The organism is Grimontia sp. AD028 (genome assembly GCF_000973155.1).
Taxonomy (GTDB): Bacteria; Pseudomonadota; Gammaproteobacteria; order Enterobacterales; family Vibrionaceae; genus Enterovibrio; species Enterovibrio indicus.
In genome coordinates, this window is the sequence record NZ_LASY01000063.1 from 1 (window position 1) to 56,162 (window position 56,162).

Consider the following 56,162-nt stretch of genomic DNA (forward strand, 5'->3'; position numbering starts at 1 on the left):
GTTTGGGTATAAATCATCGATAGACCTGATTTAAACAACAAAGACCCTTGGGGAGCTTTAAATGTCACCGATTGCGATAGAAGCCGGTAGCGAAAGGCAGTGACAACAAAGATAATAGCTAAAACCATAAAAATCATTGAAGGGACTTGTTTTGTCTATCTGGAAGAAACCCATTTCACTTGAAGGCTTGAATGCCACTTCGAAAAACACCTTGGTGGAACATCTCGGTATTGTTTACACCGAATTCAGTGATGACAGCCTGACTGGCACGATGCCGGTAGATTCCCGAACGCATCAGCCATTAGGTATGTTGCATGGTGGCGCGTCAGTTGTACTTGCAGAAACCTTAGGTTCGCTGGCAGCCAATATGGCAGTGGAAGAAAACAAGTATTGTGTCGGTCTGGATATTAACGCTAACCATATTCGTGCCATGCGTTCAGGTCACGTCACAGGAACAGCCAAAGCGATTCATATGGGCGCGACCACACAGGTATGGCAGATTGAAATCACTGACGAGCGCGGCCGTTTAGTGTGTACCAGCCGCCTGACTATGGCGGTGCTGCAGCACAAAGGGAAATAGTCATGGTGATTACGATTCCCGGTGGCCGTGTGATTGCCACCATGCATGAAGTGATGGTGAAGTTTCAGGAAAACCAGATGACGCTTCAGGCACAGACTGATGATATCAGCCTGCTGGGCGCGCCCTGTATGCTGATTGCCAATGGCGGCACGGTGAATTGGAGCTTGTCATTAGGTTCAGAAGAAAACCTGAATGCTGTGTCAGAAGCGACAGGGATCGCCATTAAACGCTAGAAAAGGACGGAAAAATGAAAAGACTGATCGCTGCAAGTTTAATGTTCTTTGCGGGAACCGCTTGGGCTGGCAAGGCTGATGTTGTGAACGCGACAGCGACTAAAAGTGGTGAGTCTTACCGTTTTTCTACCACCGTCGAACATGCAGACGAAGGCTGGGATCACTATGCCGATGCCTGGCGAGTTGTCACCGCAGAGGGCGAAGTGCTGGGAACGCGGGTGCTACACCATCCCCATGTCAACGAGCAGCCCTTCACCCGCAGCCTTTCAGGTGTAATGATTCCGGAAGAGATTGCAGAAGTGTTCTTTGAAGCTCATGACAGCGTGCATGGCTGGGGTGGAAAGCAGTTTAAGGTCACACTGAAATAGTTTCGAATAGCTCCCCCTGCCTAATGGAAGGAGGAGCCTTCGATTAATATTCTGCCGTCACTTCGTAGCTGGTGAATTTGCGGATATTAATCACACCGGTATCGAAGATCAGATACTGGCCTTTAATGCCTTTCAGTACGCCGGAAACCACTGGATCTTTATCGAAGTTCAGTGACGTAATCTTGGTTGGGTATTCCGTCACAGGAAAGCTGATGTCGATGATGTCGTTTTGAATCGGTTCAACGGCGTCGAAACCATATTGCAGGCGCAGGCTGTAAATCTTGGCGTCAATTTGCGGCAGTAGTCGGCGCGCCTCTTCATACAAATCCAACTCAACATTGTCACCTTTCAGCATCGCCCGCCAATTGGTTTTATCTGCCAGAAATTCCGCAATCGCGATTTCCACCAAACCAGACAGATGACGGCTTTTTACCCTCAGAATTGGCAGTGCTTGTGTCGCACCTTGATCAACCCAACGGGTCGGGATCTGATTCGCACGGGTAATGCCGACCTTCAAACCTGAAGTATTTGAAAGGTAAACCACATGGTCGGTCATACAGAACTGTTCTGCCCACTCAGGCTCACGACAAGTGCCTTCAGCAAAGTGGCAGGTTTCCGGTTTCAGGATGCACATATCACAACGTGCCAGTCGCTTAGTGCAGGGGAAACAGTGACCCTGGCTGAAACTCTTGTTGGTTTTGTTACCACAAGCATCGCAATAGATATTACCTGTGTACGTCAGTGTAAGAGATTTGCCAATCAGGGAGTTCAGGGAAATGTCGGTGTCACCAACAGGAAGGGAGTAATTCACGCCGTTATCCAGCGTGCTTTTCATTTTGCTCAGAGTGCCAGTAATCATTGTATTTTATTGTTGTCCTTCACGTGCAGAGATTCTACAACGAAAGGACAACCACTAAAACCGCGTTCAAAACGCTTGGATGCTTATTTAGCCTTAACCAAACCGTCGTTCAGGTCGTTATACAAAGACACATCCAATACCAGCATATTGTGGTCAATGTCTTCACTGATTTCATCAATCACAAACAGGTCAGCGTCTTTGTCAGTTAAGTTGGATTCGGCCAGATTAACAATGTTCTGGTTGATGTCGCCATGAATCGTCACTTCTTCTACTTTTTCGTAGTGTCCGTAATCTAGCATGGTGGCGGGAACCAATTCTGGTGCAGCAAAAGAGGGAGAAGAAATCAGCAGGGCAGCAGCAAGCAAAGGTGCTTTGGAAAAAGTCATTTCGGTGTTCCGTTGTTCTCGTTTTAGCGCATTGTAAATGCGGGTATTGCTTGTATTGTCAGTGAGATGTCAGAGCGGCTTTAAAGCGCCGCAAAACGGGGGCATTTGGGGTTTTTATCAGAAAACTACAAGTCGACAATCACAGGACAGTGATCGGAAAGACGATAAGTCGCAACAGCGTGGTAAGAGTATTGATACTGACGCGGCTCTGGCATATTCGACAGTGGCACTGCCCCGGGGCTAGCGACGATATGATCGATGAGTTTGCGGTAAACAACATGCTCCCAACGCTTGGTGCGATAGTTGTATTTTCTCGCTTTGCACTTCGCATCCGTATCGTGAGTCAGTTTCACCAGATTCTCTTCGCCCACTTCCTTAATAAGCTGCTTCCACACCCACTCGTTCTTTTCGTTCATGTAGTGGTTAAAATCTCCGGCAATCACAAACTCCTGCCCGAGTTCGATGCGAGCGTTAATCCAGATCCCAAGGGCTTCGATTTGCTTATCGAGTTTCTTACAACTGTTGTTGCGGCGGACAGGCGTTTCGAAACAGCCTGATTTTAGATGAATGGAAAGAAGATGCAGGGAAGGTTGGTTTTCGCGTACCACTTCGATATATGCACCATAACGCAAATCACCCCTAGATAGGAAAGTGGGTAAACCGAGCGGCTGATAATCCTGATGGTCGATGACCTTGATGCCTTTTTTGACTGCCCAGCCAGTGAACTGTTGGCTGCGGCGACTTTTCTTGAAGTATTTAGAGCGATCGGAAAAGTAGTAATCATACTCGTCAGGGTTTAGCACTTTTGCAAGAGAGTTTTCACTGTCCACTTCCTGAAAAGCAATCAAATCGGCATCAATCACCGAAGAGACAGTTTGCATCATCAAGTAATCTTCAGGCGTTCGTTTACTTTGAATGATGTCATCTTTATCACTCAGCCACTCCATGTTCCAAGTAGCGACAGACAAGGAAGCATACGCACTGGAAACCTGCAACAGCATTACCACGGGCACCACAAAAGCAAGCCAAGAACCTATGGTCCGCTTGAATAAAATATGCTGTCTTGATGGGCTCGCTGAATTCATTAAATGGTTGCTAAGTGGTTACTAAGTATTTGTTCTTAAAATAGGTGAGCTGAGAGTCAGAAAATACAAGGCTTTCAAGCTCATAGTAGTGCATACGGTATCGCACAGTTTTTACAACATAAAGAATTTGGGGAGTCTGTAGCAAAATTTGACAGGCTTTTTTCATTTCTTGAAGTTTGTCCACACTAATCGACTAGATAGAAATCGCATCCCCCTAGGCCATGATCTAAATCAAAGTATCCCGTTCAGCTCGACGGTCTAATACACCACATATTGTAGTCTTAGCTATGAATTCACCCATATTTGGTATTTCTTGACGCCATTCACATTTGCGTGTAGGTCGATTGGATCTTGCTGGATCCTTGTTCGATTTCGATCAACTAACGCGAAATGGCGCGCTTTTTCATGGATATGGCTGACTACTTTCCCAGACGTGACGACTACTTACTAGCCAAAGTGGTCAACCTGATTTTCTTTCCCTTGCAGTAAAAGAGGGCCGATTTGTTGAGGAGCTATTTGTGAAACCTGTTGTCATCAAACGCGATGGAGGCCGCGTACCTTTCGAGCGCCAACGTATTCAGGATGCGGTACTGAGCGCGGCGTTTGCAGTAGAAGACATGGATCAAGCCTATGCAGCAGCAGTAGCAGATGGCGTGCTCGCGCAGTTTATGCGCAGTGATGAAGTGGATATCAATCAAATTCAGGATGCCGTAGAAAACCACCTGATGGCCGGGCCATTCAAGGCGGTTGCGCGTGCATACATTGAGTATCGACATGATCGTGACAGCATTCGTGAGAAGAAAAGCCGTCTGAACCATGAAATTCGTGGTCTGGTTGAGCAAACCAACTCCGATATCCTCAACGAGAACGCCAACAAAGACAGCAAGGTGATCCCAACTCAACGCGACTTGTTGGCGGGCATCGTTGCGAAACACTACGCGAAGCAGTACATGCTGCCGAAAGCGGTGGTTCGCGCGCACGAACAAGGCGACATTCATTACCACGATCTGGATTACGCACCATTCTTCCCGATGTTCAACTGTATGCTCGTTGACCTTGAGAACATGCTTACGCATGGCTTCAAGATGGGTAATGCGGAAATTGACACGCCGAAATCCATCCAGACCGCGACAGCAGTAACGGCACAAATCATCGCGCAGGTTGCCAGCCACATATATGGCGGTACCACGATTAACCGTATTGATGAAACCTTGGCGCCGTACGTTGAAATCAGCTACGAAAAACACCTGATGGTGGCGCGCGAGTGGGATATTCCTGACGCAGAAAGTTATGCCCGCGCGCGTACCGAGAAAGAATGTTACGACGCTTTCCAATCGCTGGAATATGAAGTGAACACTCTGCATACCGCGAATGGTCAAACGCCGTTTGTTACCTTCGGTTTTGGTTTGGGTGAATCTTGGGCAGCGCGTCTTATTCAGCAATCTATTTTGCGTAACCGTATTGCTGGTCTGGGCAAGAACCGTAAAACCGCTGTTTTCCCGAAACTGGTGTTTAGCCTGAAATCTGGCTTGAACCTAAAAGACGGTGAGCCAAACTACGACATTAAAAAGCTGGCGCTGGAATGTGCGTCAAAACGCATGTATCCGGACATCCTGAACTTCGACAAAGTGGTTGAAGTGACAGGCTCATTTAAAACCCCAATGGGTTGCCGAAGCTTCTTGTCTGCATATGAAGAAAACGGTGAACTGATCCACGAAGGCCGTAACAACATTGGCGTTGTATCGATTAACCTGCCGCGTATTGCGATTCGTGCCAATGGTTGTGAAGAAACCTTCTACAAACTGTTGGATGAAGTCTTAGCCGTTGCCCGTGAAGGTCTGGACACTCGTATTGCCCGTCTTCAAGGCGTGAAAGCCCGCGTTGCTCCAATCCTATACATGGAAGGTGCTTGTGGTGTTCGCTTGAACCCTGATGACGACGTTAGCGAAATCTTCAAGAATGGCCGTGCCTCAATTTCCCTTGGTTATATCGGCATTCACGAAACCATGAATGCGTTGTATGGCGTGGAAGAGCACGTTTACGATTCAGAAGCACTGCGCGAAAAAGCTCTGAACATTGTAAAATACCTGAAAGCGGCAACAGACAGCTGGAAGGAAGAAACCGGTTATGGCTTTAGCCTGTACAGCACACCAAGTGAAAACCTGTGTAGCCGTTTCTGTAAGATCGACACTAAAGAGTTTGGGTTGGTGAACGGCGTTACCGACAAAGGTTATTACACCAACAGCTTCCACTTGGATGTTGAAAAGAAAGTCAACCCGTACGACAAAATTGATTTCGAGATGGCGTACCCAGCTATCGCGAATGGCGGCTTCATTTGCTACGGTGAATATCCAAACATTCAGCACAACGTTGAAGCGCTGGAAAACGTATGGGACTACAGCTACGAGCGCGTTCCATACTACGGCACGAACACACCCATTGATGAGTGTTACGAATGTGGCTTCACTGGTGAATTTGATTGCTCGAGCAAAGGCTTTGTTTGCCCAAGCTGTGGCAATCATGACTCAACGAAAGTGTCAGTGACCCGCCGCGTTTGTGGCTACCTGGGCAGCCCGGATGCGCGCCCATTCAACGACGGCAAGCAGGAAGAAGTTAAACGTCGCGTTAAGCACATGTAAGCGAACGAGAATGAACTTCCACCAGTATTATCCGGTCGATGTGGTTAACGGAGAAGGCACACGTTGCACCTTGTTTGTGTCAGGGTGCGAACACCAATGCCGAGGCTGCTATAACCAAAGTACCTGGTCACCATCGTCTGGCGAGCTTTTCGATCAGGCGATGGAAGATCGCATCATTGCGGATTTGAATGACACTCGCATCAAGCGTCGTGGATTGTCGATCAGCGGTGGTGACCCACTGCTTCCTGCTAATCTGCAGAGCGTTCTTAGGCTGGTTCAACGCGTGAGAAACGAATGCGAAGGCAAAGACATTTGGATGTGGACGGGATATACACTAGCGAACCTCTCCGACGCACAGCGTGAAGTGGTGAACTATGTGGATGTGCTGGTGGACGGTAAATTCGAGAAAGCATTAGCAGATCCTTCGCTACCTTGGCGAGGCAGTTCGAATCAGGTTGTGCACCGTTTGACACCACGTTAACAAAGGTACGGTTGCAAACTGCTAATCTCATTTCCAACGCCGCTTCAATGCGGCGTTGTTATACTCAACATCTAGTTTGGTCAGGCAAAGTTCAGAAACATCATGTATTCTGGCTTCATCACCATCAACAAAGAAACTTTCAACAATCCGCACTGTCCACCTCTATGAATTTGCTTTAACTACAAGGACATCGCAATGAAACATCGTATTGCTGCCTTCTTAATCTTCCTCGTTATGGGTTCTATCTCAGTCGCTTTTGCGGCCAGTTCACCAGACGGCTACGAACACCTGCCAGACGGAAAACTGGTGATGGGTGAGAAAGAGTGGGTCAGAGTTGACGAGATCAACGTTGTCGCTAAAGCCCGTGTGGATACAGGGGCAACAACTTCCTCTATCAGTGCTATTGATATCGAAGAATTTGAGCGAGATGGAGAAGAGTGGGTACGTTTCCGGTTGGCGCATGACGACAAGCAAACCGACTTGATGGAATTGCCTGTCATCAGAACCGTACGCATTATACAGTCGAGCGCCGAAGGGTATGATCGCCGTTACGTGGTCGAAATGCCAATCACCATTGGGGATGTCACTGAAACCACAGAATTTACGCTGCGTGACAGACACCACCTGAATTTCCCTGTGCTATTGGGAAGGACATATTTAAAAGATGTCGCGGTCGTTGATGTCAGTCGAAAATATGTGCAGCCAAAGCCGGAAATTCTCGAGTAGTAAATCACACTTGACGAATTTACAGTCAAAAGCGCAATCCATTGATATTGGGTTGCGCTTTTTTAGTTGCGCGGCGCTGAGCTTTTAGTAATGTAGCTTCATTAGCAAACAGCACGGCCGTTAAATAAGGAAGTTATCGAATGTTAGATCTGCTATCTCCGGCGCTACAAGACCCAATTTTGTCTCTCTCCGTCGCTTTCCGCGAAGACAACCGCGCCGAAAAAATGGACCTTGGTATTGGCGTTTACAAAGACAGCCAGGGCAACACCCCCATCATGAAGGCGGTGAAAGCAGCACAGCAACAACTGGCCGAATCTCAAACCACCAAAAGCTATGTCGGTCTGGCAGGCAGTGAAGCCTACAACCAGGCGATGACAGATCTTCTTCTCAAAGGAACAGACGGCTATTCACGCAGTGCAGCAGTGCAAACACCGGGTGCAAGCGGTGCACTGCGTATGCTGGCAGATTTAATGTATCTGGCAAAACCTATTACTACGGTATGGATCAGCAACCCGAGCTATGTGAACCACAAACCCGTGATGGAAGCAGCTGGCCTGACCGTGAAGTTTTATCCTTACTTCAACGCCGAGACCAAGCAGGTTGATGCCGATGCCATGATTGATGCTCTGTCAAAAGCGGGTCCTGATGATGTGGTGCTTCTGCACGGTTGTTGTCATAACCCGACGGGGGCAGACATTCGCTCTGAGCACTGGCAGGCGATCAATGAGCTGGCTCAGAAGAATGGCTTTACGCCGTTTGTTGATATTGCTTACCAAGGTTTCGGTGATGGTTTAGAAGAAGACGCAAACGGCCTGCGCCTGCTGGCGGATTCAGTAGAAGAAATGCTGATCGCGACGTCTTGCTCGAAAAACTTTGGTTTGTATCGTGAACGCACAGGTGCCGCGATTGTTATCGGTAAAAACGCACAAGAAGCAGGTAATGCAAAAGGGCGTATTCTCCAACTGGCGCGTTCAACGTACACCATGCCGCCTGATCACGGTGCCGCGATTGTAGAAACCATTCTCACCAGCAATGAACTGACCCAGCAATGGAAAGACGAGCTGGATGCGATGCGCGGAAGAATCATTACACTGCGTGAAGGTTTGAGTGCTGCGTTGGCGAAGCGCACAGGTGATGAGCGTTTTGATTTCATCAAAGAACACAAAGGCATGTTCTCCATGTTGGGCTTAAGCCAAGACCAAGTGGCACAACTGCGTTCAGACTTCGGTATCTACGCTGTCGGTGACAGCCGCATCAACGTGGCAGGCTTGACGGAATCACGCATTGACTATCTGGCTGACGCACTTATCGCTGTCGCGAAATAACTCGGTCGGACTAAATAATAAGGCCAGCATCTGCTGGCTTTAATTTTATGCGTTCAATAAACAGAAAGTTTTTATTTTTCTTTAAACACTAAACTAACATTGACTGGCACTGTGCTGGAAATATCAATGTTCCCAACTGTTTCAGAAACCGCTTTTAAATTGGCTTCTGGAATACCAAAAGTTGCAGCACTAATAACGACAGGTTTATAAGTGAAAGCGAATATATTGTCATCATCTTTAATCACATTCATATCCAACGTAACCTCTTTGGTATTACCAAATAAAGTCACTGTCGCGGGAATCGATTGCTGAAGCAGCGCACCTGACTTGTCTAGGTCCTGCATAGAAACTTGACCCTCTACCTTCAGCATCGGAAACTTCTTAGAATCAAAGAAAAGATCATTAAGACGTTGATTGCGAATAGGAACTCCGGTGGATATTGTCGAAAGTGGAGCGGTAACGCTGAACTTACCGGAGGCGTCGACACTGCCTTCAATGCCGCTGATAGTGGCTGGTTCAACGATGTAGGATTTCTTGATGGTGGCAAAGCTAATCGAAGAGGCTTCACTATCAACAGAGTAATTATCAGAAGCAAAGGCGAGAGAAGAAGACAAGGTTAAAGCCAACAGCGTTGCCGACGAAATACATTTCATTGTTTATTTCCTTCTTATTGATTGTGTGTTGATATCCTTATCGACTATAGACACTTTGTACATCGCTTTATTTCGATGTGAATTTTCTGAATTTCCGATTGCGCCTTATTTGTTTCAAGTGATGCATAATTAAAACAAGGTGTGATTAAATTATTTATACCCAAACAACTTTTTGATTGCTGATAATTCAACCTAACCTAGATGACGCGTAACGTCATCAAATGTTAGTATGTGTCGTCAAACATAATCTGGTAGTAACCCAATGAAAATACATCGAATTAACCCTACAAAACGTTGGTCAGATGTGACCGTATTCAATGGCATTGCAAACTTTGTAGAAGTGCCGGAAAGCGACCTGAGTGCAGACATCAAAGGCCAGACACAACAAATCTTCGCACAGGCAGAAGAAATGCTGGCAACCGTCGGCGCAGACAAAACCCGCATCCTGTCTGTTACCATCTACATCACCAATTTCGCCAACCTGGAAGCGCTGAATGAAGTGTGGGATAACTGGTTTGAAGAAGGCACGGCACCAAGCCGCGCATGTGTGAAAGCAGAGCTGGCAGACCCGGATTATCTGGTTGAGATGGCATTTGTTGCCGCGGCTGGCGAAGAGTTTCAGTAAGCTAGCATTTTCCAAATGAAAAACGCCCTGCAAACAGCAGGGCGTTTTTCGTCTGGCTCTCATCATATATTGCTTGCTAAACGCGATAGCTAGACAGTTGTTCGTTCATTTGAGTGGAGAGGATTCGCAGGTATTCACTGGCTTTTTGGGTTTCATCAATATACTGCGCATTTTCCTTACTAATTGAGCCAATTTGGTCAATGTTTTGGTGAATGTCACCTGCGACCACATGCTGTTCGCCAGCAACATTGTTGATGGAGACGTTGGCTTTAGTCAGCATTTTGACTGCCGTTACGATGTGTTCAAGCACTTCACCGGCAGATTTGGCTTCCTCAACATTCGAGACAGAAATCTCGCGGTTCTTTTCCATCAACGCAAGCATCTCATTGGTACCGCTTTGGAGCCGTTCGATCATCACCCGGATCTCTCCGGTTGAATCCTGAGTTCTGCTGGCAAGTGACCTCACTTCATCGGCGACTACGGCGAATCCTCGGCCTTGTTCACCGGCTCGAGCTGCTTCAATAGCGGCATTCAGCGCCAGCAAGTTTGTCTGTTCAGCAATTTGAAGAATCACGTCGAGAATACCGCTGATGTCTCCAGTGGCACTGGCTAACTCATTAACGACATTGGCTGACTTGGCCATGGATTCATCCTGACTTTCCAAGCTAACGATGACATTCTGAACCACGGAGTTACCGCGCACGACCTCCTGATCTACTTTAGTAATGGCATCGGAGGAAGCGCTTGCACTTTCTGTTACTGACTGTGCAGACTCGTTTAATTGTTGAATGGCATACTGGGCGCGTTCTACTTCCTGACTTTGTTTACCCATCGCCGCTGAAGAATGATCGGCGATTCCAGCCAAAACCTCGGATTCCGCAGAGAGTTTGCTGGATGATTCCATGACTTCTTTGATCGTGGCCTGTATTCGCTCTAGCACTTTATCAAAGTGTCTGGCCATGATGCCGAACTCATCTGAAGCATCAGAATTAAACCGCTTAGTTAAGTCACCTTTACCTTCCGCTATATCTTTAATAGCAGCGATAAAAGCATTTAGGGGTTTGGCCACAACCTGTTTCATCACGAAAAAGTTAATCAGCATAAAAGCAATCACAAAACAGACGACCACCGCGAACGCTTTAAGTGCCGACTGGAAGATCAATGCAGACACATCTTTGTTAGGGTAAGCGATGACAATTTCATAGTCCCATTTGTCATAAGGGAATCGTGCCACTGACCAAGCATCGGGATTGATGTTTAACGCCGACTCAACCACCGCCGTATCAACAGAGTGTGAATGCATTCTGACGCGTTTCTGGTTGTCCAATAACGCAACAAAACCATTATTTAGAACGGTCGACTTACCAATGGCAGAGGCCAATTGTTTAAGATCTGCTGAATAACCCACATACCAAATACCGATAACAGAATTTTGTTTATCAAAAATGGGTTCATAAGCGGTCAGGTAAGGGTCACCAAGGATATCAATTTTGCCGTAATAAGCTTCACCTGCCTGAATTTTCTGATCAACGGCGCCTCCTGGGTGCAAAATGGTGCCAGTAGCGCGTTTACCGTTCTTTTTTACATTGGTGGCAATACGCACAAATTCTGAACCATCTTTAGCAAAAACGGTTGCAGTTCCCCCCATGGTGCTGGTTATCCTGTCGACAAGCTCATAGTTGTTGGCTTGTGGATTGTCACCTAGGTAAAGGTTCAAAGAGTCTCTTTCGCTGACCATAACGCGTTCTCTTAGGTTCGGATTACCCAGCTCCTGACCCTCTTTTTTGAGCAATGCCATGCTTGATGCCACGCGCTCCATAATCAGACTGTGTGTTGTGTCCATTAAGCCAAGCAAGTCATGGCTAAGGTTTTCTTTCTGGATATAGACACTTTCTTTAATGTGATTAGTTTCGTTGATATTGGTTAGCACAAAAGCAATCGCGCTGGCGATAATCCCCAGACTAGCTATGGCAGCGAAGAACTTTCTTTGAAGAGACATTCTCTTTACTCCTTGTGGACCCACTTACAACAAACAAAAGGGAGGTTAGTTAACTAGTTACATATAAAGGTGGCTAAATGTTTCAAAATGTTTCAAAATGTTTCGTCCATGAGTGAATTCTAGATTCGGGTGTCAAGAAATTTAGCGGATACCGGACAAATATCGGTAAAATGTATTAAGGATGAGAATAAATGGGGTCAAAACACACAGTTTTAATCAATTGGTGGCATAGGGATGCAGAATGCGAGCATGAAAATACAACTCGTTTTATTCATGAATGGACATTTGATGGAGGGATAAAAGTCGATGCATCACCTTCTCCTTTTGTTATGCCGGAAAAGGCAAAAGAAGAAGCCATCGATCCGGAAGAAGCGTTTATCGCTGCCATTGCCAGTTGCCATATGATGACCTTTCTGACAGTGGCAGAGAAGCAGCGTTTAAGCGTTGAAAGCTATGCCGATGAGGCCATCGGCACGCTAGGAAAGCTGGAAAACGGAAGAACGGCAGTCACTGACGTGGTGCTGAAACCCAAGATTGTTTTCAGCGGAGAGAATCAACCCACACCTGAGCTGCTAGCTAAAATGCACAAACTGGCACACAAGCACTGCTTCATAGCTAACTCAGTCACCACCAATATCACAGTGGAAAGTGACTAATCATCAAATCGCGCGTCGAGAAAACGCTGCGAAGGCACAAAGTAGTTCGTCCCTGTCTTCGCCTCAACAAAATCCAGCAGCTTGTCATAATCTCCGTTTTCGTCTGCGGTGATCATCTGCTTCAATGACGTTTCTACAACAGACGCCGAGGCTGCAAATCCGACAAACATGGTGCCGTGCTCAATAGCATTTCCGTAGGGACGGTTCTGGCGGTACATTTTGATTTCCTCGCCGTCCACTTCCACCTTACTTTTCTCATTGTGCGCCCATGCGGGCTTTTCATCATCACTCAGTTCAATGTCATCCATCTTAGTGCGGCCAACGACTTTTTCTTGCTGTTCAGTTGGTAGAGCATCCCAGTCCTGATGACGGTCGACATAACGCTGAACCGTGAGATAACTGCCGCCCATCTCGTTATCACTGCCTTCCTGTACCAAAACTGCTTCCGCGCGTTCTTCATCTAGAGGGTTTTCCGTGCCGTCGACAAAATCAATCATGTCTCGGTTATCCAGATACTTAAAACCCTGAATATCTTCAACGAGATCCGCAACATCCGCTAGAGCACGCGCGGCGTATTTGGCGACCTGAAAGTTGAGGTCTTTGCGTTCTGATTTCACCATCAAAAAGATATCACCTGATGTGGAAGGGAAAATGCGGGGACCATCCGCCAGCGCTGGAAAGTCATGGAGCTCAGAAGGGGTTGGCACATCAGGAAACAGAATCGGCCAACTGTTGGCAGAAAACCCCATGGTGACCGACAAACCGGCAGAGGTATCTTTCTGTCGAATGGATTTTTCAATGCCCGGTAGCTGGGAAAGCGCCTCGTTGATCTGGTCAATATTGAGCCACTGATCTTTCAGCGCGAAAGTCAGAAATTCAGCATGGGTAGTAGGATTAGACAATACACCTGGCTGCGCCAGAGACACGAGCTCGTTCATAGATCTTCCTGTTGGTAGAAGTGAGAAATCCCAGTGAGAATAGAACAGGTGAGAAGATCGAGGTGGGGTAGGAATGAGACGCAAGGTAAGAACAGACACAATCCCACAACAAGCTTGTTGATGTCCCGTTTTGCATACATAAAAGATTCATATCATTAGACTTCTTGGGCAAGCGCAACTAGGATAAATTTTCTTTAATTTAATTCAGTTGCATATAGGGGAAACATGCTCTGGCATAAGGTTCAAAACCAGCTCAAACTCCACGATATCAGCCTCGTCGTCGGCCCCAACCGATCAGACAAAACCAAGTTTCTGGTAGAGCAATATGGCGATACGCCATTCACCATTGATGTTTCCAAAGCCAAGCTCGCCTATTGCGGCGGCGATACCACGATCACTGATGAAGAATGGCAACAAATCATTGAGCGTGATTGTCCATTTATTACCGTCGATGATGCCCATCTGCTTAAAATGCCTGACCTGCTCAAGTTGATTGAAATCTCGGTAGAAACCAAAAAACGCCTTTATATGTCATGCAACGAAACCATTGTTTCTGACCTGCCTGCACTGCTGACTCATGCCAGAACGCATCATCTGTCAGTGGTTAAACTGGAAAGGCTAACCGCGAATGATGTATGTGCATGGGTGTTGGGAGAGTTCGGGTAGGTTCTTTTTTCTTCCTCTTTCTAAGGGGAAGATTAGGGGATATTTGGTTGGTTCTGTCCCTTCCGAGACTGAATCCCTTCTTGCCGAGTCATTACTAAGTCTGTCTTTACGATACTTTATATATTCTGAACCTTACTTTTCCACTGTTGAAACACACAGTAGATACAAAGGTGTCGCATAATACCCAAGTAGTCCCATTTTGGCGTATTTTCACAAGGTCGTTCTTGGCTTTGTAAGAAAAAACTTTAAAAACAAAAAGGAAGCTAATTTAAAAGTACAGCAGCTTGTTATTAGTGGACAAAATGGGGCGTTTAAATACACCACTTTGGTGTCCAATACACTGTTATACCTCAGGATTATATGAGTGAGATTGAGCTGAAAATAAATGAAATTGCCCAAGGTTTTCTTACGAGAGAGCAGGGGGAAATGTGGTTCAACAATCTTAAAAATCAGGAAAAGTCAGACGCTCTGAGTTCCTTATCTAAGTTTATAACTCAGTCACACCCGACAAATGAAGAAGTAAGCAAGGCAATTGTTATGTCTGGGCTAAACCCAAACTTCACACCATGCGTGTTAATAAGAAAGTTTGATCTCAGTGATGCTTTGCACAAGATAAATCTGTTGCCAGATATTGAGATTGATAAATCTTGGTGTTTGCTTATGTCGCTATTCACTATAAGTGACTCTCGCCGAAGAAGGCTGTCATGTGGGAAAGGGTGTAGGCACTGGTGGCACAACCTAAAATCGGTATAACAAGGCAATCAACGAGGGACGCTTTGTCACTGCGGCAGCTTTTCAAAGTGTTGTGAATACAAGGGATTAAAGCATTTTGGGTGGTTTGATAAGCGCCCCTTATTGCGACTTTATACCTTATTTGTCACTCAGTGAGGACCATACATGGATATTGATGTTCTATTACAGGGATTATCTGAGGCAGCCAAGAGCCCTTTGGCATTTGTGGCCTATTGTATAGTCATACTTGGTTGGGCTTCTATTGCGTGGAAGGAATCAAGATTCAAGACGATTGCTAAAAACCTAGAACTGATACCTGAAGCTCAAAGACTTGAGGCGATGAAGCTCGAATATGGTCTTGAGCCAAAAGAGGGACTAAGTGCAGAGTCTTACCTTAATCTAAAGAAAAAGAACTATTTATTCTTAGCCTTCGGGATAACGGTAATTGCAGCATTGCTGATATCGACATTAGCAATTTACCGATCAATTCAAATTGATAAAGCAAATGTTGCCCAACAGACAATGAATATTGCTTATGAAACTTTCATCAGAGGTACAACCACTGCTGACGACAATCGTTTCAAAATTTCTATAGGAAAGCTAGAAGAAGCATTAGCTGTAAACCCTTCATATTCAGGTTACGTAAATCTAGCAGATATATACGACGAAGTGGGAAATGTAGATGCTGCCCTATGGGCGAGCACAAAGGCAGCAGATTTAGATCCAAGTAACCCTAGCCCTGAGCTATACATCGGGATGTTTTTGAAGGATAAAGGGGAGCTTGAAGAAGCGCTAGAACACTCCAAGAAAGCTTTAGAGCTATTCAATGCTATGGATATCGAAGATGATGAGTTCATGGTTACGATACTGGTAAACATTGGGAACATTTATTACGAGATGGCAGATTCTTCAATTGGTGATGAGAGAAATGAATTTGCGCAGTTAGCCAATGAACAATATTACCAGCCAGCTTTGGAGCTGCGAGGAAGTATTAAAAATAAAAGATTTCTCGCCAATTTGCTTGGAAATGCAGCGAACAATCATCGCCTGTTAGAGCAGTTCGTTCTTGCTGAAGGTTTAATGTTCCAGTCAATAGCGATTAAAGAAAAACTGGCAAAACAATCTCCTCTATGGAGTAGCTTGGGGGTTGGCTACTTCAACCTGGGCGATGTTTATCTAAAACAAAAGAAACTTGCTGAAGCAAAAAAGTATTTTGATCTAAGCGAAGATATTTTTACGGCGTCAGATCACCAAATCGGATTGGGTAGTGTGCATCTTGCCAGAGGGGATGTTGCACTAATCAACAATAACCTCCAGTTAGCTAAACAGGAATGGCAGGCTGCTCGTCAAATATTTAGCTCAAATGGGCTTGATCTATATACGAATAAAGCTACTGAAAAGCTGGCTAGCTTAGATGACTAAACGAAACATAGCTTCAAGTTTGAAGAGCGACACTTAGCCTGCTCTGTGTTCACTGCATTTCTCCGCTGTTCTAAAGTGTGAAAGAACCAAAAGCCAAACAGCCAAAACAAAAAGCCCCGCATTCGCAGGGCTTTTCAATCTCAACTTTCGAAACTCTTATCTCGAATCTTGCCTTAGCGCTTATTCTTCAAATAACGCTTACGACGCTCTTCTTTGTGTTTCGCTTTTTCTTCTGCTTTCTGCGCTGCGGCTTCTTCTACTTCAACCAGTTCCTGACTGATCATGTCTGGGTGTTCCAGTGTGATAAGACCCAGAGCACCGTTGCGAAGGTCGTTAATCAGAATCTCTGAGGCTTTGTGCAGGTCGATACGGCCGCCAGCACGTAAACAGCCGCGTTTCTCGCCAATCGCTTCCATCAGTTCCACTTCAGTTTCTGGTAGCTCTTCGATGTTGTAGCGCTTTTTAAGCAGTTCAGGGTAAGCGCTTGCGAGATATTCCACGGTGTAGAAGGCCACTTCGTCATATTCCATCGCGGTATCTTTTACTGCGCCAGTCGCTGCAAGGCGGAAGCCACTGTGTGGGTTTTCCACTTTTGGCCACAGGATCCCTGGGGTGTCAGAAAGTACCACACCGTTTTGCAGGTTAATGCGTTGCTGTTGACGGGTCACAGCCGGTTGGTTACCGGTTTTCGCGACGACACGGCCAGCCAGTGTGTTGATGATGGTGGATTTACCGACGTTTGGAATGCCCATGATCATGGTGCGAATGTTCTTGCCCATTTCTTCACGGTGAGGGGCAAGCTTACGGCAAAGATCCATGATTTTGTTCACTTCACTGATTTGCTCAGTAGTGATCGCCATCGCTTTTACGCCTTGCTCTTTCTCAAGGTGATCAAGCCAAAGGGCAGTCATCTCCGGGTCAGCCAGATCGCGCTTGTTCAGCACTTTAATCACTGGCTTATCTTTGCGGATGCGGCGGATCATCGGGTTTTCACTGCTGAACGGAATGCGCGCGTCCAGTACCTCGATGATCACATCGATTTTTGGTACCACTTCTTCGATTTCTTTGCGCGCTTTGTGCATGTGGCCCGGGAACCACTGGATGGAATTGTTAATCATGCGAATGATTGCCTTTGTAATTCTGTATAAACGCCTTTCAACATGCGCTGAGGCGAAAAGTTGTCGGCGATTTTAGCACTTAACGGAGGCTTGATAAAAAATAACTGGAAGAACAGGGGGAGAGTGGTGAGAGATTAGCCGATTTTCTTATTCGACCTTCTGGGTCGGCCCGCGTTTACCAGGGTTAGCAGCAAAGAAATCTTCCAAGCGCTGTGGCATGCCCAAATAGAAACCCTGGAAGTAATTGATGTGCAGGGCGCGCATGGCTTCGTATTCTTCCTGATTCTCGATGCCTTCCACTAATATTTCAGCATTCACTTCGTTGGCGAGGGCAACAGCACGCAGCATGGTTTCTACTTCGCCTTCTACATAACGTTGCACTAAAGAACGGTCGATCTTAATTAGGCTTGGGCGAATCATACGTACACGCATTTCCTCTGAGCCCTCTACGCCGTAATCATCTACCGCGATTTGGAAGCCGTTATTAATAGATTGTGTAATGGCAACGGAGAGCGAGAGGGTGTCGGCATGCAGGTGTTCGACAACTTCCAACACAACGTGATGACGGGGGATCCCCAATTCGGCGAGGCGCTTAACTATCAGGTTCTGGTTGGAGAAGGTTTCAATAGAAGCGACAGCGGAAGACGGCAGCATGTTGAGGAAGATTGAGTGATTGCCAGCAAAGGATGAAAAGTTTCGGAGATGGATAACGCGGGCAAGTTTGTCGATACTGATTTGGTTTATAAAGTCCGGATGGTCGTGATCGAGCTTTCTGAAAAGATGTGCAGGGCAGGCTGGCTCTCCATCCGTTTTTCTGGCCCGCACCAGTGCTTCAAACCCAAGTACCGTGCCATTTGCCCGGAAGATAGGCTGAAAGACACTGCGAAGTTCCAATCCATTGAAGACAGCCATCACGTCACCATTTGTATCGGTGCGCAGGCATTCCTCAAATTCAGATTGTGTCCTCAAGTGCTTAACCACAACTACCTTACCTCTCAATCAGACCTGACCGATGTTACGCGAAAGCGTACTATCGGCAAATCAATCATTAGCTTGCATGCTAGATTAATGTGATCTTCTCCGAGGTGAGACGCTTTTTTGCGCTTGGGAACCTCGCTGAAAGCCACGTAATGTCTGCCTTCTCTTACAATTGTTATCTTTGTCTTAATGGCAATGACGTGCAAGACGAGGGAGACAAAAATCATCTTCCACTCACCGCTCGCGTAAAAGCGGGATGTAAATAAAATGTTACGCACTGGTGTTCTGTAAAACCCGCCCGGGTGTTTTCCTCTCTCTGTTGAACCGCTATCGTTTTTTGTAGAGACGAAACAGGGAGGCGTGGCGATGAAACAGCATCAATACGAATCTAAGCCGTTGGATTCTAAAGGTCAGATCGCGTGGACGGATGACGAACATGAGGTCTGGACGCAGCTTGTCGCCAGACAATTAGACTGCATCAAGGGCAAGGCGTGTCGTGAGTATTTTGATGGGCTGGCATTGTTGGATTTGCCCACAAATTGTGCGCCACAGATATCTTCCATCAACCGTGTTCTGGCAGAAACAACGGGTTGGCAACTGGAGCCTGTGCCAGCTTTGATTGATTTCGACCATTTCTTCGCGCTGCTTGCATCAAAACGGTTTCCTGTCGCGACCTTTCTTCGCACTCAGCAGGACTTTGACTATCTACAAGAGCCTGACTTCTTCCACGAAATTTTCGGTCATTGCGCCATGTTGACGCATCCAGCGTTTGCTTCATTTACCCAACATTATGGCAAGCTGGGAGTGAACGCATCGAAGGCAGATCGCGTATATCTTGCAAGGTTGTACTGGTTTACGGTTGAGTTTGGGCTGGTTCAAAACGATGAGGGGCTATCAATTTACGGCGGTGGAATCTTATCTTCGCCAGCGGAAACCGAGTATGCCTTTAATAGCGATGAACCGGTTCGGAAGAAGCTGGATGTGATCGACGTAATGAGAACGCCTTATCGCATCGACATTCTGCAACCGATCTACTTTTATTTAAGTACGCTCGACGAGCTGTACGAACTCGAGAAACTCGACTTGCTTGCGTGTGTGAACAGGGCAAAAGCCCTTGGTCTGCATGCGCCACTTTACCCTCAGAAAATCGCACAATAGGGAGAATGAAATGGAACAATTGTCAGAACTGCAATGTGAAGCCTGCCGTGCAGATGCGCCAAGAGTGGACGGTGATGAAGCGGCAAGTTTGATGTCCACGCTTCCTGAGTGGCAACTGCTGGAGGTCGATGGCATCAACCAATTGCAACGCGTTTATAAGTTCCGCAACTTCAAATTGGCGTGGGAATTTGCAGACAAGGTGGCGGAGTTAGCAGAAGCTGAAGGACATCACCCGGCCATTCTTCTGGAGTGGGGAAGCTGTTCAGTTACTTGGTGGACCCACAAAATTAAAGGTTTGCACAAAAATGATTTTATCTGTGCAGCCAAGACAGATTTGTTGTGCGAAGACTGATCTTCGCTAAAAAGTAAGAAAGGGGCGCAATGCCCCTTTATAGAGAAAACAGCGACAGCTAAATGCTACACCTCAAACCTCGTTCCCTGATTTCTGCCTTCCGCATTGGCATCTCATCAATAACCTGCACCATTTCGTTGATATCAAAACCCTGACGCCAACGGGCTTTTTCGGTGCCATCCTTACCGATCAATACCGCGGTATGCTCGTTGTTCCGCACGCGATATTTGTTCATCAGTTTGATGATTTCCTGCGAAGAGAATAGGCCTCGGGAGTCGGACAGATCGTTCATGTCTAAAATGAGCGTATGGAGGTCTCTGTCATCAATCTGGCAGCGATGAACCAGCAACTGACGCTCAAAAGAGGCCACGTTCTCATCGAAACCTTTTGAAAAATAGATAAGTGTTCGGTGGGGTTCAATCAGACCGTACATCGGGTAGGCGAGCGTGTTTGTGCTGAACCACAGCCCAGTCAGAGCCAACCCAAGATAAGTGAACGTTTTCATGATACACGCCCTTCCACAAAGAACATGTTTGCTAGTACGTAAGCATAGTTCGTTCGGATTGATCTCTCCTGCCTGTACTAAAAAATACAGAACGATGCTCCATATAAGTGCGTCGTGTCACTCCTAGCTAAGGAGTGACTAATATAGTGCGTTGGGCAGGTTTCTATGCACCATTCTTAAGCATCTTGAATTTTGTGTTCGTGTCTATAACGTTTGATGCTCTGTATAAAACCTTTTTTATTTCATTGGGTTGTTATTTATTTGCGAGCAATATCTCGTTTATGGCAAGGCTCTTGCTCAAGGGTATCCCAGATACTCAAAAGGAGCTTTTGCAATGAAAGGGAAGAAGTTTGCATTAAATTGGGTAAGTGCTGCGGTTATCGCTGGTGCTGGCATCTCATTTCAGGTTGTCGCTGAAGAAGACACCATCAAAGTGGGTGTCTTGCATTCGCTATCTGGCACGATGGCGATCAGTGAAACGACGTTGAAAGACACCGTGTTGATGATGGTGGACGAGCAAAACAAGAAAGGAGGTTTGCTCGGCAAGAAGCTGGAAGCCGTTGTGGTTGACCCAGCTTCAAACTGGCCGCTGTTTGCCGAAAAAGCACGCGAACTGATTGAGAAAGAAGAAGTAGATGTTGTGTTCGGCTGCTGGACATCCGTTTCACGCAAATCTGTCTTACCTGTATTCGAAGAACTTAACAGCCTGCTGTTCTATCCTGTTCAGTACGAGGGTGAAGAGTCCTCGAAAAACGTGTTCTACACTGGCGCTGCGCCTAACCAGCAGGCGATTCCTGCTGTTGACTACCTGAAAAAAGACCTTGGCGTTGAGCGCTGGGTACTGGCAGGTACTGACTATGTTTACCCACGTACGACCAACAAAATCCTCGAAGCCTATTTGATTGACAGTGGTGTTGCGAAAGAAGACATCATGATCAATTACACCCCATTTGGTCACTCTGATTGGCAGTCAATCGTTGCTGACATCAAGAAATTCGGTGCTGCCGGTAAGAAAACCGCAGTGGTTTCTACCATCAACGGTGACGCCAACGTGCCTTTCTACAAAGAGCTTGCTGCTCAGGGCGTAGAAGCGGAAGACATTCCAGTGGTTGCATTCTCGGTTGGTGAAGAAGAACTGTCTGGTATGGACACTTCTGCGCTGGTGGGTCACCTCGCAGCATGGAACTACTTCATGAGTGTTGAAACTGACACCAACGACGAATTCGTTGAGAAGTGGCATGCCTATATCAAAGACGACAAGCGTGTGACTAACGACCCAATGGAAGCCACTTACCTGGGTTTCAACATGTGGGCGAAAGCGGTTGAGAAAGCAGGCACCACAGATTCTGAAGCCGTTCAGGAATCGATCATTGGTGTGACTGTTCCAAACCTGACTGGCGGTTTCGCGACCATGATGCCTAATCATCACATCACTAAGCCTGTGTTAATTGGTGAAATTCAGGACGACGGTCAGTTCGTGACCGTGTGGGAAACCCCGGACGTTGTTGCGGGTGATGCGTGGTCTGATTACCTGACTGGTTCAAAAGATTTGTTTGCAAGCTGGCTGAAGCCAATGTCTTGCGGCAGCTTCAATGTCACCACGGGCCAGTGCTCAGGTGTCGCTGAATAAGTTCTGATTCTATCTACTAGGGTAGGGAGTCCATAGAGACTCCCGCCCGGAAGGTTGCTTCCAGTTTACCTGCCTTTGCGGTGCCGTCTCCTTGCACATATGAACCGCATTGGCAGGATTTTTTCGAAGGATCGATTCATGCATCGTTTGACAGCAACAATGAATCGCCTGCTGTGGTTGTGCCGCTTACTCGTTCTTATGAGTAGCGTACTGATAACAGCACAGGCGAACGCCGACATTTCGGAGATGTCCCAAGCCGCAAGCGCACTTGCGGGTAAATCGTTTGGTGACAAAGAAGCCGCGATTGCTTTTATCGCGTCAGCTGTGTCATCAGAACAAGCAACGGTTTCCAACATTCAACTTCTTGAAGGCTTGCTGAATAAGCAGGTGGTTTACGACAAGAAAGCCAAATCTGTTTGGTATCTTGCCGAGCCGCCATTGGCGAAAGGCAGCGAGCTGACCAATATTCTCTCTGCCGACACTGTGACGGTAGAAAAGAAACGCCAGTACCGTGCGGTGACCATCAATAACAAAATCCGCAGTCAGATAAAGACCGCCATGGCGACAGGTGCACTGTCCAGCGCTGATGCAGAAACACGTCAAACCGCGGCTAGGCGCATGATTGGAGAGCTTGATGCCTCCTTACTGCCCACTATCATTTCGATACGCGACGCCGAGAGTGACACTGTCACTAGAAAGTATCTCTCCACGGCAATTTCTGTGTACGCAGTGACAGAAGGCAGCGAAGCAACGCAGGCCATGGAAGCAAAGCAGACCATGGAAGCCATAACTTTCCTGTCTGGCGTTGGTTTGCCCGAAGCCTTTGATGCGCTGCAGGCAGCAAGAGCGAAAGTGCAGAGTGATGATGTTGAAACCATCACAGCGCTTGATAAAGCGATTGCTGAGTATGAACAGAGCCAGCGTGTAGTGAATGCCGCCCAAACTTTGTATTTCGGTTTAAGTCTTGGGTCGGTACTAGTGCTCGCGGGGATCGGCCTTGCCATCACGTTTGGTGTGATGGGCGTGATTAACATGGCGCATGGTGAGTTGATCATGATCGGTGCGTATACCACCTATGTGCTGCAACAACTTTTCCCGGCGCAAACCGGCATGGCGCTGCTGCTTTCTATTCCTTGCGCCTTTGTGGTTTCCGGTTTGGTGGGCATGGCGATTGAGCGTTCGGTGATTCGACATCTTTACGGCCGGCCATTGGAAACCCTGCTGGCGACCTTCGGCATCAGCCTTATTTTGCAACAAGCTGTGCGTAGTATCTTCTCTCCGCTTAACCGTTCTGTCAGCACACCTGATTTTATGAGCGGCATGATTGAAGTCACGCCAATGTTAGAGCTGACAGCCAGCCGCATGTACATCATGGTGTTCTGCCTGATGGTCTTCTTTGCACTCCTGTTTATTTTGAAGCGCACGCCTTTGGGCTTGCAGGTTCGTGCCGTGTCGCAAAACCGTGCAATGGCCCGCGCGATGGGTGTGCGCTCTGAATGGGTCGATATGGCGACCTTTGGTTTGGGCTCAGGCATTGCCGGTGTAGCGGGCGTGGCACTTTCCCAGCTCACCAACGTGGGACCGAACATGGGTCAGGCTTACATCATCGACTCTTTCATGGTGGTGGTCTTCGGCGGCGTTGGAAACCTATGGGGAACGTTGGCTGCAGGCTTGAGCCTCGGTGTGTTCAACAAAGTCTTGGAACCTTGGGCGGGCGCTGTATTGGCGAAGATCCTCGTTCTGGTGTTCATCATCCTCTTTATTCAAAAACGTCCTAAAGGTTTGTTTCCGCAACGTGGACGCATGGCGGAGGACAACTAAATGGTCACTAAATCTCTTTTCGACCGCTCAACGGTAATGATGATTGTGGTGCTGCTGGGCATTGGTTTTCTGGTGCCTATCCTAAACCTGGTGGTACCGGCAGGCAGCGTTTTTTATCTTGAAACGTATACCGTTTCTCTACTCGGAAAATATCTCTGCTTCGCCATTCTCGCGCTGTCAGTGGATTTGGTTTGGGGTTATCTCGGTATTTTGAGTCTGGGCCACGGCGCGTTCTTCGCACTCGGCGGTTATGCCATGGGTATGTATCTGATGCGCCAGATTGGTGATCGTGGCGTTTATGGTAACCCAGAACTGCCGGACTTTATGGTGTTCCTTAACTGGCAGGAACTGCCGTGGTTCTGGTTCGGCTTCGACCAATTCTGGTTTGCCTGTTTGATGGCAGTCGCGGTACCTGGTCTGTTGGCCTTTGTATTCGGCTGGCTGGCATTCCGCTCCCGTGTGTCCGGCGTTTATCTCTCCATCATGACGCAGGCGATGACGTTCGCTTTGATGCTGGCATTCTTCCGCAATGAAATGGGATTTGGCGGCAATAATGGCCTGACGGATTTCAAAGACATTCTCGGTTTCAGCCTTCAAAGCGATGCCACCCGAATTGGGTTATTTACGGCGACTGTGATGGCGTTACTGCTGGTTTACTTGTTGTGTCGTGCGGTGGTTGTCAGCCGATTAGGTGCATTGACGATCGCCATTCGCGATGCGGAATCCCGCACCCGATTTGTTGGATATCGCGTTGAGAACAGCAAGCTCTGGTTATTCGTGTTGTCTGCTGCCATCGCAGGTGTGGCGGGTGCGCTATATGTCCCGCAGGTGGGCATCATTAACCCGGGAGAATTTGCGCCGCTGAACTCGATTGAAATCGTGGTTTGGGTAGCACTGGGTGGCCGCGCGACTCTCTATGGCGCTGTCATTGGTGCTGTGTTGGTGAACTACGCGAAAAGCTGGTTCACGGTTGAATTTCCAGAAGTGTGGCTGTTTGCGTTGGGTGCGTTGTTTGTACTCGCGACCTTGTATCTGCCAAAAGGCGTAAGTGGACTGTTTCGCAAGGAGGCAAACGCATGATGTCGAGAACCTTGGTGGTCGAAGGCATGAACCACCAAAAAGAACAACTGCCTGAGACCAATCCTACGGCGGAGCTGCTGAATGAAATCACCCGACGTGATCAGGTATTCAGCTTCCTGAAGCCTCAATACAACCCCAAAGTCGACGTGAAAAACGGCATGTTGCTTTACGTCGAAGGAGTGTCGGTATCTTTTGATGGTTTCAAAGCGATTAACGATTTGAACCTGTACATCAAAGAAGGCGAGCTTCGCTGCATTATCGGGCCAAATGGTGCGGGTAAAACCACCATGATGGACATCATCACGGGTAAGACGAGACCGGATGTGGGCGACGTCTGGCTTGGTCAGCAATTGAACCTGCTCAAGATGGATGAAGCGGAAATTGCCAATGCGGGCATTGGCCGAAAATTCCAGAAACCTACCGTATTTGAAGCGCTGTCAGTTTGGGAAAATCTTGAGCTTGCCATGGCGGGTGAGAAATCCACCTGGCATCTGTTCCGTGCCGTTTTATCCGGTGAGCAGAAATGCGACATAGAAAGAGTACTCGAACTAATAGGCTTAGACACACAGTCCAGAATGTTGGCGGGCAAGCTTTCCCATGGCCAGAAACAGTGGCTTGAAATCGGCATGCTGCTGATGCAGAAACCTAAGTTGTTGTTGGTGGACGAGCCTGTGGCGGGCATGACGCATCAGGAGATGGATCGTACTGCTGAGCTACTGCTTTCTTTGGCTGGCGAGCATTCCATCATGGTGGTTGAACACGATATGGATTTTGTTCGCAGTATTGCGTCGACGGTGACCGTGCTTCACCAAGGGCATGTGCTGGCAGAAGGATCGATGAAGTCGATTCAGGATGACCAGCGTGTACGTGAAGTGTATTTGGGTCAATAGGAGAGAGTTTAATGCTGACGGTAAATGGATTAAATCAGCGTTACGGAGAGAGTCAGACACTCTGGGATCTTTCAATTGAAGCGCCAAAAGGACAATGCACCGTGGTGATGGGACGCAATGGCGTCGGAAAAACCACCTTGCTGCAAAGCATCATGGGATTATTGAAAGTCGATACTGGCCAAATCCTGATGGAAGGTAATGACCTTGCCCCGCGTCGCGCCGAAGACAGACCGCGGGCGGGTGTGGGCTATGTGCCGCAGGGTCGTCAGATCTTCCCAAGATTAACGGTTGAGGAAAATCTGGAAATCGGCCTGCCCATCCGCCCTAAGAACGACAGGAAAATCCCTGATTACATCTATGAGTTGTTTCCTGTCCTGGCGGAAATGAAGCGTCGCTTTGGCGGGGATTTATCAGGTGGTCAGCAACAGCAATTGGCGATTGCCCGCGCTTTGGTGATCGACCCCAAGCTATTGCTTTTGGATGAGCCGACAGAAGGGATTCAGCCAAACATCGTGCAGGAAATTGGCGACATCATCTGCAAACTCAATCAGGAGATGGGCCTCACTGTCATTCTTGTTGAGCAGAAGCTGCCATTTGCACGCAAAGTCGGCGACAGATTCTGTTTGCTTGATCGCGGAAGAAGCGTGGCTAGCGGCGAAATGGGCGAGCTTTCTGACGATCTGATTCGACAGTATCTGACGGTGTAGGAGTGATTGTATGGCACAAACGCTCTCTGATGTTTATGAAAGCAATGTCCTGAACACCCAGTCTCACGGCCGATGGGAAGCGGAACTTCGCCTCGGGTATCAGCACAACGGTACCCGAACGGTATTGCGTGATTGCCTGCACCGTGGCCCTTTGGCGGTGCAGCGCGCTTTGTATCCGGAAGGCGGCGTATGCCACAGCCATTTGTTGCATCCGCCGGGCGGTGTGGTGGGTGGCGACAGCCTGAATGTGTTTGTCGAGGCCAAAGACGGCGCAGAAGCATTAATTACCACTCCCGGCGCGACTCGTTTTTATCGCTCAGACGGTCGCGTTGCGACGTTAAACCAATCGCTGAAAGTGGGTGAAGATAGCCGTCTTGAGTGGTTGCCGTTGGAAAACATTGCGTTTCCGAATGCCCATCTTGTCACCCGTACTGATATTCAAATTTCCTCTCATGCGCGCTTTGCAGGCTGGGAAATTTGGACTTTGGGACAGCCTGTTTCCAACCAAGCCTTCGATAAAGGCGTGATTGATGGAATGACCACGATTTCCATCGACGACAAGCTCGTTCTCTGCGAGCGCCTACGCGTCAATCCAGCCACGCTACAACACTCTGCCGCGGCGCTTCGTGGCTATCCCGTTGTCGGTTCTATGTTCGTGTGTGGCGACGCAGAGGCTTTGTCTGAGTTGCTTAAAAGCTGGTGGGCTGAACAGGACAAGCCGAAAGAGCTGGAGCTTGGCATTACCTATATAGACGGATTGCTGGCTGTGCGGGCATTGGCATCAAACACAGAAACCCTGTTCCACATTCTGACGGAATGCTGGCTAAGAATTCGAAAACACTGGACCGGCGCAACCCCTGATGTACCGAGGATCTGGCGTACTTGATTTATAGCGGTGTATTGACCGCGAAAACTGCGAGGAGTCAACACATGGAGTTAACCCCGAGAGAAAAGGACAAGCTGCTGCTATTTACCGCTGCTTTACTTGCCGAACGACGCAAAGAACGTGGCTTGAAGTTGAACTATCCCGAATCTGTCGCCTTGATCAGCGCCGCCATTATGGAAGGTGCTCGAGACGGTCGAACCGTGGCGGAGTTGATGGATTACGGCCGCACTATCCTGACCGTCAATGACGTGATGGAAGGGGTGCCAGAGATGATCCACGACGTCCAGGTGGAAGCGACTTTCCCTGATGGCACCAAGCTTGTCACTGTTCACGATCCGATTGTGTAGGAGGCCAAGATGAAACTAAAAACAGGTTCCTTTACGCCGGGTGAAATTCGCGCAGCAGACGGGGAAATCGAGCTCAATGCAGGTCGCCCAACTGTTACCGTTGATGTAGCAAACACAGGTGATAGGCCAGTTCAGGTCGGCTCTCACTATCACTTTTTCGAAGTGAACGACGCGCTGGTTTTTGAACGCAACATGACAAAAGGATTTCGTCTCAACATTCCTTCAGGTACGGCGGTGCGTTTCGAACCAGGTCAAAGCCGCTCGGTAGAGCTTGTGGCTTACGCGGGTTCCCGCGAAGTGTATGGCTTTCAAGGGCGCTGCATGGGTCCGATAGATGGTGCATCAAACAGCGATAAGGATGATTGAGATGAGTAAGAAAATATCCCGAAGCGCTTATGCAGAAATGTTCGGTCCAACCACAGGCGACTGTGTGCGTTTGGCCGACACCGAACTCTGGCTGGAAGTGGAAAAAGACTTCACGGTTTACGGCGACGAGGTGAAATTCGGCGGCGGTAAAACTATTCGCGATGGTATGGGACAAAGCCAACGCCCGAGCAGCGAAACACCGGACATGGTGATCACCAATGTTGTCGTGCTCGATTACTGGGGCATCGTAAAAGCAGATGTCGCTGTAAAAGGCGGTCGCATTGCGGGTATAGGCAAAGCCGGTAACCCGGACATTCAGGACAATGTCGATATCATCATTGGCCCGGGCACTGAAGTGGTGGCGGGTGAAGGTCAAATCCTGACAGCGGGCGGCATTGATTCTCACATCCACTTTATCTGCCCGCAGCAAATCGAAGAAGCGCTGACCTCTGGCGTGACTACTATGATCGGTGGCGGTACTGGCCCAGCGACAGGCACCAATGCGACAACCTGTACGCCGGGACCTTGGAACATTCACCGCATGCTCGAATCGTTGGATGCGTTCCCGATGAACTTCGGTTTGCTGGGTAAAGGTAACGCGAGCTTATCGGACGCGCTGGACGAGCAAATTGCGGCGGGTGCCTGTGGCTTGAAACTGCACGAAGACTGGGGCTCGACGCCAGCAGCGATTGACTGCTGTTTAAGCGTCGCGGAAGTGACGGATACTCAGGTCGCGATTCACACCGACACGCTCAACGAGTGTGGCTTTGTGGAATCGACGCTGAGTGCCATTGGCGACCGCGTTATCCATACCTATCACACTGAAGGCGCGGGTGGTGGCCATGCGCCGGATATCATCAAAGCGGCAGGCCTTGCAAACGTATTACCGTCTTCGACTAACCCAACCCGTCCTTACACGGTCAACACGGTGGATGAACACCTCGACATGTTGATGGTGTGTCACCACCTTTCACCGTCCATCGCCGAAGACATCGCGTTCGCGGAATCCCGTATTCGCCGCGAAACCATTGCGGCGGAAGACATGCTTCACGACATGGGGGCGTTTTCGATGATTTCGTCGGACTCGCAGGCCATGGGACGAGTCGGTGAAGTCATCCTTCGTACCTGGCAAACCGCGCACAAGATGAAAGTGCAGTTTGGTGCGTTGGAAGGCGACAGTAGCTATAGCGATAACGCGCGAATCAAACGTTATGTGGCGAAATACACCATTAACCCGGCGATTACTCATGGCGTCGCCCATGAAGTCGGCTCGATTGAAAAGGGCAAATTGGCGGACCTGGTACTTTGGAAGCCTGCTTTCTTTGGCGTGAAACCTTCGCTGGTGATCAAAGGCGGCTTAATTGCTACCGCGCCTATGGGCGATCCAAATGGCTCCATTCCAACACCTCAGCCTGTGCATTACCGCCCTATGTTTGGTTCTTTTGGTGCAGGCCCAGCACAGAGCTCGCTGTTGTTTATGTCTCAGATGTCGATTGATAACGGTGTACCGGAAATGCTGGATCTGAAGAGTGGTGCAGTGGCAGTGAAAAACTGCAGAAACATCCGCAAGAAAGACATGAAACTGAACGACTGGCAGCCAACGATCGAAGTGGATCCTCAAACCTATGAGGTGCGCGCAGACGGCCAATTACTGGTTTGCCAGCCTGCTGATGTGTTACCGATGGCGCAACGTTACTTCCTGTTCTGAGGTGAAAAATGATCGAATTTACAGAAATCATCAAAGCATCGGATGTCAGGGAAAGTGATATCACCGAATTGGCGACGATTCATCTTGGCATTGATTCAAGAATAAAAAGCCGTATCCGCGTCACACTGGATAACGGCAGTGAGGCTGGGTTGTTTCTTCCCCGTGGGCAAACGCTTCGCGGTGGTGATGTGTTGGTATCAACCTGCGGCCACCAAGTTCGTGTTATCGCGGCAGAGGAAAAAGTATCAACCGTACACGCTGATGATGGCGTGTTATTGGCTCGGCTCGCTTACCACTTGGGTAACCGCCATGTACCGTTGCAAGTGGGTGATTGGTGGGTACGTTATCAGCATGACCACGTTTTAGACGAAATGGTGGGATTACTCGGAGGCCGTGTGGTGGTCGAAATGGCCCCTTTTGAGCCAGAAGCGGGCGCTTATGGCGGCCACTCATCCGGTCATCACCGTCATCATTGATTTTAGATTTAATACATTCAGTCAAGGAGACAGGACTATGAAAAAATTACTTATCGCTGCGCTGGCATTACCGTTTCCCGCGTTTGCACACATTACTGGCGAACCGCATGCTGAGACGCCGCATCATATTTTGGCCACCGCGCAGGCGCACCCGTTTGAAACTGTATTAATGCTGGTAGCTGCGGCGGGAATTGGCTACATGATTCACCGCATGTTCAACGGCCGTTAGTCATGCAATCCGATTATCGTCTGTTTCAACTTATCAGTCCTTCTTTGCCTGTGGGAGCATTCAGCTACTCACAAGGTTTGGAGTGGGCGATAGAAACAGGCTGGGTTGATAGTGAATCTGCATTGAAGGACTGGCTGGTGAGCTTGGCAACAGACAGCTTGCAACAGCTCGAACTGCCCGTGCTTCGCCGCGTTTTCGCTGCAATGAAGTCAGATGATGTTGTGACGGCAAATCATTGGTGTGATTGGCTGTATGCCAGCCGCGAAACGATGGAACTACGAACGGAAGAGCTTCAGCGCGGACGCACCATGGTGAAGCTGTTGCAGCAGCTTGAACTGGTTGAAGCCGAAAGCCAGTTGGATGTGTTGCTGGCGAAAAGTCAGGTCGCAGGCTTCGCGTATGCCGGAATGAAATGGGGCATAGAAGAAGAAGCCCTTTGCCACGGTTATGCATGGAGCTGGTTGGAAAACTGCGTCGTAGCGGGCGTGAAAATGGTGCCGTTAGGACAAACAGCGGGACAGCGTGTGTTGATGGAAGTGTCTGATGCTTTGCAGGAAGTCGTCGAAGCGTCGCGTTTTATCGCTGATGAACAAGTCGGCTCTTTTGCACCTGCGCAGGCCATTGCGTCGAGCTGCCATGAAACACAATACACGCGGCTATTCCGCTCATAAGGAGAATGAAGATGGATTATAAACAACCGCTAAGAGTCGGTGTAGGTGGCCCAGTTGGGTCAGGAAAAACGGCGCTTTTAGAAGTGCTATGTAAAGCCATGCGTGATACCTATTCGGTGGCTGTTGTCACCAATGATATCTATACCCGTGAAGACCAGCGCATTCTGACCGAGGCCGAGGCTTTGCCTGCAGAACGCATTGTTGGGGTGGAAACGGGCGGTTGTCCGCACACCGCGATTCGTGAAGATGCATCGATGAATCTTGAAGCTGTTGAGGGATTGGCAAAGCTTCATAAAGATCTGGATTTGGTGTTTATCGAAAGCGGCGGCGATAACCTGAGTGCCACGTTTAGCCCTGAACTCGCTGATCTGACAATCTACGTGATTGATGTGGCAGAAGGCGAGAAGATCCCACGCAAAGGTGGACCGGGTATTACTCGTTCTGACTTACTGGTGATCAACAAAATCGACTTGGCACCCTACGTTGGCGCGAACCTCGATGTGATGGATTCGGACACCAAAAGAATGCGTCCGGTGAAACCTTATGTCTTTTCCAACCTGAAAGAAGGTGTGGGGCTGGCGGAAGTGATTCATTTCCTCGAGACGGAAGGAATGTTGAAAAAAGCGGGTTGATAACCCGCTTCTCGATTGGTTATATCTGGGCTCTTTACTTTCCGAACCCATAGTGTCGGCAATAGCAAAAACTGACCCAGCTCACGAGAAGCGTCGCGACTGTCAGTTCGACCAGACCTAGTCGTTCAAGCCATGTCCAGTGAGGGAAGTCTTTTCCCAACCAGAGAATCAATCGCTCCATGGCGACGGCGCTGATAACGGAAGGGAAGGTCAGTGCTGCGAGCGTTGGCTGGAAGGGCTCTTTGAGTAGGTCGATATAGCAGAGATAGACGAACAGGGTCATCATAATACCCACTCCCGCCAAGGCGCCAGCCAAAACAGGATCAGGGGATGGCATGTTCACCAAATACGCGGTGAGCGCAAGGTTCACTGGTGCTGCCATGATTGCCAGTACCGGGCGGGAGTTCCTCGGTAAACTTTCCAAAAAGCAAAGCCGATAAAGCACAAATGGCAACATGCAGAAATACGCGCCGATACAAATGTGGGCCAGCAGGGCAGATTCGTTATCAAACCCCAGTTTTGGACCTGCCAATGTGCTGCTGATTAACCCGACTGGATATAGGAACCAACTCGGGTAGATGTTGCACTTCTCAAAGTTCTTCAACTGGTGAAAGAAGAAATAACACATCATGAAGATGTGCATCGTCATCGCCGGATACCAGACAACCGCTGCCACGCTGACATTCACTTCCGCCAGAAAATCTGCCATTAACAATAGCGACATGGTCATGGGCGCCATTAAGCTACCGTAAAGCGGGTCTCGGAGATCCTGGAAGAAACGCTTTGGCTCAAAGATATATTTGAGCCAAACAGGAGCAATCAACAAAATGCCGATTGTCGAAAGAATGGGGCGGGTGAGATGTCCAGTTATTGGGTGGTAGAGAGACCATGCGACACCTAGCCCAAAAAATGCCATCGCAAGGGAAGACTGGGCGGTAGGTATAAATCGAAATGGGGAGTGGAAAGCCGTCAATCTAACATCCATGAGCTAACTGCAGAGTGGGCATTATACGCCTGCTGATTTATGGTTGTGAGTGCGTTAGCGAAATTTCTTTATTAATTTCAGACAATAGGGGCAGCGAATTTCTGGAAATATCGTTCAGGCCTTGTGTGGCAAGGGTTTAAAGCATAATTCCTGCCGAAAAATCACCCCAAAAGACTGATATTGTCGAAAGCGGAAACCTGATCACAATCACAGAAATGCAATCTAGCCCCTTCGTCAAGGTTACCTATAATCAAATTGCACCCAGAAATTTAGACGAATGAGGATGAGCTTTGAAGCTCGAGTCCGCCGGGCAAAAGAGTGCTGGCGACGAGTTTGGGTCGCATAACAATTTGGACTGTTACACCAGTGTAGAAATACACCAAAACTGAAAAAGTCCTTACACACCACATAGCCCATGAGATGCAAATGCACGAGGCACGGTAGCTCAACGTAGTGAGCAATGTGAGGCACGCTATATCTACGACAACACCACAGTATTCGATTTTCAACCTTTAGAGTTAAGCAAAAAGCCACCGTTTAGGTGGCTTTTCTTCGTGTGGCATTTCTTTGTGAAGTCAGGATTCAGAAAGAAATGCTTCGTCTACCATTTTCCGCGCGCTCTTCGTTTTGAGGCTTCGCTTTTCCTTTTGCTGGTTTTGTTGGCTTTGCCGTTTGCTTTTTAGCGGTTTGCTTCTGTGCTTTTGGCTTTTGAATTGCCTGTTGTGGTTGCTGCTGTTTAGGCTTTTTCTGCTTTGGTTCAACCGGCGCAGGTGGCGTGTCACAAAGCACCACGTAAAACTCTTCGTTAAACGCAATCACGTCGCCATCATAGATTTTGCAACGTTTACGGGTTTCTACTTCGCCGTTCACGAAGACATAGCCTTCAGCGATCGCCATTTTGGCTTCACCACCACCGCTAACGGCGTTGGCGATTTTTAATACTTTATAAAGTTCTACTGGCTGGGAAGAGACTTCAATACCTAGCGCTTCTACTTCAATTTCTTCGTGCGACATGTTCGCTACTCATTTCTTTGTAATTTGCTCGCTGGGAGTTTAGCGTAAGATTCGATACCTGTGCACTCTGAAACGCACGAATGACGTGGTATTGATAGAATTAATGATACTTTATTCAGGTGAGCTGCTGTAGTGCAGAACTGTGACCTGAACGTCATGCACACGTTCGGAATCTCTTGAAACTTGAAAAGGGATGTAATAAAAATACTTTCGTTGTGACAAGTTCTGGAATTTTTTTCAATTTCCACTGTCATATCATTAGCTTCATCCTGCATCTACGAATGAATCTTTCATTCTTAAGAAGTGTGCTCCTTGAGGTAAACGAATAAGGGGAGACAGCCAATAAGTTGGCAAATGCAGATGAAGTGTATTTTAAACACTCAGGAATGTAATGCGTGCGCACTTTCGTTCAAGAAGGTCGGCTCATTTTAACCTGATTAAAAAAAGAGGTGTTCTCTATGAGTAATAAAGCAAGACGCCTGTGGTTTTACCATCAAAGTAAAACGCAAAAGACGCGTCCATCAAAACTGCGTTAATCGCAAAGATACCAGAAACGCCATTCGGCGTTTCTGGTTCCAAAATCTCCTCCCAAAATTCTCTCTATCCCGATTACACCCTCGCTTTATTGATACTTGCACAGAAAAAGTGGGGCAACTGTCAGAAAATTCTATTTAAAATCAGTATCCCAACCCGATGCTGGCTACACTTTAACCATGCCTGCTGATATACAAAAATAACGATTTAATCAGGACGCAACACAACAACTAACACGGATGTCGGGAGAGAAAAAATGAATGTATTGTCTTGGGAGAATATCTCCAAGTTAGCCGGACATACCGTTCAACTGATCGATGGTGCAGAAAACGAATACGATGTGTTGGTTGAGGCCGTCAATGAAGGCGAAGGCAATGGCACGACGAAAAATGACCGTCTTGTTGAGAACTTCACCATGGTACTGGTTGGCCCTGATGAAACTGAATTTCCTCAAGGGAATTATCTGATTTCCCACCACTCAATGGGACAGCAAATTCTTTATATGATGCAAGCTGGTAACAATCGCTACACCATCACTATTAACACCGAGGCGTAAAGGCTTACGCCTCTTTTGTACGCTTACTCGCCAAGTAAGTTGTTGTCTCTCGTATTGAATTCCCGTCTTGATAGATTCGTTGTTATGATACTGCCTTTCTGTCTTCAATTTACCAGAGGCGGTATGCAACGCATTCTTCTCAGTTTTCTCTCGCTCACTCTGCTGTTGTCTTCTCCGGCCTTCGCCCGCGAAGAGGTCTTGGTATTTGCGGCTTCTTCAATGACAACAGCGCTGAATGACATTGTTGATCAATACGAGCTTGAAACAGGAAAGAAGGTGGTTGTTTCTTATGCTTCTTCTTCAGCACTTGCAAGGCAGCTGGCCTATGGTGCACCAGCAGATATCTATATTTCGGCGAATGAAAAGTGGATGGCTTATGTCGTTGAGCAAGGCGTGATTGAACCCAGTGCGGTAATGCCTTGGGTAAGAAACCAATTGGTTATCGTGGCAGGACGTGATGGTAAAACCCTCGATGGCCTCAATCAGCAAGATCTTGTTGCTGCCATCGGTAATAGTCGGCTGGCGATGTCTGACCCTGGTCATGTGCCTGCGGGTATCTATGCCAAAGAATCTCTTGAAACCTTGGGGTTTTGGGGGAGCGTGAAAAGTAAATTGGCATTATCAAACAGCGTTAGAGCCACACTAGCGCTGGTGGAGCGTGGTGAGGCGCCGCTTGGTATTGTGTATTTTTCTGATGCTAATGCTTCTTCGCAGGTGAAAATTGCCGCTGAGATTCCTGCCAACACGCACGCGCCTATCGTATTCCCTAAAGCGCTAACGAAAGAAGCAAACGCAGAGGCTGAGGCCTTCTTTCGTTTTTTAGATTCAGATGCGGCGACGAAAATTGTCACCAACAATGGCTTTGTGGTGACGCCAAAACAGAGCAATGATCACTAATGTTACTCACACCTGTTGAATGGGAAGCGCTGACACTCAGCCTGAAAATATCGTTTGTCGCTGTGGCAGCAAGTTTGCCATTAGGCATCGCGATGGCTTGGTTATTGGCAAGAAAAGAGTTTGCAGGGAAATCTCTGTTAGATGGCTTTATCCACCTGCCTTTGGTGCTGCCACCTGTCGTGATTGGCTACTTGCTATTGGTTGTGATGGGGCGTCGTGGCGCGGTGGGAAGTTGGTTGTATGACACCTTTGGCATTTCTTTTTCGTTCAGTTGGAAAGGCGCTGCATTAGCGTCTGCTGTGGTGGCATTTCCACTATTGGTGCGCGCTGTCAGGCTCTCCATCGAACTCGTGGATAGCAAGCTTGAACAAGCTGCACGAACCTTGGGGGCATCTCCCTGGCGTGTGTTTTTCACCATTACGTTGCCACTAATAGCACCGGGTATTCTCTCTGGTGTGGTGTTGGCTTTTGCCCGTAGCTTGGGTGAATTTGGCGCAACCATTACATTCGTTTCGAATATTCCCGGTGAAACCCAAACCATTCCTCTTGCGATGTTTGCCTTCTTAGAAACACCTGGTGCGGAAGAAAGCGTGGCACGTCTTTGCATCCTTTCTATTGTGATTGCGTTACTGTCGCTGTTTGGCTCTGAATGGCTGAGCCGTCGAATGAAAAAGAAGATGGGGCTGTCATGATTACGCTGTCGCTAAACGTTGATCACAAGCCTTTCCAGCTTAGGGTGAATGAAACGATCCCTTCATCGGGTATTACCGCGGTGTTTGGTCGTTCCGGCGCGGGTAAAACGTCACTCATCAATGCTATCAGTGGCTTGGTTAAACCTGAATACGGACAAATAGCGCTTGGGGATAAAGTGCTGTTCGATAGCGCTGCCAAAATTGACCTCGCGCCCGAGCGAAGACGTATCGGTTATGTGTTTCAAGAAGCGCGTCTGTTCCCTCACATGTCGGTCGAGAAGAACCTCAAATACGGTCAGCCAAAGGAAAACCGCGCTAAGTTTGAAGAAGTCACCGAGTTGTTGGGGATTGAACACTTACTGAAAAGGCATCCCGCCGTGCTATCTGGTGGCGAGAAACAGCGCGTGGCGATAGGGCGGGCGCTTTTGTCTGAACCTGAACTGTTGATCATGGATGAGCCGACAGCTTCTCTGGACGGGCCGCGTCGGCAAGAATTGATTCAGTATTTACTTCGGTTGGCGGTTTCTTTAAATATTCCTGTGCTCTACGTTAGTCACAGTTTGGATGAAATCCTTCAGATTGCAGACAATATGCTGATCTTGAATGAAGGTCAGGTTGTTGCCAATGGACCGCTTCATGATGTTTGGGGCTCAGCGCCAATGCGCCCTTGGCTTTCAGCGAAAGAACAGAGTGCTCTTGTCAGCGCGAAGCTGGTAGGGCATCACGCTAAATATGGGATGGCTCAATTGGACTTGGAAGGAGAAACCATTTGGGTGACTAAGGTTGATGATGCGGAAGGTGCTTTGCTTCGCCTTCGGATTTTTGCCAATGACATTTCTATAGTGAAATCCCGCCCTGTCGATACCAGTATCCGAAATGTATTGCCCGCTATCGTCGAAGACGTGTGTGTTTCCGAGTGCGAAGAGAATGCCTCGGGATATTGTCAGGTCGCGTTACGAATTGGTAACCAAAGATTACTGGCAAATATAACCCAATGGGCAGTCGATGATCTTCAGTTATCACAAGGCGATACAGTCTATGCGCAGCTAAAGGGCGTGAGCGTCACCAAAGGCGATTTGGCATACCAGCACAAGAATTTTTAATAATTTCTATGCCGTTTCTATCGCAAATTGAAGTAGAATTCCTCAGTGTTTGCCGTATACCGTGTGACATTCGCTAACCGCATTTTTTGCTGTTAAACGATAAGGTGTACGAATGAAACGCACTGGGAGGGCGACTTGTATCATGCGTCGCAAAAATACCTCCTAAAAACAAGCAACAGCATAATTTTCACGAGCAGATTAGATACTCTCGTTGAGTAGATGGCTCGTGATGAGTAGTAGGAGAGATAAATGTTTGCATGGCTAACCGGCCTGTTTAAGAAAGAAAAGCTCAAGTCGACGGATTGGGTTAAGAAGCTCATGCAAGCGAATCGTTCTGGTAGCTACGGAAAATATAGCGAGTACTATGACAAGCATGTGACCCGTATCCATCAGTCTTATAACAAAGACTTTCAGCGATTCGAACGCTTTGCTATTCAAAGCTACAAGAAGGACGACCAGCGTGCGTTTATTGCGATTAAGACCGCGATGTATGCGCACAAGCTTAACCAGATCAAAGTTGCGGCGTGTCTGACGGCATCTGTCATCAATTACAACAAGATGCTGCTGGAAGGAAAGAAGGTGCAGATTCACCCTAGGTTGGTGCGCGCAGCCACCTCGCTTCATAAACAAATTATTGAAGCTCACGCGAGCTCAAAGAAGAAAAAGACCAAAGAAAAAGCCTGAGAAATCAGGCTTTTTTGTATGCTGTTCCCAAGCGCCCACCTTATCGGCTCATCAGGAATCGTTAGAGAGCTAGGTTTTTATCTTCCCTTTCAACAGGTGTGAAAAACGCTACGGGTTGATTAATCAGCATAAATACAATGAGTTAAAATATATCTGAATTTTTTTGTCCAGGGAACCAATGTAACTGAAAGCTTAGTGATCAAATAAAAGTGATGGATATCACAATATGGTTTTGCTAAGGTGTCGCCCCTCACGCACAATGTGAGAGCACAATGACTTTTACTTCTCTTTTTAAGGCTGAGAAGCTGGTGTCGACACTGACCATTAGCTTTTTCGCACTGTTCCTCTTTGCGGCCATCTATGACATGTCGCTCTTCTCTCAAACCATCAACCAAATATTCGGGATAGCGGCAAATGAATTCGGCGTTTTCTGGCAATGGCTGATGGTGGCAAACCTCGCTTTAGCTTTGGTAATTGCTGTTTCTCCATTTGGTAAGCTGAAACTTGGCGCTCAACAAAAACCGGATATCAGCGCGTTTCGCTGGATCTCGATGATCATGTGTACCTTATTAGCTGGCGGTGGTGTATTTTGGTCAGCCGCAGAGCCGGTGTATCACTTCCTTTCGCCTTCTCCCTCCTATTCTGGCATTGAACAGCACACCGAAGCCGCAGCGACTGCAGCCCTGAGTCAGAGCTTTCTTCATTGGGGATTTCTCGCTTGGGCGGTTTTAGGCACCTTGGCCACAATCGTTCTCATGCATGCCCACTACGAAAAGGGACTGAAGCTAAGACCCCGTGCATTGCTATATCCCCTGTTTGGCGAGCGTTTCGAAAAGCATTGGTTCGGTGCCGTCGTAGATGCTTGTTCTATTGTCGGTGTGGCAGCAGGAACCATTGGTCCCATCGGTTTTTTGGCGAGCCAATTGGGTTTCAGTATTGAAGCTTTATTTGGTATCGAAAATACCATGAGCACACAAGTGATGATTCTCATGGCGGTCGTAGCGATTTACTCGCTGTCTGCCTTTACGGGAATGGATAAGGGACTTCAGTGGCTTTCTAAACTCAATGTGCTTGGCGCGTTGGCTTTGCTTCTATTTGTGTTGGTATTGGGGCCGACCTCTTTCATCTTCGGTTCGTTTGTCACTGCATTCGGTAGTTATCTAGAGCATTTTTCTTCAATGAGTCTAGATACCGAAAAAGCAGCTTGGATGACCAACTGGACGTGGTTTTTCTGGGGATGGTTCATTGGCTTTGCGCCCATGATGGCGATTTTCATTGCCAAAATATCTCGTGGGAGAAGCATTCGCGTATTGATCTTAGCCGTTGCCGTGGGCTCACCGATTGTCACTAACTTCTGGTTCACTGCGCTGGGTGGCACGGGGATTTTCTTTGAGTTGACCAATCCGGGGGCGATATCCGGCCCAATGGCGGGGGCGGGATTAACCGGTGTGCTGATCGCGACGCTTCAACAACTCCCTCTTCAATTTATATTGGTACCTGCATTTCTGATACTCACCACGACCTTTGTGGCAACAACGGGCGATTCCATGGCGTATTCCATTGCTGTTGTTACGTCAGAACACGCGACACCATCTAAGCATCAAAGACTGTTTTGGGCGGTAATGTTGGGTGTGGTTGCTGCCGTATTGCTAACAGCCGGAAACGGAGGCTTAGCCGCATTGCAGTCATTTATCGTGATTACAGCAGTGCCAGTGTCGTTGTTGATAGCCACGACACTGATTTCTGCGCCAGTGGCTTTGAAAAATATGTCTGCGACTAAGTCACGGACTCAAGAGGCGTTGGCCTGATTAACGCGCATGGCGTCGTTACCAAAGCGACGCCATGTGATTCAGGTAATGAATATAGTTATCTAGGTCTTCCTGAGTGTCGATATCTATGTTGCATTGATCAATAGCAACCACATTCACCACATGCTTGCCATTGTTTAGAAGATGTTTTGCGCCCGCGTCGCCTTTCAACGTTTTGAGCTCTTCAAACATGGTTTTCGATGCAATCGCTGGCACACCCACTGTATCGTGATACTGGCAACAAACTGCGTCGTTAATGTGTTCAATAAAGACTTTCCAAAGCAGTTCGACATTATCACTGCTTACAGCTGGTTGGTCGGCAAGCATAAATAGAATGGCGTCATAGTCGTTCTCAAGCTTCTCCGTCACCGAAGATATAACGCTGCCAATCCCTTCTTTCCAGCAGTCGATATATAAGATTTCTGCTGGCCAATCGTTGTCTTTGCAGGCTGCTTCGAGTTCTTTATGCCAGAACCCTGTTGTGATGAATATGTCCTGAGTAACAGGAACTGCTGCGTTGATAGGGAAGCTGATGAGCGGAGAGCCATTGATTTCAGCCAGCGCTTTGCATTCGCGAAAACGTGAAGCGCGGCCAGCAGCAAGGATCACTGCGGCAAGTTTTATCATTCTTATACTATTCCACTGAAAGATTTGGCGTTTGAATCGTTAAGAGCCGCCATACATTCTGACAGGATAGAAAGTCCAATCCCTTCTGGCAATGCTGCACCCAGTTGCAACCCTGCTGGTCCTGCAAGTTTGCACGGTAATTGTGATTCCTGTAACTCTGCGGTTTGCAGAACGTCTTCTTTTCTATGTGTTGGGCCAAGTAGGGCAAGATAACGTAGACGCGTACCCATGAGCGATTTCAACACGGAGGCGTCGAGAGAAACACTGTGCGTCATTACTACTGCAGCATCGACATGCTTTTCGTTGCAGAAATACCCCAAGGTCTCTGCTTCTTCTCGCAGGATGTGATGCGCGGTTTGAAAGTAATCGCGTCTTGCATTTGCTGGGCGGGGGTCCCAAAGCGTGACGCGCCAACCTAATTGATGAGCAAGGGAGACTATCGGCCTGGCATCAAACCCTCCACCACAAACGAGAAGGTGAATAGGGGGTTGAATGAAGGTTTTTAGCCAGCGCTGATCACCTTCATTAAGTCGTTCACCAATGGTGTTTTTATCAGCCTCTAGCTGGTGAATCTTCTCTGAGGGGATATAGTTCGCTTCTATTTCAGCGCCATTCGTGACGATACGCTGATAGTAGAAGCCGGATCTTCTTTGCTCCAACTGAGCGCGAATAACATCGAGGCTTAAGTAGCTGTTACCCTTGTGGATTGGCTGCAGCATGATATGAACGGTGCCGCCACAGCCAATACCAAGTTGAAAAGATAAGTCGTCTTCATCTTGACTGTCATAAGTCAACGTGCAGGCTTCACCTGTCATCATCACCTTTTTAGCATGGCGTTGGATGTCTGATTCCAGACATCCTCCGCTAAGCATACCGAGTTGTTGACCCAAGCTACTGAAAAGCATCATTGCACCGGCTTTTCGGTAACAAGGTCCTTCCGTTTCATAAACAGTACCGAGTACCCACTCGGCATTGTCTCTCTCCGGATACCACTCGTTCAGCAAGTAATGTAGGTGGTTTGCCATTATCCTTCCTTGATGACGTTGAGATTAAGACAGCTTCATTGGCAGATCGTGTAATCGCTGGCCAGTTGCAGCAAACACGGCGTTTGCGACAGCGGGGGCAATAGGTGGTGTGCCAGGTTCCCCGACACCGGTTGGTGCTTCGGCTGACGGTACTATGTGTACCTCAATCTCTGGCATCTGCATTTCTCTCAGTACCAGATAGTCATGGAAATTGGACTGTACTGTTGCGCCATCCTGCAGTGTTATTTCGCTGACAAGCGCAGGTGACAGACCAAAGCCAATACCGCCTTGCATCTGGGTTTTGATGATGTCCGGGTTGATGGCCACACCACAATCAACGGCACAAACGACCTTATCGACAGTGATTTGGCCATTTTCGACGGTGACTTCGACAACCTGAGCAACAAAGGTGCGGAATGACTCATGAACGGCAACGCCGCGGCCTTTACCTTTTGGTAGAGGTTTACCCCAGTCTGACTTTTCAACGGCCAAATTCAGAGCGCCAAGATGGCGCGGGTGGTTCTTAAGCAAAGCACGGCGTAGTTCGACCGGATCTTTCCCGGCTTTTTGTGCCAGTTCATCAAAGAAGGTTTCGGTTGAAAATGCGGTGTGCGTATGTCCCACAGATCGCCACCACAAAACGGGTACGGGTTGCTGAACGGTATGCAACTCAACGGCTAAGTTGGGAATGGCATAAGGCAAAGTGGAAGCGCCTTCAACAGAAGATGAGTCAACACCATCTTTCACCATGAAGTCCTCAAATGCGGTACCTGCGGCGATAGATTGCCCAACAATACGTTGTTCCCATGCAGTGATGTTGCCTTCATCGTCGACGGCACCACGGATTTTGTGAATGTACATTGGGCGGTAATAACCCGCGCGCATGTCATCTTCACGCGTCCAGACCAATTTGACTGGCACACCCGGTTGCGTTTTGGCAATCATTGTCGCTTCAACAACGTAATCTGCTTGTGGGTTGGCTCGACGTCCGAAACTGCCCCCTGCAAACAAGGTGTTGATGGTCACATTCTCTGGCTTGATACCAAGGACGGTAGCAACAGCAAACTGATCGATCGTTTGAATCTGCGCGCCGTACCAAAGCTCAGCTTTGCCATCGCCAACCAAAACCACACAGTTCATGGGTTCCATTGGTGAATGGGAAAGGTAGGGGAAATAGTAAGTGGCTTCGACAATGTTTTCGGCGCTTTCGAGAGCTTTACTGGCTTCACCATCGTTGCGGGCCGGAAGGCCGGGCGTTTGGGCAAGTGCCGTATATTCCGTTTTCAGCTGTTCAGTGTTCTTTGTGAACGCAGAGCGATCCCACTCAATCGCCAATTTGTCGCGCCCTGTTTTTGCGCTCCAGAAGTCTTTTGCTACAACCGCAATACCTGTCGGGATCTGCACAACATCGACAACGCCGGGAGACTTTTTCGCAGCGGTGGCATCAAACGAAACGACTTTTGCACCAAATGCCGGTGGATGAGCTACTAACGCGGTCAGCATGCCTTCCAGTTGAACGTCCTGTGTGAAGGTCGCAGTGCCGTTACTTTTGCCTTTATCTTTTCGGGCAGTTCCCGTTTTACCGATGATGGTGAATTGCTCGGGCGTTTTTAGGGTTACCTGATCATCTGCAGGAACAGACTGTAATGCTGCGAGCTCAGCCATCTCACCATAAGTGGCTGACTTGCCAGTACCAGAATGTGAGAGCGTGCTGTTGCTTGTCATGATTTCTGCAGCAGGGACTTCCCACACTTTGGCGGCAGCGTTCACCAGCATAGATTTGGCTTTGGCGCCAGCCATGCGGAGCTGCATGAATGAGTTTGCGATAGCAGTACTGCCGCCTGTACCTTGCACTGGGCCAAACAGCAGGTTGTTATATTCGTAGGCATTTGCTGGAGCTGCCTCTGTGGTGACTTTGCTCCAATCTGCATCGAGTTCGTCGGAAGCAATGGTTGCCAAGCCTGTCGTCACGCCTTGGCCCATGTCCAAGTGTTTAATCATGATGGTGACTGTGTCATCTGAACCGACGCGCACAAATGCGTTGGGTTCAAAAGGCTTACCTGCTGTTTCATTGGCACCGGCTGCAACAGAAGGAAGATGAACGCCTAAGGTTAATCCAGCACCGGCTGTCGACATGAGCTTAATGAAGTTACGGCGGCTGGTTCCGACCTGTTTAGTATTTTTGAAGAAAGCCTCTTCAGGCACATAACCGTTCAGAAAATCGCGCATGGTTCTATCCCTGTCTCAGTTCAGTGGCTGCTTGCTTGATTGCTTCTCGAATACGGACATAGGTTGCACAGCGGCAGATGTTTCCGTTCATGGCTGCATCAATGTCTGCGTCGGTAGGGGATGGATTGCTGGCAAGTAATGCGCTGGCAGCCATGATCTGGCCTGATTGGCAATACCCACATTGCGGCACCTGAATTTCTTCCCATGCGGCTTGAATGGCTTTGGAGGCCTTTGACTCAATACCTTCAATGGTGGTGATTTTCTGGCCTGCAACGGCAGATACTGGGGTGACACAAGAACGAATGGGTTGACCACCCATATGAACAGTACACGCGCCACATTGTGCGAGACCGCACCCGAACTTAGTGCCTGTTAAGTTGAGGTTGTCACGAATAGCCCAGAGTAATGGGGTGTCTGCAGGTACATCGAGCTCAAGATCCTGTCCGTTGATATTCACGGATACGCTCATGGTAGTCTCCTTTCGTACATAGAACGGCAGCGTATTTGGCTTTAACACACGCAACTGTGGTCACTAGCCTTTATTTACTATGTATTCTATTTAAGGCTAATGTTATCGAGATGTTCCAGAACTCTTGCCTATTACTCCGGAATTTATTACGAGTATCATTCTAAATGCTTATTTAGTGTCATAATCCTACGGTCGTGTAGACAATGTTTAGCAAAAGGTTAATAAAATGGAGTTTGTCTCATCGCTTGCAAAGCAAGTGTTTGAAAAAGTGAAGGGTGAGTGTGGTCAACCGAGTGAAATAGAGGGTTTAAAGCTGTATGCGAGCTTGGAGAAGGTTGATCTGATGCCGATAGTGCTCCAGCCTTCAATTTGTTTTGTGTTGCAAGCAGAAAAGCACGTCTCCACAGGAAAGCAAACCTTTGTCTACAGTGAAGATACCTACTTAATCAACTCTGTTACGCGGCCCGTAGAAGCAAGCCTTTTAGATGTTAGCCAAGAGAGGCCTTATGTGGGTTTCAGTCTGGCGATAGACCAGCAAATGGTCGGCCAATTGATGATGGAAATGTCGCCTTGGCAGCAGGAAACCTCTTCACTACCGCAGCGCGACTTTACTCAGTCGACCAAAATGACCCCGGCCATTGAAAACGTGGTGGTTCGATTGTTGGGTTTGCTGGATAACCCAATGGATCGCGACATTTTAGCGCCTTCAATATTTAGAGAACTTTACTACGAAGTATTGAAAGGGCCTGGTGGTGGATTGCTACGCAATTGCGTGAGTAACCATGCGGGAGCCAACCGTATTGCGCCGGTTGTTCATTACATTGAGCAGAACTTTGAAAGAAATTTGGCGATTGAAGAGATAGCGAGCGTAGCGGGAATGAGCGCGTCAACTCTTCATGAGCATTTTAAGCAGGTTACGACAGTTTCGCCGATGCAGTATGTGAAATCACTCAGGCTGCATAAAGCCAGATCACTTCTTTCTTCAGGGTATCAAGTAGCGGAGGTTTGCTATGAAGTGGGATACAGCAGTCCGTCTCAATTCAGCCGCGAGTTTAAGCGCTATTTTGGTTTTACGCCAAGCGAAGCACGCTCTTTGGTTACAACCATTGAATAATTGCAATCTAGTTCTAAACAAAGAGCGGGCTCCAAGCCCGCTTTGAATTGATTTGATATTTGGGTCAGAAGTTGAACAATACGTCGAAGTAGAACTGTTCTTTGTACAAGCCGTTTGCTCGATAGGTTGCGCCCAAAGATAAGATGTCGGTTGAATGAAAACGTCCGCCCAACTCTACTACTGAACGGGTGTCGTCCGAGTCAAAAGCAACTTGTCCAACCAAGAGATTTGCTTCAATTTGAGGGAGAATCCAAGCCTTGACGCCGACATTCACGCCGTACGCCAATTCTCCCCAATCGTGCTTGTCATCTTCGGGAAACTTAACGGAATAAATCCTCGCATCGCCATGCACATCTACAAATCCATTAATCGGCGCGTGAAAACCAGCCCCACCAGACACTAACCAATCACCTTCAAACTGGCTGCTTGCATTGACAATAAAATGCGCTCCATCCATGAAGGCAAGCCTGCCTGTGCCAGCGAGTCCCGAAGGGTTTGATGTAAAACCGACTTCCAAATTGGTGTAGTTAAAATTGGTCGCCATTGCGGCTGATGAAGTCAGAGTTATTGCAGTTACCATTGCTTTGATAGCAAATGACTTTCTTAAATTTTTCACAGCATTCCTTGCGGCTAAGGTTTGTTGCAACATGTCACTGAGTGTATGGCTACCTGTGCGAAAACTTTAGTGACCATTCGAATAACTTTGACAAGGGTTGCAAAGAATTTGCAGCTAGACGATGGCGCTAGCATTTTTTTGCAATGACTATGATATCTTTGCTGCTCAAGTCAAAGTTTCATATCTTTCGGATTCCTTCATGTTATCTACTTCTAAAGTCCTCATGGTTCAGGGCACAACGTCCGATGCTGGAAAAAGTGTCATTGTCGCGGGCCTATGCCGCGTGCTTGCCCGTCGAGGCGTGAAAGTGGCCCCGTTTAAGCCACAGAATATGGCGCTTAACAGTGCAGTGACAAAAGATGGAGGCGAGATTGGGCGTGCGCAGGCGTTTCAGGCGATTGCTTGTGGTATTGAGCCAACGGTACATATGAACCCTATTTTGTTGAAGCCAAGTACTGATTGCGCCGCACAGGTTATCGTTCAGGGAAAGGCCGTTGATGCCATGGATACGATTGGATTCCAATCTTACAAAGCATTTGCGATGACGCCTGTGTTGGACTCTTTTTCCAAGCTCAGCTCAGAATTTGAGTGTGTGTTGATTGAAGGCGCGGGCAGCCCAGCCGAGGTTAACCTGCGTGAAAACGACATCGCGAACATGGGCTTTGCAGAGGAGGCAGATGTTCCGGTAATTATCGTGGCCGATATCGACCGCGGTGGCGTGTTTGCTCATCTTGTAGGTACCCTGGATTGTTTGTCTCAATCGGAACGTGATCGTGTAGTTGGTTTTGTGATCAATCGTTTTCGAGGTGATGTGAGTCTTCTAGAGCCGGGACTTGAATGGCTTGAGGAGATAACAGGAAAGCCTGTTATTGGTGTAGTGCCTTATCTACAGGGCTTGATGCTTGATGCAGAAGACGCAATAGACACCAAACAGGACGAACTCGATTCCAGCGGTAGCATTCTCAACGTTGCGGTGCCTGTCCTCCCACGTATTAGCAATCACACAGACTTCGATGCACTGCGAGCTCATCCACAGGTTAACTTGGAATATGTGGCGCCGGGAAAACCACTTCCTTCGTGTGATTTGATTGTACTGCCGGGCAGTAAAAGTGTGATTTCAGACTTAACCAGCCTTAGAGAGTTTGGTTGGGATAAACAAATTCAAAAACACTTGAGATATGGCGGTAAAGTCGTTGGTATTTGTGGTGGTTATCAGATGCTAGGAAAACACATTTCAGACCCATTGGGGCTGGAAGGTCACAAGTTGGAAACAAAAGGACTTGGTTACCTTGATGCAAAGACTGTAATTGAAAATGAAAAAGTGCTTACTCAAAAATCGGGACATCTTCACCTCAATGGAAAGGTGAGTCCAATCACGGGCTACGAGATCCATATGGGTGTGACCACATCAAAAGGTGTGAGCCCTGTCGTCTGTGAAGAGGGTGATGATGGTCTGATCAACTCAGATAACAATATCTTCGGAACATACTGGCATGGGTTGTTTGATCAACCAGAGGCACTCAAGATCATTCTTGAATGGGCTGGGCTGGAAGATGCTAAAGGTATTGATTTAGAAAAAGAAAAACAACACAGTCTAGACGTGCTGGCGGACACGCTTGAAGAGTATCTGGATTTGGGTCTCTTGTTCCCAAACACCGTTGAAAACTGACCGCTAGCACATGAAACATATTAGTCAATGTTTAAGTGGTATAAAAATATTATAAAAAGCGTAAAAATAGGTTTGCACTCTTATTGGAATGGCGATAAGTTAACTACAAATAAGTAGGGAATACGCACTCCATCAAAGATGGTGGGTGTGAAGAATGTAGCAAGGGTGAATGAATGAGCTTCCATCAAACAGACGATGTCCGAATTAGTAAAATCAAAGAACTACTGCCACCGGTAGCGGTGCTGGAGAAGTTTCCTGCAACTGAAACAGCGTCTGAAACAGTGTTTAACGCTCGTCAGGCTATCCATAACATTCTGAATGACACAGACGATCGCCTTCTCGTCATCATTGGTCCTTGTTCGATTCACGATCCTGAAGCCGCGGTTGAATACGGTAAAAAGCTAAAAGTGCTGCGTGACCAACTAAGCGACAGATTGGAAATCGTGATGCGCGTTTACTTTGAAAAACCGCGTACCACTGTTGGCTGGAAAGGCCTGATCAACGACCCGTACTTGGATAACAGCTTTAAACTGAATGATGGTCTGCGTATTGGACGAAAACTGCTGCTGGACATCACTGACATGGGATTGCCAACGGCAGGTGAGTTCCTCGATATGATTACGCCACAGTACATGGGCGATTTGATCAGCTGGGGTGCGATTGGTGCACGTACGACGGAGTCTCAGGTTCACCGTGAGCTGGCCTCGGGTTTGTCTTGTCCTGTTGGCTTCAAGAATGGCACTGACGGTAACATCAAGATTGCTACCGATGCGATTCGCTCAGCAGAGTCGCCTCACCATTTCCTTTCAGTGACGAAGTTTGGTCACTCGGCAATTGTTGAAACGGCGGGGAACGAGGATTGCCACATTATTCTTCGTGGCGGTAAAGAGCCGAACTATTCCGCAGAGCACGTTGCAGCTATCACTGAGCAGTTGGATGCGGCAAAACTTCGCAATAAGTTGATGATTGACTTCAGCCATGCGAATAGCAGTAAACAATACCAGCGTCAGGTGGTTGTAGGTGAAGATGTTGCAAACCAAATCGCAGGCGGAAATGACGCTATCTTCGGTGTGATGATTGAAAGCCACCTTGTGGAAGGTCGCCAGGATTTGGTTGACGGTAAAGCGCCGACCTATGGTCAGAGCATTACAGATGCATGTATTGGCTGGGAAGACACCGAGAAAGTGTTAAATATTCTGGCAGATGCAGTTCAAGAACGACGCGCCAGTAAACGATAAGCGCTGTTAGCTCCACTTCATTTAAAGCCGCCAAGTTTTGTGACTTCGGCGGCTTTTATTTTGTCTTTTTGTTGCTGTTAACGCCTCTTCTAAACTAACCATTCTCGAATACAAAATCTCCTTAATAAGACTTGTTACTTTATTTTTCATAAAAAATCGCTTGCTATCAGCGGAACCAAAAAATAGGGCGATTCACGACAAATTCAGTACATAATCGTGCAATCAAACTGTAATTAAACGCCTTTCCGGCAGCATTTCTTATTCCCACTATTTGCAGCCAAAGAAAGCGCTTTCAAAATGTGGTTTTGGAGATATATATCGTATGAGCTCGATTTGCTGTGTTTTAGCATTGCTAGGTAATATTCCAACACGGTATTCACATATGGTTAACATTTTGCTATGTCACAACAAGTAGAAACAACAGCAGGTGAGCTTCACGACGCTAGGGAAAGCGTTCCAGTCATTCAGAAAGGGGCTTATGGTGCAGGTACGCTGACGCTTAACCTCCTCCCTGGTGCTTTGGGTGTTTTCTCCTTCTTCCTTATTACCGCATTCGGCATGGACCCTTTCCTGGCAGGTCTGTTAGGTGGTCTTCCAAGGCTGTTTGATGCTATTACAGACCCCATAATGGGTTTTATCACTGATAACACCAAATCACGTTGGGGTAGACGACGTCCTTATATTGTCGTTGGTGCAATATTGAGTGGCGTGTTCTTTGCCATGCTATGGCAACTCGATCCTGAAGCGTCACAAGAGTATAACTTCTGGTATTTCCTCATTTTCTCTTTGATCTTCACCATTGGTAACACTATGTTCGCAACGCCGTTTGTTGGTTTGGGTTATGAAATGACCTCTGATTACAACGAACGCACCCGTCTGATGGCTTTTGCAAATACCATGGGTCAGGTAGCTTGGATGATTGTGCCTTGGTTTTGGGTATTGATTGCTGACCCTGACCTGTTCAGCAGTCAGGCTGAAGGTGTTCAACAACTGTCACTGTTTGTAGCGGGCGCATGTATTACCTTGGGCATTCTACCGGGTCTGTTTTGTAAAGGTATCGATGCTTCAGACATGGGTAACCGTGCAGAGATTTCCTTTAAAACCATTTTCTCTAACCTGAAGGAAGTCTTTAAAGGTATTAAGCAAGTCTTTAGAAACAAGCCTTTTGTCCGCCTTTGTGGCGCGACCTTCTTGGTATTTAATGGCTTCCAGCTTGTTGCATCTTTCAGCTTCTTCATCATCGTATTCCACATGTTTGGCGGTGATTACGGTGCAACGGGTACATGGCCAGCATGGTTCTCAACCGTTAGTGCGATTGTGACTGCATTTCTGGTTATTCCTGTAATCTCATGGATGGCGAGCAAATGGGGCAAGCGCAACGCATTTGTTATCTCTACCGCGATTTCCATTGTGGGTTACGGTCTGAAGTGGTGGGGCTTTGACCCAAGCAACCCTTGGATGATCTTTATGCCAATTCCATTGATGTCTTTTGGTATCGGTGGCCTGTTTACTCTGATGATGAGCATGACGGCTGACGTATGTGATATGGATGAGTTGGATAACGGCATGCCACGTAAAGAGGGAACGTTTGGTGCTATTTACTGGCTGATGGTTAAGATCGGTCAAGCGCTAGCACTTATCCTTGGTGGTCTTGTGTTGAAAGTGGTTGGCTTCGATCCAGGCGCAGGCGCGCAGTCTGTTGAAACCATCACCAACCTGCGTCTTGCAGATATCATCATTCCTGCAACTACGGCATTCCTGGCGATTCTGGTTATGTGGAAATATGACCTGACTGAAGAGAAAGCACGTGCAATCAAACAAAAACTGATTGAGCTGCGCGGCGAACTGTAATTCTCATCATGAATGAACTAAGCGAGGCTTTGGCCTCGCTTTTTCGTTTTGGGAGCATAAAAAAATACTACATAGCGTGAATAAAATCTTGTGATTTCAATCCGTTCATATCCCGAATGATTTGCTCAAAGATTTTACTGGAGACATCGATCAAGGCATCCGGGAAGTCATAGTGAGGATCGTGCAGTGGTGGATGCTCAACGCCGCTTCCAAGGCCGAAAAATGCTGATGGCCAGGTTCGGGAATATTCTGAAAAATCTTCAGACCACCTCATTGGCACATCGAGGTCGTTGTGAACAAACCCCAGATCTTTACATGCCTGTTTAAGAAGCATGTTTGCTTCGCTATGATTGATGATGGCATTGAATTTATCGAACCACTCGATGTTGAGTTCCAGTCCATCCCTTTCTGAATAATGTCTTGCCATGCTTTCAACCTGATAGCAGAGAGATTCAAAACACTTATTGCTGTCGCTTCGAAGCGTTGTCATCACCGTTGCTTGTGCCGGCGTCGTTCCGAAGGCTGGTTGGCCAAGGTTGACATGAACGATGGTCGCAAGCGCAAAGCTGCTTGGAAAAGCAGTTGGCAGATTTTCAATATCATTCATCAGAGCTTTTAAGGCTGGAGTCGGATTGACCGCTGATTCTGGATAGGCTGCATGAGCTGTTTTGCCTTTCAGTGTGATGGAAACTCCGGCAGAGGCGCATGCGAAGGTGTTTTCCCGACATAGGATTTGCCCTAGCGGGTGTCCCGGCACATTGTGATACCCAAAGGCATAATCGACTTTTCCCTTATCCCAGTTTTCATCATCCAGCATGGCTCTGGCTCCTTGGCCATTTTCTTCTGACGGCTGGAAAATAAGGGTGATTTTGCCTTGCTGGATGTCCGATTTGGACAAGCGGTAAGCCAGTGCCATCAAACTGGCCGAATGACCATCATGCCCACAGGCGTGCATGACGCCAGCGTTACCAGAGCAATGACTGTGTAAGGCCACTTCATGAATAGGTAATGCATCAGTATCGGCGCGGAATAAAAGGTGGGGTCCTGGCTGGCAGCTGTCAAGATGTAACACTATCCCATGCCCACCGATACTAACCTGAGGATCGTAGCCAAAGCTTCGCAATGTATCCGCAATCAGTTTTCCAGTTTTGTCTTCAAAACCAGAGAGTTCAGGCATTTTATGTAACTGGTGTCTAAACAGGATAGGATTGAACATGATTCCCCCTACAGCCGGAAATAAGCTCCACACTGTACGCTCTGAAGCACGTGATTTATGTGATCGAAGTCAGATCTGCGAGGGCATGGTGATCAGAGTTGTTATTCGTATCGTTTGTGCTTAATAGGTAAAAAAATGGCAGGTAAAACCTGCCATTTTTCTCTTTATAATTTGCAAGAATTACTTGCGGACACCTTCTACGTGCAGTTCCATATCAACATAGCTTGATGGGCCCATAACCGCGATACCGTAATCTTTCAGTTCAAGACGAGTGGTGCCTTCAAAGCCTGCGCGGTAGCCACCCCATGGGTCGCTGCCAGCGCCAATGAAGTTTGCAGCGATCGAGATAGGATTAGTTTTGCCGTGAAGCGTCAGGTCACCATTGATGGTGATCGAACCATCACCATTGTCTTTTACTGAAGTACTCTTGAACGTTGCCGTAGAGAATTTCGAAGCATTGATGAAGTCACCGCTACGGATGTGCTTGTCTCGCTCTGCGTGGTTTGAATCCAGGCTGGTAGTATCAATGTTTACAACAACGGTTGATGCTTCAACATTGGCAGGGTCATACGAAAACTCACCATCAAAGTCGTTGAAACGGCCTTTAATAAAGCTGTAGCCGAGATGAGGCACCTTGAAATTAATTGATGCATGAGCACCTTTGGTGTCAATCACGTAGTTGTCGGCAACCGCCATTGTTGGCAGCAAGGTAGCCGCGGCCAGTCCCAGAGCAGCAAGAGTCTTTTTCATAACGATTTGTCTCCAATCATTTTCCGTAATGTATTGTCTTTGTTTATGTAGTGGTGCTTAAGTGCCGCTGCCGCATGAAGAACAGCTAAACCTATCAATGTAAAGGCAGCGTAGTAGTGGATTGCGCCCGCAATATCTGACTGATTCGGGAATAACTCTCCAAGAGCAGGTACTTCAAACCAGTTAAATACTTCAATGGCTCTACCATCTGACGTAGAGATCAGATAACCAGATGCAAAAATAACGAACAACAACACATAAATAAGATGGTGAGCGGCATGGGCCCCCGCGCGTTCGAGACGATTCCCCTCTATTTGAGGTGTACCTTTTATTATGCGCCAGACCAACCTGAATACGGTTAAACCCAAAAGGAGAATGCCGATGGATTTGTGCCAGTAGGGAGCGGTTTTGTACCAAGTGCTGTAGTAAGTGAGGTCAACCATCCATAAACCAACAGCAAAAAGGCCGATAACGACCAAGGCTGTCAGCCAATGGATGGCGCGCAAAACAGCATTGTATTGCGAAGGTTGTTCCATCTTACGTTTGTGTCCAATTAAATAAGTTAATGAGAATTATAATCATCATTAACTGTAGGTGAACCGGATACAACTGAACGAGTTATTCGAAAATTTCGATGGAACTCTGTCTACATTACTCTTCTTGTTGCCAACTTAAACTTAGAGACACAGAGTCAGCGAAACGCAAGGCATGTGGCTTATCTATTGTGACGCTGGCAAACGTTACCCAATGATGAGAGCGAGAAATCTCTAACACACTGGAGACCAATTTTTCCAACAGTAGGAAACGGCCATTTTCGACATGGTCGATGATAGATTTGGTGATCACTTTGTAGTTTAGTGCTTCTTCAACATTGTCATTCATACAGGCTTTATCGCCTGGGTAGTGGATTTCGATATTTAGTACTACGTCCTGTTTCTTCTCTTGTTCTTCAGGGTTGAAGCCAATAAAGGTACGCAGGCGAAGATTTGTAATTTTGATAATGGCATTTTGCATAGCGCAGCCTCCGTTAGTTATTTGAGTGCTCGACCGCCATCCAAATTGATGCTTTGGCCGGTCATGTAGTTACTGTTCATGATGAATTCGACGGCGTTCACCACTTCTTGTTCGCCAGGCGCAATCGCCATCAGTGATTTAGACAACGCTCTCTTTCTGTAAGCCTCGTCATCGCCTTCATTAAACATGATAAGCGCTGGAGCGATGCTGTTGACTTTGACACTCGGCGCCAATTTCTGTGCGAATGAAAGCGTCATATTGTCCAATGCCGCTTTACTTGCCGAGTAGGCGATATGTTTCTCGCTGCCTTTGCGCACGACGTAATCCGTAAAATGAATAATGTCTGAACCCGCCGTTGAGTCAGTCGCCATAAAGGGAGACAAGGCGAGGTTAAGCAGATATGGCGTTTTAACGTGTATCTGCATCATGTCATCCAGCAGGGCGGCACAGTCATCGGTTTTACTTTCGGCATTCCAGTCTGACGCGTTATGGATCAACGCACGGATCTGAATGTTCTGCTCAGCGACTTCCCTTGCGAATTGATGGATAGCGCCATCGGCTGAAAAGTCGGCCTGAATACAAGTGACCCCCATTTCCCGCAAGGCAGTCACACCGGGTTTTTCCGAACGATATGACGCGATCACGTGAAAACCCAAAGTCCGAAAATGGCTCGCCAGCGCATATCCGATACGCTGACCAGCACCAGTGATCACAATTGTTTTATCAGTCATATAACTCTCATAGCGTTTGATGTGCGGAACCCAATACGAATGCCGATCAGAAAAGATCAGAGTTGGGCGATGATAATTTTAAAATCAGTAAGTTAGATTCTAGCAGAACGGCGAGTGAGGGAAGGATGCAAAAGAGCGTATTGGTGGTTGGCTCACACGGAACTATTGGAAAAGCGATAGCCATTCAGCTGCAGGACTTGGGGTATCAGGTATTGACACTGAGCCGTGAAGGAAAGGAGTCAGACAACCACCTTATCCTTTCCACTAGCGAACCACAAAGCGTCGCTGTTTTGTCACGTTGGCTTGAAGGGCGTGTTGAGGGTTTGGTAGGGGTCATTCAGTGTGCAGGCCTTCTTCATCTGGGCGACAAGAGGCCCGAGAAAAGCCTCATGCAACTTAGTGGTGACTGGCTCAGTCAGTCAATGACTGTGAACGTTATGAGCCATGTCCACGTTGCACAGGCATTGGACGGATTTGTAAAACCTCATACGAAGCTTCGTTGGTTATCGCTAAGCGCCAAAGTTGGTAGCATTGAAGACAACGGTTTGGGAGGCTGGTACAGCTATAGAATGTCTAAAGCCGCCCTTAATATGTTTATCAAAAATCTTTCCATTGAATGGGGAAGAAAAGCGCCGGCATCTTCTGTGATTGCTATGCACCCTGGAACCGCGCCAAGCACACTCTCTAAGCCTTTCACCACAAATTGGCCGAAAGATAAACTGTATAGTCCTGAACTCACAGCAAAAAGAATCGTTACCGTGTTTGAGCACATGACGCCCGAAAGGTCAGGAAAACTCTATCATCACGATGGTTCAGTGATCCCTTGGTGATTATTGAAGAGGGTAGCGTCGGACGTCGATGACTCTTGCAGACCAGTAGGGGTTATCGACACGGGAAATCGTGACGCCTTTTGAGGAAGAAGCATGCATGAACTGTTTTTCGCCAATATAAATCCCGACGTGATAGCGGGTAGAGCCGGTCTTGAAGAAAATCAGGTCTCCATGATCTGCAGTTGCCAGAGAAATTTTATCGCCAGTTTTGATCTGTTGCCTTGTTGTTCTGGGAAGTGAATGCTCGAACACGGCGAGGAAGGCCTGTTGGGTAAATGCGGAGCAATCAATACCTCGCTTGGATGCACCTCCGTAGCGATAAGGTGTTCCTTCCCATTCCTCAAAATATGCAAATAACGCAAGACTTTTTGATGTATCTAAGTCAGAGCCAGAGGGTGCTAACGTCGCTGGACGAGTGGTTTCGTAGTATGTCGAATGGTCTGGACGATTTTTTGCAGATGTTGGCGACTCGCAACCCGTCATGAATAGGGCAGAAAAAAAGCCAGTAAAGAGCATCCAGATTCTCGGCATTGGCATGTTCATCTATAAAGTTGCGTCTGTTCTACAGAGAAAGTTTATGATT

61 protein-coding genes are annotated in these 56,162 nt (G+C 47.7%); 38 read left to right on the forward strand and 23 right to left on the reverse strand.

Translation table 11 applies throughout. The features are described 5' to 3' along the window. Positions 1 to 151 precede the first annotated feature (151 nt). From RN22_RS14120 to RN22_RS14130, 3 genes are read left to right on the forward strand one after another with little or no spacing between them, the layout of a single operon-like run. Positions 152 to 580, forward strand: coding sequence for a hotdog fold thioesterase (locus RN22_RS14120; protein ID WP_046305285.1), 429 nt, complete (start codon positions 152 to 154; stop codon positions 578 to 580). 2 nt (positions 581 to 582) lie between these two features. Further along, complete coding sequence (locus tag RN22_RS14125; protein WP_046305287.1) at positions 583 to 813, forward strand: DUF3389 family protein; 231 nt, start codon at positions 583 to 585, stop codon at positions 811 to 813. A gap of 14 nt (positions 814 to 827) precedes the next feature. Further along, a complete protein-coding gene (locus RN22_RS14130; RefSeq protein WP_046305289.1) occupies positions 828 to 1,181 on the forward strand; it encodes a hypothetical protein in 354 nt (117 codons plus the stop codon). Positions 1,182 to 1,224: 43 nt separating this feature from the next. Here RN22_RS14130 and RN22_RS14135 read toward each other — a convergent pair whose 3' ends face one another. The 3 genes from RN22_RS14135 to RN22_RS14145 all read right to left on the reverse strand — a co-directional run bounded on the left by RN22_RS14135 (position 1,225) and on the right by RN22_RS14145 (position 3,427). After that, entirely contained in the window at positions 1,225 to 2,040 is an 816-nt protein-coding gene (locus tag RN22_RS14135; protein ID WP_046305291.1) for a DUF2797 domain-containing protein, read from the reverse strand. Between the two features lie 83 nt (positions 2,041 to 2,123). Next, on the reverse strand, positions 2,124 to 2,426 hold the full coding sequence (locus RN22_RS14140) for a hypothetical protein (protein WP_046305293.1): 303 nt from the start codon (positions 2,424 to 2,426) through the stop codon (positions 2,124 to 2,126). A 125-nt stretch (positions 2,427 to 2,551) separates the two neighbouring features. After that, positions 2,552 to 3,427 carry an endonuclease/exonuclease/phosphatase family protein gene (locus tag RN22_RS14145; protein WP_231590899.1) on the reverse strand — a complete coding sequence of 292 codons (876 nt, stop codon included), beginning with the start codon at positions 3,425 to 3,427 and terminating at the stop codon, positions 2,552 to 2,554. A gap of 602 nt (positions 3,428 to 4,029) precedes the next feature. On the opposite strand from RN22_RS14145, the gene nrdD reads away from it, so the two are divergent. The 4 genes from nrdD (at position 4,030) to RN22_RS14165 (ending at position 8,682) form a co-directional block, all read left to right on the forward strand. Beyond that, entirely contained in the window at positions 4,030 to 6,150 is a 2,121-nt protein-coding gene (nrdD, locus tag RN22_RS14150; protein WP_046305297.1) for an anaerobic ribonucleoside-triphosphate reductase, read from the forward strand. A 10-nt stretch (positions 6,151 to 6,160) separates the two neighbouring features. Next, a complete protein-coding gene (nrdG, locus tag RN22_RS14155; protein ID WP_046305299.1) occupies positions 6,161 to 6,631 on the forward strand; it encodes an anaerobic ribonucleoside-triphosphate reductase-activating protein in 471 nt (156 codons plus the stop codon). A gap of 195 nt (positions 6,632 to 6,826) precedes the next feature. Beyond that, a complete protein-coding gene (locus tag RN22_RS14160; protein WP_046305301.1) occupies positions 6,827 to 7,357 on the forward strand; it encodes an ATP-dependent zinc protease in 531 nt (176 codons plus the stop codon). 140 nt (positions 7,358 to 7,497) lie between these two features. After that, complete coding sequence (locus RN22_RS14165; RefSeq protein WP_046305303.1) at positions 7,498 to 8,682, forward strand: amino acid aminotransferase; 1,185 nt, start codon at positions 7,498 to 7,500, stop codon at positions 8,680 to 8,682. A 71-nt stretch (positions 8,683 to 8,753) separates the two neighbouring features. Here the strand turns inward: RN22_RS14165 and RN22_RS14170 are convergent, their stop codons facing one another. Next, entirely contained in the window at positions 8,754 to 9,335 is a 582-nt protein-coding gene (locus RN22_RS14170) for a YceI family protein (protein WP_046305304.1), read from the reverse strand. A 262-nt stretch (positions 9,336 to 9,597) separates the two neighbouring features. On the opposite strand from RN22_RS14170, the gene RN22_RS14175 reads away from it, so the two are divergent. Beyond that, positions 9,598 to 9,960, forward strand: coding sequence for a RidA family protein (locus RN22_RS14175; RefSeq protein ID WP_046305307.1), 363 nt, complete (start codon positions 9,598 to 9,600; stop codon positions 9,958 to 9,960). Between the two features lie 76 nt (positions 9,961 to 10,036). Here the strand turns inward: RN22_RS14175 and RN22_RS14180 are convergent, their stop codons facing one another. After that, positions 10,037 to 11,959 carry a methyl-accepting chemotaxis protein gene (locus RN22_RS14180; protein WP_046305309.1) on the reverse strand — a complete coding sequence of 641 codons (1,923 nt, stop codon included), beginning with the start codon at positions 11,957 to 11,959 and terminating at the stop codon, positions 10,037 to 10,039. Between the two features lie 191 nt (positions 11,960 to 12,150). Between RN22_RS14180 and RN22_RS14185 the strand changes: the two genes are divergently transcribed. Next, a complete protein-coding gene (locus tag RN22_RS14185; RefSeq protein ID WP_046305311.1) occupies positions 12,151 to 12,615 on the forward strand; it encodes an OsmC family protein in 465 nt (154 codons plus the stop codon). On the opposite strand, the gene RN22_RS14190 is transcribed toward RN22_RS14185, so the two are convergent. Then, on the reverse strand, positions 12,612 to 13,553 hold the full coding sequence (locus RN22_RS14190; protein WP_046305313.1) for a Dyp-type peroxidase: 942 nt from the start codon (positions 13,551 to 13,553) through the stop codon (positions 12,612 to 12,614). The genes RN22_RS14185 and RN22_RS14190 overlap by 4 nt on opposite strands. A gap of 225 nt (positions 13,554 to 13,778) precedes the next feature. Here RN22_RS14190 and RN22_RS14195 point away from each other — a divergent pair, with 225 nt between their 5' ends. From RN22_RS14195 to RN22_RS14205, 3 genes are all read left to right on the forward strand, one after another. Then, the gene (locus RN22_RS14195; protein ID WP_046305315.1) at positions 13,779 to 14,219 is read left to right on the forward strand and encodes a hypothetical protein; all 441 of its coding nucleotides are present in this window, start codon (positions 13,779 to 13,781) and stop codon (positions 14,217 to 14,219) included. Positions 14,220 to 14,579: 360 nt separating this feature from the next. Further along, on the forward strand, positions 14,580 to 14,972 hold the full coding sequence (locus tag RN22_RS25630) for a DUF5958 family protein (protein ID WP_052737545.1): 393 nt from the start codon (positions 14,580 to 14,582) through the stop codon (positions 14,970 to 14,972). A 144-nt stretch (positions 14,973 to 15,116) separates the two neighbouring features. Further along, a complete protein-coding gene (locus RN22_RS14205) occupies positions 15,117 to 16,373 on the forward strand; it encodes a hypothetical protein (RefSeq protein WP_046305318.1) in 1,257 nt (418 codons plus the stop codon). A 173-nt stretch (positions 16,374 to 16,546) separates the two neighbouring features. Here RN22_RS14205 and ylqF read toward each other — a convergent pair whose 3' ends face one another. Then, entirely contained in the window at positions 16,547 to 17,491 is a 945-nt protein-coding gene (gene ylqF / locus RN22_RS14210) for a ribosome biogenesis GTPase YlqF (protein ID WP_046305320.1), read from the reverse strand. Positions 17,492 to 17,638: 147 nt separating this feature from the next. After that, positions 17,639 to 18,403: an EAL domain-containing protein gene (locus RN22_RS14215; RefSeq protein WP_231590900.1), complete on the reverse strand. Its 765-nt coding sequence runs from the start codon at positions 18,401 to 18,403 to the stop codon at positions 17,639 to 17,641. 432 nt (positions 18,404 to 18,835) lie between these two features. On the opposite strand from RN22_RS14215, the gene phhA reads away from it, so the two are divergent. Both phhA and RN22_RS14225 read left to right on the forward strand, forming a co-directional pair. Next, positions 18,836 to 19,627 carry a phenylalanine 4-monooxygenase gene (gene phhA / locus RN22_RS14220; RefSeq protein ID WP_046305326.1) on the forward strand — a complete coding sequence of 264 codons (792 nt, stop codon included), beginning with the start codon at positions 18,836 to 18,838 and terminating at the stop codon, positions 19,625 to 19,627. 10 nt (positions 19,628 to 19,637) lie between these two features. Next, positions 19,638 to 19,979 (forward strand): 4a-hydroxytetrahydrobiopterin dehydratase, encoded by a 342-nt coding sequence (locus RN22_RS14225; protein WP_002536068.1) that lies wholly within the window; start codon positions 19,638 to 19,640, stop codon positions 19,977 to 19,979. 58 nt (positions 19,980 to 20,037) lie between these two features. Here the strand turns inward: RN22_RS14225 and RN22_RS14230 are convergent, their stop codons facing one another. Continuing rightward, a complete protein-coding gene (locus RN22_RS14230; RefSeq protein ID WP_002536067.1) occupies positions 20,038 to 20,484 on the reverse strand; it encodes a DUF4174 domain-containing protein in 447 nt (148 codons plus the stop codon). Positions 20,485 to 20,818: 334 nt separating this feature from the next. Between RN22_RS14230 and urtA the strand changes: the two genes are divergently transcribed. The 13 genes from urtA (at position 20,819) to ureG (ending at position 31,927) form a co-directional block, all read left to right on the forward strand. Further along, entirely contained in the window at positions 20,819 to 22,114 is a 1,296-nt protein-coding gene (gene urtA / locus RN22_RS14240; RefSeq protein WP_046305331.1) for an urea ABC transporter substrate-binding protein, read from the forward strand. A gap of 198 nt (positions 22,115 to 22,312) precedes the next feature. Beyond that, a complete protein-coding gene (urtB, locus tag RN22_RS14245) occupies positions 22,313 to 23,935 on the forward strand; it encodes an urea ABC transporter permease subunit UrtB (protein ID WP_369700102.1) in 1,623 nt (540 codons plus the stop codon). Beyond that, entirely contained in the window at positions 23,936 to 25,015 is a 1,080-nt protein-coding gene (urtC, locus tag RN22_RS14250; protein ID WP_197076302.1) for an urea ABC transporter permease subunit UrtC, read from the forward strand. It abuts the gene before it with no gap. Further along, positions 25,012 to 25,905 carry an urea ABC transporter ATP-binding protein UrtD gene (gene urtD, locus RN22_RS14255; RefSeq protein ID WP_046305335.1) on the forward strand — a complete coding sequence of 298 codons (894 nt, stop codon included), beginning with the start codon at positions 25,012 to 25,014 and terminating at the stop codon, positions 25,903 to 25,905. The genes urtC and urtD overlap by 4 nt, the downstream gene beginning before the upstream one ends. An 11-nt stretch (positions 25,906 to 25,916) precedes the next feature. Further along, on the forward strand, positions 25,917 to 26,612 hold the full coding sequence (gene urtE, locus RN22_RS14260; protein ID WP_046305337.1) for an urea ABC transporter ATP-binding subunit UrtE: 696 nt from the start codon (positions 25,917 to 25,919) through the stop codon (positions 26,610 to 26,612). 10 nt (positions 26,613 to 26,622) lie between these two features. Then, the gene (locus tag RN22_RS14265) at positions 26,623 to 27,498 is read left to right on the forward strand and encodes an urease accessory protein UreD (RefSeq protein WP_046305340.1); all 876 of its coding nucleotides are present in this window, start codon (positions 26,623 to 26,625) and stop codon (positions 27,496 to 27,498) included. A gap of 44 nt (positions 27,499 to 27,542) precedes the next feature. Beyond that, entirely contained in the window at positions 27,543 to 27,845 is a 303-nt protein-coding gene (gene ureA / locus RN22_RS14270) for an urease subunit gamma (protein ID WP_002536054.1), read from the forward strand. Between the two features lie 9 nt (positions 27,846 to 27,854). Then, entirely contained in the window at positions 27,855 to 28,211 is a 357-nt protein-coding gene (locus RN22_RS14275; RefSeq protein ID WP_002536052.1) for an urease subunit beta, read from the forward strand. A gap of 1 nt (position 28,212) precedes the next feature. Next, complete coding sequence (gene ureC, locus RN22_RS14280; protein WP_046305343.1) at positions 28,213 to 29,919, forward strand: urease subunit alpha; 1,707 nt, start codon at positions 28,213 to 28,215, stop codon at positions 29,917 to 29,919. A gap of 8 nt (positions 29,920 to 29,927) precedes the next feature. Next, positions 29,928 to 30,395, forward strand: a complete 468-nt coding sequence (ureE, locus tag RN22_RS14285; protein ID WP_046305345.1) for an urease accessory protein UreE — start codon at positions 29,928 to 29,930, stop codon at positions 30,393 to 30,395. Positions 30,396 to 30,432: 37 nt separating this feature from the next. Then, positions 30,433 to 30,624 (forward strand): hypothetical protein, encoded by a 192-nt coding sequence (locus tag RN22_RS14290; RefSeq protein ID WP_046305348.1) that lies wholly within the window; start codon positions 30,433 to 30,435, stop codon positions 30,622 to 30,624. Positions 30,625 to 30,626: 2 nt separating this feature from the next. After that, positions 30,627 to 31,295 (forward strand): urease accessory protein UreF, encoded by a 669-nt coding sequence (locus RN22_RS14295; RefSeq protein WP_046305349.1) that lies wholly within the window; start codon positions 30,627 to 30,629, stop codon positions 31,293 to 31,295. Positions 31,296 to 31,306: 11 nt separating this feature from the next. Beyond that, positions 31,307 to 31,927, forward strand: coding sequence for an urease accessory protein UreG (ureG, locus tag RN22_RS14300; RefSeq protein ID WP_046305351.1), 621 nt, complete (start codon positions 31,307 to 31,309; stop codon positions 31,925 to 31,927). 34 nt (positions 31,928 to 31,961) lie between these two features. Here the strand turns inward: ureG and RN22_RS14305 are convergent, their stop codons facing one another. The 3 genes from RN22_RS14305 to RN22_RS25560 all read right to left on the reverse strand — a co-directional run bounded on the left by RN22_RS14305 (position 31,962) and on the right by RN22_RS25560 (position 34,505). Beyond that, positions 31,962 to 32,912 (reverse strand): TDT family transporter, encoded by a 951-nt coding sequence (locus RN22_RS14305; protein WP_046305353.1) that lies wholly within the window; start codon positions 32,910 to 32,912, stop codon positions 31,962 to 31,964. Positions 32,913 to 33,494: 582 nt separating this feature from the next. Then, entirely contained in the window at positions 33,495 to 33,926 is a 432-nt protein-coding gene (locus RN22_RS14310) for an RNA-binding S4 domain-containing protein (RefSeq protein WP_046305355.1), read from the reverse strand. 456 nt (positions 33,927 to 34,382) lie between these two features. Continuing rightward, complete coding sequence (locus RN22_RS25560) at positions 34,383 to 34,505, reverse strand: hypothetical protein (RefSeq protein WP_002536038.1); 123 nt, start codon at positions 34,503 to 34,505, stop codon at positions 34,383 to 34,385. A gap of 211 nt (positions 34,506 to 34,716) precedes the next feature. Between RN22_RS25560 and RN22_RS14315 the strand changes: the two genes are divergently transcribed. The 6 genes from RN22_RS14315 (at position 34,717) to RN22_RS14340 (ending at position 40,200) form a co-directional block, all read left to right on the forward strand. Further along, on the forward strand, positions 34,717 to 35,016 hold the full coding sequence (locus RN22_RS14315; protein WP_002536037.1) for a hypothetical protein: 300 nt from the start codon (positions 34,717 to 34,719) through the stop codon (positions 35,014 to 35,016). A 123-nt stretch (positions 35,017 to 35,139) separates the two neighbouring features. Beyond that, a complete protein-coding gene (gene modA / locus RN22_RS14320; protein ID WP_046305401.1) occupies positions 35,140 to 35,913 on the forward strand; it encodes a molybdate ABC transporter substrate-binding protein in 774 nt (257 codons plus the stop codon). Then, a complete protein-coding gene (gene modB / locus RN22_RS14325) occupies positions 35,913 to 36,605 on the forward strand; it encodes a molybdate ABC transporter permease subunit (protein WP_002536033.1) in 693 nt (230 codons plus the stop codon). The genes modA and modB overlap by 1 nt, the downstream gene beginning before the upstream one ends. Beyond that, positions 36,602 to 37,708, forward strand: a complete 1,107-nt coding sequence (modC, locus tag RN22_RS14330) for a molybdenum ABC transporter ATP-binding protein ModC (protein ID WP_046305357.1) — start codon at positions 36,602 to 36,604, stop codon at positions 37,706 to 37,708. The genes modB and modC overlap by 4 nt, the downstream gene beginning before the upstream one ends. A 249-nt stretch (positions 37,709 to 37,957) precedes the next feature. Continuing rightward, on the forward strand, positions 37,958 to 38,392 hold the full coding sequence (locus tag RN22_RS14335) for a hypothetical protein (RefSeq protein ID WP_046305358.1): 435 nt from the start codon (positions 37,958 to 37,960) through the stop codon (positions 38,390 to 38,392). Between the two features lie 272 nt (positions 38,393 to 38,664). Then, complete coding sequence (locus tag RN22_RS14340; protein WP_046305359.1) at positions 38,665 to 40,200, forward strand: BCCT family transporter; 1,536 nt, start codon at positions 38,665 to 38,667, stop codon at positions 40,198 to 40,200. 18 nt (positions 40,201 to 40,218) lie between these two features. On the opposite strand, the gene RN22_RS14345 is transcribed toward RN22_RS14340, so the two are convergent. The 4 genes from RN22_RS14345 to RN22_RS14360 are packed head-to-tail and all read right to left on the reverse strand — an operon-like array spanning position 40,219 to position 44,550. Continuing rightward, positions 40,219 to 40,827 (reverse strand): NTP transferase domain-containing protein, encoded by a 609-nt coding sequence (locus tag RN22_RS14345; protein ID WP_046305360.1) that lies wholly within the window; start codon positions 40,825 to 40,827, stop codon positions 40,219 to 40,221. Between the two features lie 2 nt (positions 40,828 to 40,829). Further along, on the reverse strand, positions 40,830 to 41,852 hold the full coding sequence (locus tag RN22_RS14350) for an XdhC family protein (protein ID WP_046305361.1): 1,023 nt from the start codon (positions 41,850 to 41,852) through the stop codon (positions 40,830 to 40,832). Positions 41,853 to 41,876: 24 nt separating this feature from the next. Beyond that, positions 41,877 to 44,081, reverse strand: coding sequence for a xanthine dehydrogenase family protein molybdopterin-binding subunit (locus tag RN22_RS14355; protein ID WP_046305362.1), 2,205 nt, complete (start codon positions 44,079 to 44,081; stop codon positions 41,877 to 41,879). 4 nt (positions 44,082 to 44,085) lie between these two features. Further along, complete coding sequence (locus tag RN22_RS14360) at positions 44,086 to 44,550, reverse strand: (2Fe-2S)-binding protein (RefSeq protein ID WP_046305363.1); 465 nt, start codon at positions 44,548 to 44,550, stop codon at positions 44,086 to 44,088. 256 nt (positions 44,551 to 44,806) lie between these two features. Here RN22_RS14360 and RN22_RS14365 point away from each other — a divergent pair, with 256 nt between their 5' ends. Further along, entirely contained in the window at positions 44,807 to 45,664 is an 858-nt protein-coding gene (locus RN22_RS14365) for an AraC family transcriptional regulator (RefSeq protein WP_231590901.1), read from the forward strand. A 64-nt stretch (positions 45,665 to 45,728) separates the two neighbouring features. Here the strand turns inward: RN22_RS14365 and RN22_RS14370 are convergent, their stop codons facing one another. Continuing rightward, positions 45,729 to 46,280 (reverse strand): hypothetical protein, encoded by a 552-nt coding sequence (locus tag RN22_RS14370; RefSeq protein ID WP_046305367.1) that lies wholly within the window; start codon positions 46,278 to 46,280, stop codon positions 45,729 to 45,731. Between the two features lie 199 nt (positions 46,281 to 46,479). On the opposite strand from RN22_RS14370, the gene RN22_RS14375 reads away from it, so the two are divergent. The 3 genes from RN22_RS14375 to RN22_RS14385 all read left to right on the forward strand — a co-directional run bounded on the left by RN22_RS14375 (position 46,480) and on the right by RN22_RS14385 (position 51,038). After that, on the forward strand, positions 46,480 to 47,949 hold the full coding sequence (locus RN22_RS14375) for a cobyric acid synthase (protein WP_046305403.1): 1,470 nt from the start codon (positions 46,480 to 46,482) through the stop codon (positions 47,947 to 47,949). Positions 47,950 to 48,122: 173 nt separating this feature from the next. Continuing rightward, on the forward strand, positions 48,123 to 49,187 hold the full coding sequence (gene aroG / locus RN22_RS14380) for a 3-deoxy-7-phosphoheptulonate synthase AroG (RefSeq protein WP_002536012.1): 1,065 nt from the start codon (positions 48,123 to 48,125) through the stop codon (positions 49,185 to 49,187). Positions 49,188 to 49,586: 399 nt separating this feature from the next. Continuing rightward, positions 49,587 to 51,038, forward strand: coding sequence for an MFS transporter (locus RN22_RS14385; RefSeq protein WP_046305369.1), 1,452 nt, complete (start codon positions 49,587 to 49,589; stop codon positions 51,036 to 51,038). A gap of 67 nt (positions 51,039 to 51,105) precedes the next feature. Here the strand turns inward: RN22_RS14385 and RN22_RS14390 are convergent, their stop codons facing one another. The 5 genes from RN22_RS14390 to folM all read right to left on the reverse strand — a co-directional run bounded on the left by RN22_RS14390 (position 51,106) and on the right by folM (position 54,749). Then, on the reverse strand, positions 51,106 to 52,254 hold the full coding sequence (locus tag RN22_RS14390; protein WP_046305371.1) for an amidohydrolase: 1,149 nt from the start codon (positions 52,252 to 52,254) through the stop codon (positions 51,106 to 51,108). A 180-nt stretch (positions 52,255 to 52,434) separates the two neighbouring features. Next, positions 52,435 to 53,004, reverse strand: a complete 570-nt coding sequence (locus RN22_RS14395; RefSeq protein WP_046305373.1) for a YceI family protein — start codon at positions 53,002 to 53,004, stop codon at positions 52,435 to 52,437. Then, positions 53,001 to 53,540, reverse strand: coding sequence for a cytochrome b (locus RN22_RS14400; protein ID WP_046305375.1), 540 nt, complete (start codon positions 53,538 to 53,540; stop codon positions 53,001 to 53,003). Before RN22_RS14400 ends, RN22_RS14395 begins: the two co-directional genes overlap by 4 nt. 115 nt (positions 53,541 to 53,655) lie before the next feature. Then, entirely contained in the window at positions 53,656 to 54,018 is a 363-nt protein-coding gene (gene folX, locus RN22_RS14405) for a dihydroneopterin triphosphate 2'-epimerase (protein ID WP_002535747.1), read from the reverse strand. A gap of 17 nt (positions 54,019 to 54,035) precedes the next feature. After that, complete coding sequence (folM, locus tag RN22_RS14410) at positions 54,036 to 54,749, reverse strand: dihydromonapterin reductase (protein WP_046305377.1); 714 nt, start codon at positions 54,747 to 54,749, stop codon at positions 54,036 to 54,038. Between the two features lie 125 nt (positions 54,750 to 54,874). Here folM and RN22_RS14415 point away from each other — a divergent pair, with 125 nt between their 5' ends. After that, positions 54,875 to 55,579, forward strand: coding sequence for an SDR family NAD(P)-dependent oxidoreductase (locus tag RN22_RS14415; RefSeq protein WP_046305379.1), 705 nt, complete (start codon positions 54,875 to 54,877; stop codon positions 55,577 to 55,579). On the opposite strand, the gene RN22_RS14420 is transcribed toward RN22_RS14415, so the two are convergent. Beyond that, a complete protein-coding gene (locus tag RN22_RS14420; protein ID WP_231590902.1) occupies positions 55,580 to 56,122 on the reverse strand; it encodes an NlpC/P60 family protein in 543 nt (180 codons plus the stop codon). Positions 56,123 to 56,162 lie beyond the last annotated feature (40 nt).

Bases quoted from the DNA above. Each gene is read 5' to 3' on its own strand.
- RN22_RS14125 (WP_046305287.1), top strand. From the start codon at position 583: ATGGTGATTACGATTCCCGGTGGCCGTGTGATTGCCACCATGCATGAA.
- RN22_RS14130 (WP_046305289.1), top strand. From the start codon at position 828: ATGAAAAGACTGATCGCTGCAAGTTTAATGTTCTTTGCGGGAACCGCT.
- RN22_RS14135 (WP_046305291.1), bottom strand. From the start codon at position 2,040: ATGATTACTGGCACTCTGAGCAAAATGAAAAGCACGCTGGATAACGGC.
- RN22_RS14140 (WP_046305293.1), bottom strand. From the start codon at position 2,426: ATGACTTTTTCCAAAGCACCTTTGCTTGCTGCTGCCCTGCTGATTTCT.
- RN22_RS14145 (WP_231590899.1), bottom strand. From the start codon at position 3,427: ATGCTGTTGCAGGTTTCCAGTGCGTATGCTTCCTTGTCTGTCGCTACT.
- nrdG (WP_046305299.1), top strand. From the start codon at position 6,161: ATGAACTTCCACCAGTATTATCCGGTCGATGTGGTTAACGGAGAAGGC.
- RN22_RS14160 (WP_046305301.1), top strand. From the start codon at position 6,827: ATGAAACATCGTATTGCTGCCTTCTTAATCTTCCTCGTTATGGGTTCT.
- RN22_RS14165 (WP_046305303.1), top strand. From the start codon at position 7,498: ATGTTAGATCTGCTATCTCCGGCGCTACAAGACCCAATTTTGTCTCTC.
- RN22_RS14170 (WP_046305304.1), bottom strand. From the start codon at position 9,335: ATGAAATGTATTTCGTCGGCAACGCTGTTGGCTTTAACCTTGTCTTCT.
- RN22_RS14175 (WP_046305307.1), top strand. From the start codon at position 9,598: ATGAAAATACATCGAATTAACCCTACAAAACGTTGGTCAGATGTGACC.
- RN22_RS14180 (WP_046305309.1), bottom strand. From the start codon at position 11,959: ATGTCTCTTCAAAGAAAGTTCTTCGCTGCCATAGCTAGTCTGGGGATT.
- RN22_RS14185 (WP_046305311.1), top strand. From the start codon at position 12,151: ATGGGGTCAAAACACACAGTTTTAATCAATTGGTGGCATAGGGATGCA.
- RN22_RS14190 (WP_046305313.1), bottom strand. From the start codon at position 13,553: ATGAACGAGCTCGTGTCTCTGGCGCAGCCAGGTGTATTGTCTAATCCT.
- RN22_RS14195 (WP_046305315.1), top strand. From the start codon at position 13,779: ATGCTCTGGCATAAGGTTCAAAACCAGCTCAAACTCCACGATATCAGC.
- RN22_RS25630 (WP_052737545.1), top strand. From the start codon at position 14,580: ATGAGTGAGATTGAGCTGAAAATAAATGAAATTGCCCAAGGTTTTCTT.
- RN22_RS14205 (WP_046305318.1), top strand. From the start codon at position 15,117: ATGGATATTGATGTTCTATTACAGGGATTATCTGAGGCAGCCAAGAGC.
- ylqF (WP_046305320.1), bottom strand. From the start codon at position 17,491: ATGATTAACAATTCCATCCAGTGGTTCCCGGGCCACATGCACAAAGCG.
- RN22_RS14215 (WP_231590900.1), bottom strand. From the start codon at position 18,403: ATGGCTGTCTTCAATGGATTGGAACTTCGCAGTGTCTTTCAGCCTATC.
- phhA (WP_046305326.1), top strand. From the start codon at position 18,836: ATGAAACAGCATCAATACGAATCTAAGCCGTTGGATTCTAAAGGTCAG.
- RN22_RS14225 (WP_002536068.1), top strand. From the start codon at position 19,638: ATGGAACAATTGTCAGAACTGCAATGTGAAGCCTGCCGTGCAGATGCG.
- RN22_RS14230 (WP_002536067.1), bottom strand. From the start codon at position 20,484: ATGAAAACGTTCACTTATCTTGGGTTGGCTCTGACTGGGCTGTGGTTC.
- urtA (WP_046305331.1), top strand. From the start codon at position 20,819: ATGAAAGGGAAGAAGTTTGCATTAAATTGGGTAAGTGCTGCGGTTATC.
- urtB (WP_369700102.1), top strand. From the start codon at position 22,313: ATGAGTAGCGTACTGATAACAGCACAGGCGAACGCCGACATTTCGGAG.
- urtC (WP_197076302.1), top strand. From the start codon at position 23,936: ATGGTCACTAAATCTCTTTTCGACCGCTCAACGGTAATGATGATTGTG.
- urtD (WP_046305335.1), top strand. From the start codon at position 25,012: ATGATGTCGAGAACCTTGGTGGTCGAAGGCATGAACCACCAAAAAGAA.
- urtE (WP_046305337.1), top strand. From the start codon at position 25,917: ATGCTGACGGTAAATGGATTAAATCAGCGTTACGGAGAGAGTCAGACA.
- RN22_RS14265 (WP_046305340.1), top strand. From the start codon at position 26,623: ATGGCACAAACGCTCTCTGATGTTTATGAAAGCAATGTCCTGAACACC.
- ureA (WP_002536054.1), top strand. From the start codon at position 27,543: ATGGAGTTAACCCCGAGAGAAAAGGACAAGCTGCTGCTATTTACCGCT.
- RN22_RS14275 (WP_002536052.1), top strand. From the start codon at position 27,855: ATGAAACTAAAAACAGGTTCCTTTACGCCGGGTGAAATTCGCGCAGCA.
- ureC (WP_046305343.1), top strand. From the start codon at position 28,213: ATGAGTAAGAAAATATCCCGAAGCGCTTATGCAGAAATGTTCGGTCCA.
- ureE (WP_046305345.1), top strand. From the start codon at position 29,928: ATGATCGAATTTACAGAAATCATCAAAGCATCGGATGTCAGGGAAAGT.
- RN22_RS14290 (WP_046305348.1), top strand. From the start codon at position 30,433: ATGAAAAAATTACTTATCGCTGCGCTGGCATTACCGTTTCCCGCGTTT.
- RN22_RS14295 (WP_046305349.1), top strand. From the start codon at position 30,627: ATGCAATCCGATTATCGTCTGTTTCAACTTATCAGTCCTTCTTTGCCT.
- ureG (WP_046305351.1), top strand. From the start codon at position 31,307: ATGGATTATAAACAACCGCTAAGAGTCGGTGTAGGTGGCCCAGTTGGG.
- RN22_RS14305 (WP_046305353.1), bottom strand. From the start codon at position 32,912: ATGGATGTTAGATTGACGGCTTTCCACTCCCCATTTCGATTTATACCT.
- RN22_RS14310 (WP_046305355.1), bottom strand. From the start codon at position 33,926: ATGTCGCACGAAGAAATTGAAGTAGAAGCGCTAGGTATTGAAGTCTCT.
- RN22_RS14315 (WP_002536037.1), top strand. From the start codon at position 34,717: ATGAATGTATTGTCTTGGGAGAATATCTCCAAGTTAGCCGGACATACC.
- modA (WP_046305401.1), top strand. From the start codon at position 35,140: ATGCAACGCATTCTTCTCAGTTTTCTCTCGCTCACTCTGCTGTTGTCT.
- modB (WP_002536033.1), top strand. From the start codon at position 35,913: ATGTTACTCACACCTGTTGAATGGGAAGCGCTGACACTCAGCCTGAAA.
- modC (WP_046305357.1), top strand. From the start codon at position 36,602: ATGATTACGCTGTCGCTAAACGTTGATCACAAGCCTTTCCAGCTTAGG.
- RN22_RS14335 (WP_046305358.1), top strand. From the start codon at position 37,958: ATGTTTGCATGGCTAACCGGCCTGTTTAAGAAAGAAAAGCTCAAGTCG.
- RN22_RS14340 (WP_046305359.1), top strand. From the start codon at position 38,665: ATGACTTTTACTTCTCTTTTTAAGGCTGAGAAGCTGGTGTCGACACTG.
- RN22_RS14345 (WP_046305360.1), bottom strand. From the start codon at position 40,827: ATGATAAAACTTGCCGCAGTGATCCTTGCTGCTGGCCGCGCTTCACGT.
- RN22_RS14350 (WP_046305361.1), bottom strand. From the start codon at position 41,852: ATGGCAAACCACCTACATTACTTGCTGAACGAGTGGTATCCGGAGAGA.
- RN22_RS14355 (WP_046305362.1), bottom strand. From the start codon at position 44,081: ATGCGCGATTTTCTGAACGGTTATGTGCCTGAAGAGGCTTTCTTCAAA.
- RN22_RS14360 (WP_046305363.1), bottom strand. From the start codon at position 44,550: ATGAGCGTATCCGTGAATATCAACGGACAGGATCTTGAGCTCGATGTA.
- RN22_RS14375 (WP_046305403.1), top strand. From the start codon at position 46,480: ATGTTATCTACTTCTAAAGTCCTCATGGTTCAGGGCACAACGTCCGAT.
- aroG (WP_002536012.1), top strand. From the start codon at position 48,123: ATGAGCTTCCATCAAACAGACGATGTCCGAATTAGTAAAATCAAAGAA.
- RN22_RS14385 (WP_046305369.1), top strand. From the start codon at position 49,587: ATGTCACAACAAGTAGAAACAACAGCAGGTGAGCTTCACGACGCTAGG.
- RN22_RS14390 (WP_046305371.1), bottom strand. From the start codon at position 52,254: ATGTTCAATCCTATCCTGTTTAGACACCAGTTACATAAAATGCCTGAA.
- RN22_RS14395 (WP_046305373.1), bottom strand. From the start codon at position 53,004: ATGAAAAAGACTCTTGCTGCTCTGGGACTGGCCGCGGCTACCTTGCTG.
- RN22_RS14400 (WP_046305375.1), bottom strand. From the start codon at position 53,540: ATGGAACAACCTTCGCAATACAATGCTGTTTTGCGCGCCATCCATTGG.
- folX (WP_002535747.1), bottom strand. From the start codon at position 54,018: ATGCAAAATGCCATTATCAAAATTACAAATCTTCGCCTGCGTACCTTT.
- folM (WP_046305377.1), bottom strand. From the start codon at position 54,749: ATGACTGATAAAACAATTGTGATCACTGGTGCTGGTCAGCGTATCGGA.
- RN22_RS14415 (WP_046305379.1), top strand. From the start codon at position 54,875: ATGCAAAAGAGCGTATTGGTGGTTGGCTCACACGGAACTATTGGAAAA.
- RN22_RS14420 (WP_231590902.1), bottom strand. From the start codon at position 56,122: ATGAACATGCCAATGCCGAGAATCTGGATGCTCTTTACTGGCTTTTTT.